Origin of the sequence: Pseudomonas vanderleydeniana (assembly GCF_014268755.2) — a bacterium.
GTDB classification, from domain to species: Bacteria; Pseudomonadota; Gammaproteobacteria; order Pseudomonadales; family Pseudomonadaceae; genus Aquipseudomonas; species Aquipseudomonas vanderleydeniana.
This window is the reverse complement of record NZ_CP077093.1, coordinates 4,862,302-4,919,972: the sequence shown is the minus strand read 5'-3', so window position 1 is coordinate 4,919,972 and position 57,671 is coordinate 4,862,302. Positions and strand designations below refer to the sequence as shown.

Below are 57,671 nucleotides of genomic sequence, written 5' to 3'. Positions count from 1 at the left end.
ACCTGCTGCTGCTCGGCAAGAGCATGGCCGGCGGGGTGCCGCTAGGGGCGGTGGTCGGTCGCCGTGAACTGCTCGATGCCTTGCCAAAAGGTGGGCTGGGCGGTACCTACTCCGGCAACCCGCTGGCCTGCGCCGCCGGCCTGGCAACGCTGGGGCAGATGACCGATGCGAACCTGGCGCGCTGGGGAGAGGTGCAAGGCTCGACCATCGCCCGCTATCACTCGGCCTGGAAACAACGTTTTGCCTGCATCGGTCGCCTGACCGGGGTTGGCGCGATGCGCGGCCTGGAGCTGGTCAACGCCGACGGCAGCCCGGCGCCGCAGCATCTGGCCGCCGTACTGGCCAGTGCCCGGGAGGCTGGCCTGTTGCTGATGCCGAGCGGCAAGGCCCGGCATATCATCCGCCTGCTGCCACCGCTGACCACCGAACCGGCCATTCTGGAAGAAGGCCTGAACATCCTCGAACAATGCCTGGCACAACTGGCCTGAGCGGAGACCTGTCTGATGAGCACTTTTGTTTCACCCGATCGTATTCGTGCCGACTTTTCCCGGGCCATGAGCGCCATGTACCAGGACGAGGTGCCGCTGTATGGCGACCTGATGCAACTGGTGGCCGATACCAACCGCGACACCCTGGCGGCGCAGCCGGACGTGGCGCAGGCGCTGGCCCATACCGGCGAGCTGGAGCGGCTGGACCTGGAGCGCCACGGTGCGATTCGGGTCGGCACGGCCACGGAGCTGGCGACCCTGGGGCGTCTGTTCGCGGTCATGGGCATGCAGCCGGTGGGTTACTACGACCTGACTGCGGCGGGGGTGCCGGTGCATTCCACGGCCTTTCGCGCGGTGGACGAGCGTGCCTTGCGCGCCAGTCCATTCCGGGTATTCACCTCGCTGCTGCGTCTGGAGCTGATCAAGGACGTCGAACTGCGGGCCTTTGCCGAGCGCACCCTGGCGGCACGGCAGATCTTCACCCCGCGCGTGCTGGAACTGATTGCCCAGGCTGAGCGCGATGGCGGCCTCGATGAGGCGGCGGCCGGCGAGTTCGTCGCCCAGGCGCTGGAAACCTTCCGCTGGCATGGCCAGGCGACCGTCAGCCTGGCCGACTACCAGCGCCTGGATGGCGCCCACCGGTTGATTGCCGACATCGTCGCGTTCAAGGGGCCGCACATCAACCACCTGACACCGCGTACCCTGGACATCGACCAGGTCCAGGCCGACATGCCGCGCCGCGGCATCACGCCCAAGGCGGTGATCGAGGGGCCGCCACGGCGCAACTGCCCGATCCTGCTGCGCCAGACCAGCTTCAAGGCGCTCAACGAGGCGATCGACTTCGTCGGTTCGCAGGGCGTGGAGCAGGGCAGCCATTCGGCACGTTTCGGCGAGATCGAACAGCGCGGCGTGGCCCTGACGCCGAAAGGCCGTGCGCTGTACGACGCCCTGCTCGGTGAGGCCCGCGAGGCGCTGGGCGGCTTCCCCTCGGAAGCCAACGCGCTGCGCTACAGCGAACTGCTGGCCGAGGCTTTCAAGGCGTTCCCGGATGACTACGAGACCCTGCGCCGCGAGCAATTGGCGTTCTTCCGCTACCGGGCGACCGACCAGGGCCTGGCGGCCAAGGGCTTGTCCGCCGATGTGGACGCGCTGTTGGCGGGGGGGGACCTGGCCTACGAGCCGCTGGTGTACGAAGACTTCCTGCCGGTCAGTGCGGCGGGGATCTTCCAGTCCAACCTGGGTGACAACGCCCAGGCGCATTACGCCGAGCTGGCCAACCGTGATGCCTTCCAGCAGGCGCTGGGCCGGGAGACGCTGGACGAATTGCAGCTGTACCAGCAGGCCGAGCAGGCGTCGCTGCGCGGTGCGCTCGAGGCCTTGCGGGGCTGAACGTCGAGCCCATGAAAAAAGGCCCTTCGGGGCCTTTTTTCGTTAGCGCAAGTGGTTGCCGGTCTGGAGGGTGTCGCTGAGCGACCCCCGGTCAGATCTGCGCCTGGCCGCCGTCGACGAACAGTTCGATACCGTTGACGAAGCTGGCATCGCTGGAGGCCAGGAACAGTGCGGCACTGGCGATCTCTTCCGGCTCACCCACGCGCCCTTGCGGGATCTGCGAGGCGAGGTAATCCAGCAGGCCCTGCTGCTGCGCCGCATCCGGGCCGGCCAGGTCGACCAGGCCGGGGGTGCGGGTGGCGCCCGGGCTGATGGTGTTGACGCGCACGTTGCGGTCCTTCAGGTCCAGGATCCAGTTGCGGGCGAAGGCACGCACGGCGGCCTTGGACGCGGCGTAGACGCTGAAGGCCGCGGTGCCGGAGCTGGCGGCGGTGGAGCCGGTGAGGATCACCGAGGCGTTGTTCGCCAGCAGTGGCAGGGCCTTTTGCACGGTGAACAGCACGCCCTTGACGTTACGGTCGAAGGTGTCGTCGTAGTGCTCTTCGGTGATCTGTCCCAGGGGCAGCATCGAACCGCCGCCGGCGTTGGCGAACAGTACGTCGATCTGGCCGCGCTCGGCCTGGATGCGCTGGTACAGGGCGTCGAGCTGGTCGAGGCGGGTGGAGTCGACCTGCACGCCGGTGGCGTTGCCGACCTGGGCCACGGCGGCGTCCAGTTCGGCCTGGCGGCGGCCGGTGATGTAGACGTGGGCGCCTTCCTGGGCGAAGCGTTTGGCGGTGGCCAGGCCGATGCCGGTGGTGCCGCCGGTGACAACTGCGATTTTGCCTTCAAGTTTGCCGATCATGATGTTTCTCCAAGTGGTTGTTTGCTGCGATGGGAGAAGCTTATCGACGACTCGAATAAATCAAAATAGAAGTGTAGGAAAGTCATCGTTTCAAAAATGAAACGATGATCAGGCCCGGCCTGCGCTGATCGACAGTCCGGCGAGACGCGATCCTCGATCCACCCCGTGCTGTCCATTTGCCCGGGAGGGAGCCGCTTTCGTAAACTGCCGACATTCACCGGGATGCCCAGTCCCGGACCATGACCCGTACGAGCAGGAACCCCGTGGCAAGAAAATCCCGAAGAGAATTGGCGAGTGCCGCCGATGCCGGCGAGCTGCCAGTGACCGTCATCGATGTCGCGCGTGTCGCGGGGGTCTCTCCGATTACGGTTTCGCGTGCGCTGCATCGCCCAGAGCGTGTCAGCGAGAAGACTCGCGAGCGGGTCCTGGAAGTGGTCAAGGCCATGGGCTACGTGCCCAACCTGCTGGCCGGCAGCCTGGCCCTGAGCAAGAGCCGGCTGGTGGCGATCGTGCTGCCCACGCTCGCCAACTCGATCTTTGCCGCCGTGGTCCAGGCGATCATGGAGCGCCTCACCGAAGCGGGGTACCACTCGCTGCTGGGCGCTACCGGCTACTCGCCGGAAAAGGAGGAAGTGCTGCTGGAGGCGATCCTCGGACGCCGACCCGATGGCATCGTCCTCACCGGCACGCTGCACACCGAGGGCAGCCGTGCCCGGCTGGCCTCGGCCGGTATCCCCGTGGTGGAAGCCTGGGACCTGAGCGAGCATGCCCTCGACATGCAGGTCGGCTTTTCCCACGAAGAGGTCGGACGACTTGTCGCCGATTTCTTCCATGCCAAGGGCTACCAGCGCTTCTCGCTGATCACCGTCGACGACCCGCGCGGCATCCGCCGTGGCAATGGCCTGATCGAGCGCCTGGCGGATCACGGCATCCATGAAGTCCCGGTGGAAATCCTGCCGTTGCCCGCCACCTGGGAAGTCGGCCGGGAAGGGCTCAAGCGCCTGCTGACCAGGAAAAACCGGCCGCAGCTGGTGTTCTGCAGTTCCGACACCGTGGCCCTGGGCGTGCTGGCCGAGGCCGCTGCGCAAGGCTTGCGGGTACCGCAGGACATTGCCGTGCTTGGCTTCGGCGACACGACCGACGGTCGCTTCGCCCATCCGGCGCTGTCCACCATCAGCGTCAACTCCGCGCAGATGGGCCGCGCCGTGGCAGAGGCTCTGCTACGCCGCCTGGCGGGCGGCAAGGGCCTGGAGCGACACGACACCGGCTTCTCCCTGATCGAACGCGCCAGCACCTGAAAACACCGCCGTGGCGGAAATTCTTGTTTTGGGTGCTTGAATGATAACGTTATCCGTACGATGATAACGTTATCGTTGTACGACAACGTATGTCTTCAATGAGAAACGATCTACCCGCACAACAATAATTCGTGGGAGCGTCATCCATGCAAGAACCCAAGCAAAGCCGCGTCCGCTACCTGATCCTGTTCATGCTGTTCCTGGTGACGACGATCAACTACGCCGACCGCGCGACCATTTCCATTGCCGGCTCCAGCATCCAGAAAGAACTGGGCGTCGACGCCATCACCCTCGGCTATATCTTCTCTGCCTTTGGCTGGGCCTATGTGCTGGGCCAGATTCCCGGCGGCTGGCTGCTCGACCGGTTCGGCTCCAAGCGTGTCTACACCGTCAGCATCTTCACCTGGTCGCTGTTCACCTTCCTGCAGGGTTTCGTCGGTGAATTCGGCGTCTCGACCGTGGTCGTCCTGCTGGTCCTGCTGCGCCTGTCGGTGGGGCTGGCGGAAGCACCGTCGTTCCCGGGCAACGCGCGCATCGTCGCGGCCTGGTTCCCGACCCGCGAGCGGGGCACGGCCTCGGCGGTGTTCAACTCCGCGCAGTACTTCGCCACGGCGTTGTTTGCGCCGCTGATGGGCTGGATCGTCTATCGCTTCGGCTGGCAACACGTGTTCATCATGATGGGCGCGCTGGGGATGGCCTTCTCCCTGGTCTGGACCCGGGTGATCCACAGCCCGCGCAAGCATCCATTGGCCAATGCCGCCGAAGTGCAATACATCGCCGACAATGGCGGCCTGGTCGACCTCGATGAACAGAAGCCGAAAAAGAGCGGCGGCCCGCAGTGGGCGCATGTGCGCCAGCTGTTGAGCAACCGCATGATGGCCGGGGTCTACCTGGGGCAGTTCTGCATCAACTCGCTGACGTACTTCTTCCTCACCTGGTTCCCGGTGTACCTGGTCCAGGAGCGTGGCATGACCATCCTCAAGGCCGGCGCCATCGCCTCGCTGCCGGCGCTGTGTGGCTTCCTCGGCGGCGTCCTGGGTGGCGTGTTCTCCGACTACCTGCTGCGCCGCGGCCACTCGCTGAGCATGGCCCGCAAGACGCCGATCGTGCTGGGCATGGCGCTGTCCATGTCGATGATCGTCTGCAACTACGTCGAGGCCGACTGGGTGGTGGTGGCGTTCATGGCCCTGGCGTTCTTCGGCAAGGGTATCGGCGCACTGGGCTGGGCGGTGGTCTCCGACACCTCGCCGAAGCAGATCGCCGGGCTGGCCGGTGGCCTGTTCAACACCATCGGCAACCTGTCGTCGATCTCCACGCCGATCATCATCGGCTACATCATCGCCGCCACCGGCTCGTTCAAGATGGCCCTGGTGTTCATCGGCGCCAATGCGCTGATCGCCGCCATCAGCTACCTGGTGCTGGTGGGCGACATCAAGCGTATCGAACTCGCCGGCCTCGAAGAGCCAGCACCGCTCCCTCATTCCAGCACCTCCACATCGGCGCCCACCTCGCGTTGATCACCCATCACAAGAAAGGAAATGCCCATGAATGCTCTGACTTCGACCCAGGCCTCCCAGGGGGCACCGCGGATCACCGACCTGCAGGTGGTGCCCGTGGCCGGCCACGACAGCATGCTGCTCAACCTCAGCGGTGCCCACGGTCCGTACTTCACCCGTAACGTATTGATCCTCAAGGACAACGCCGGTCGTACCGGAGTAGGGGAGGTACCGGGCGGCGAAGGTATCCGCAAGACGCTCGAAGAGGCTCGCGAGTTGCTGGTGGGGCAGTCGATCGGCAACTACCAGAGCCTGCTGAACAAGGTACGCACGGTGTTCGCCGACCGCGATGCCGGTGGCCGTGGCCTGCAGACCTTCGACCTGCGTATCACCGTGCATGCCGTGACCGCGCTGGAGTCGGCGTTGCTCGACCTGCTGGGCCAGCACCTGGAGGTGCCGGTCGCGGCGCTGCTCGGTGAAGGCCAGCAGCGTGACGCGGTGGAGATGCTGGGCTACCTGTTCTACGTCGGTGATCGCCAGCGGACCGACCTGCCTTATCGCAGCGAAGACGCGGCCGACAATGCCTGGTTCCGGGTGCGCAACGAAGAGGCCCTGACACCGGAGCGGGTCGTGCGCCTGGCGGAGGCCGCTTACGAGCGCTACGGCTTCAAGGACTTCAAGCTCAAGGGTGGCGTGCTGCGCGGGGCCGAGGAGATCGAGGCGGTCACGGCGCTGTCCGAGCGTTTCCCCGAGGCGCGCATTACCCTCGACCCGAACGGTGCCTGGTCACTCAAGGAAGCCATCGCCCTCTGCCGTGACCAGCATCAGGTGCTGGCCTACGCCGAAGACCCGTGTGGCGCCGAGAACGGCTACAGCGGCCGCGAAGTCATGGCCGAGTTCCGCCGGGCCACCGGCCTGCGCACCGCCACCAACATGATCGCCACCGACTGGCGGCAGATGGGCCATGCGATCCAGTTGCAGTCGGTCGACATCCCGCTGGCCGACCCGCATTTCTGGACCATGCAGGGCTCGGTCCGGGTCGCGCAGATGTGCAACGACTGGGGCCTGACCTGGGGCTCGCATTCCAACAACCACTTCGACATCTCCCTGGCCATGTTCACCCACGTGGCGGCCGCGGCGCCGGGCAATGTCACCGCGATCGACACCCACTGGATCTGGCAGGACGGCCAGCGCCTGACCCGGGAACCGTTGAAGATCGAGGGTGGCCTGGTGCAGGTGCCGGCCAAGCCGGGCCTGGGCATCGAACTGGACATGGACGCGCTGATGAAGGCCAACGAGACCTACCGCAACATGGGGCTCGGCGCTCGCGACGATGCGGTGGCCATGCAGTACCTGGTGTCGGGCTGGACCTTCGACAACAAGAAGCCCTGCCTGGTGCGCTGAAGGAGGCGGCGCCGGGTGCGCCGCGAACCGGTCCGGGTCGTCGGATCCGCTGCGCGTGCGGTCACGCGCAGCGATTTTCCTGTATGCCGGCGTTGGACCGAATTACTCCACGGCCTCCATCACCCCGAGGTCTTCACCCAGGAAGCCGCCGCTCTGGTGCTGCCAAAGCCGGGCGTAGGTGCCGTTTTTCTCCAGCAACTGGCTGTGGGTGCCCTGTTCGATGATGCGCCCGTCGTCCATGACGATCAGGCGGTCCATGGCCGCGATGGTCGACAGCCGGTGGGCGATGGCGATCACGGTCTTGCCCTGCATCATTTCATCCAGGCTTTCCTGGATGGCCACTTCCACTTCCGAATCCAGTGCGCTGGTGGCTTCGTCGAGCAGCAGGATCGGCGCGTTCTTGAGCATCACCCGGGCGATGGCGATGCGTTGGCGCTGGCCGCCCGACAGCTTGATGCCACGTTCGCCGACCAGGGTGTCGTAGCCGGTATGACCCTGCCGGTCGCTCAACTGGCTGATGAACCCGTCGGCCTGGGCATTGGCGGCCGCCTGCTGGATCTGCGCCTCGGTCGCATCGGGGCGGCCATAGGCGATATTGTCGCGAATGGAGCGGTGCAGCAGCGAGGTATCCTGGGTGACCATGCCGATCGCGCCGCGCAGGCTGTCCTGGGTGACCTGGGCGATGTTCTGCCCATCGATGCGGATTTCGCCCTTGTCGACGTCGTAGAAGCGCAGCAGCAGATTGATCAGTGTCGACTTGCCCGCACCGGAGCGGCCGACCAGGCCGATCTTCTCTCCCGGGCGGATCTGCAGGCTCAGGCCGTCGAGCACCTGGCGCTCGCCGTTGTAGTTGAAGCTGACGTTGTCGAAGGTCACCGCGCCGCCCGACGTCACCAGCTCGCCGGCGTTCGGTGCGTCCTGGACCTTGGGGCCGCGGGTCAGGGTGTCCATGCCGTCCTGCACGGTACCGATGTTCTCGAACAGCGAGGTCATCTGCCACATGATCCAGTGCGACATGCCGTTGACCCGCAAGGCCATGGCGGTGATCGCCGCGACCGCGCCGGTACCGACGTCGCCCTGGTGCCAGAGCCACAGCGCGTAACCGCCGGCGCCGAGGATCAGCCCGACCACCAGGGCCTGGTTGACGATCTCGAACTGGCTGACCAGGCGCATCTGGCGAAAGCCGGTGTCCTTGAAGTCTTCCATCGCCGCGCGGGCGAACTGCGCTTCGCGCTTGGAGTGCGAGAACAGCTTCACCGTGGTGATGTTGGTGTAGGCGTCCGAGACCCGCCCAGTCATCGACGAGCGGGCATTGGCCTGTTCCTGGCCGACCTGGCCCAGGCGCGGCACGAAGTACAGCATGGCCAGCCCGAACAGGGCGATCCAGGCCACGAACGGCAGCATCAGTTTCGGTGCGAAACCGCCGGCCAGCGCGATGATCGCGATGAAGTACACGCCGATCCCGGGAGCGATCTCGATCACGGTGAACAGCACCTCACGCACCGCGAGGGCGGTCTGCATCACCTTGGTCGTGACCCGGCCGGAGAACTCGTCGGAAAAGAACGAGAGGCTCTGGCGCAGCATCAGGCGGTGGAAGTCCCAGCGCAGCCGCAGTGGCAGGTTAATCGCCAGGACCTGGTGCTGCATCATCGTGCGCAGCGCCACCAGGGCGATACTGATCACCAGCACGATGCCGATGCCCCACAGCACGCGGCTTTCTTCCGCGCTCACAGCGCCGCCGGCCTTCCAATTGGCGAGGAGGTCGACGACCTGCCCGAGGAAGGAAAACAGCCAGGCTTCGTAGATCGATACACCGGCGCTGAGCAGCGCCAGCGCGAGGATGTAGCCTCGGGCGCCGCGCGTGCACGCCCACAGGAACCGCAGCAGGCCCATCGGCGGTGGTGGCACCTCATCGGGCGGGAAGGGGTCGAGCCATCGTTCGAAGGTTCGTAGCACAAGGTTCTCCTAGTGGTCAGGTAGAAGCGATTCTGCCACAGCCCTGGCTTCAATCACTTACCTGCGACAAGGGCCTGGCCACATGCTCCAGGGAGCGGCGCTCGGCCGCCACGCCCCACACCGCCTGTACCCCCGCCGCCGCAATCATCAGGCCCGCCCCAATCAGGTAGCCGTACAACACGTTGGTGCGCTGGCCGGTCTCGATCAGGGCGCCGAACAGGGTCGGGCCGATCAGGCCACCCAGGCCGGTGCCGAAAGCATAGAACACGGCGATGGCCAGGGCGCGGATCTCCAGCGGGAAGGTCTCCGCCACGGTCAGGTAGGCCGAGCTGGCCGCCGCCGAGGCGAAGAAGAAAATCACCACCCAGGCGATGGTTTGCTGGGTCGCGTCGATCATCTGTTGCTGGAACAGGTAGCCGCTGAAGCACAGCAGCACCCCGGAAATCAGGTAGGTGCTGCTGATCATGATGCGCCGGCCGACCACGTCGAACAGCCGCCCGAGCAGCAGCGGCCCGCAGAAGTTGCCGAGGGCGAAGGGCAGCAGGTACCAGCCGATATGGGCCGAAGGCACGTGGTAGAAGTCGGTGAGCACCAGCGCATAGGTGAAGAAGATCGCGTTGTAGAAAAACGCCTGGGCGGTCAGCAGGGTCAGCCCGACGATGGCCCGGCGCCGGTGTTCGACGAACAGGCTGTGGACCACCTCGCGCAACGGCGTGTGGTCACGGGCGTGCAGGCGCAGCGGCGGTTCTTTCACCGGGGGCACCTCGATGCCGCGTTCGTGGTAGTGGCGTTCGATGTTGGCGACGATGCGTTCGGCTTCTTCCGGCTGGTTGTGGATCATCAGCCAGCGTGGGCTTTCCGGAATCCACAGGCGCATCAGCATGATGATCAGGCCGAGCACCGCGCCGATGCCGAAGCACAGCCGCCAGCCCAGTTCGCCGCCGGCCACGTTCGGGTCGAGCAGGACCACCGAACCGACGGCGCCCAGTGCGGCGCCGATCCAGAAAGTGCCGTTGATGGTCAGGTCGACCCAGCCGCGATAGCGGGCCGGGGTGAATTCCTGGATGGTCGAGTTGATCGCCGTGTACTCGCCGCCGATGCCGGCACCGGTGAGAAAGCGGAACAGCAGGAAGCTCCACAGGTTCCAGGAAAAGGCCGTGGCCGCCGTGGCGCCGATGTACAGGAACAGGGTGATGAAGAACAGCTTGCGCCGGCCGAGGCGGTCGGTGAGCCAACCGAAGAACAACGCCCCGAGCACCGCGCCGGCGATGTAGGCGGCGCCGGCCAGGCCGATCTCGGTGTTGTTCATGTGCAGGCTGTCCTTGAGCGCCCCGGAGACCGAGCCGGCGAGGGTCACCTCCAAGCCGTCGAGCAACCAGGTGATACCCAGTGCCAGCACCAGCAGGGTGTGGAAGCGGGTCCACGGCAGGCGGTCTAGGCGGGCGGGGATGTCAGTGCTGTAGACGCGCTCGTCCGTTGTGGAGCCGGCCGGTTCTTGCAGGGCTTGGGTTGTCATGGTCACTCCTGTTCGCTGACGGTGTTCCTCTTAGCGATGGAGCTTCGTGCCGACCCGGGAGTTCAATAAACTGCTGAGAGCTGCTGGCTGGCGGGTTATTGCACGCTGCTGGCGTCGATTTTGCCGCGCAGCAGGTTAGCCATCTCATCAAACAGAATCTGCACCGAACGCAACGACAGATTGTCCGGCCGCGTCAGCAGCCAGATATCGGTATCGCAACCCTCCAGCGGCTCGCTCAGCCGCTCGACCCCTTCGAGGCTGTCGACCATGAAGTCGGGCAGGGCCGCCACGCCCAGGCCGGCACCGACCAGGCCGCCGACCGAGGACATGCTGCTGCAGCGATAGCGCGGCACCAGGCCGGGATAGACCTGCTGGCGCCAGACCACCGACAGGTGATCGGACAGCGAGTCGTTCGGGGCGATCCAGGGCTGGTCGGTCGGCGACTGCCGATAGCCCTCGCGGTAACTGGCATGCCCGCAGACGAAGTAGGAACTCTTGCCCAGGCGCCGCCCGACCAGGTGTTCGGGCGGCGAGTTGGACAGGCGCAGGGCAATGTCCGCGTCGCGCCGGCTGAGGCTGGCAAAGTTGTTGGAGGTGGCGATTTCCAGGGAAATGGCCGGGTAGCGTGGCATCAGGGCGGCAAGCCCCGGCAGCAGCAGGCTGCGCAACACGGCATCGGTGCAGGTCAGGCGCACCGTGCCACTGATGACGTTTTCCCCATGGGCCAGGGCGATGCGCGCCGTTTCCAACGCCTGCTCGGCGCGTTCGGCCTGTTCGGCGATCGCCTTGGCGCTCTCGGTGGGGGTGTAGCCGCGGCGGTTCTTGTCGAACAGCGCGACTTCCAGGTTGGCTTCAAGCTTGCGGATCGCCCGGAACACCGTCGAGACGTCCACCTGCAACTGCTCGGCGGCTCTGGCCAGGGTGCGTCCGCGCACCAGTGCCAGCACCAGGTGCAGGTCACTGTGGGTGACTTGATATTGCATCGTTGCAATCTTCCTTTGCCAGTTTGCCGATGTGGGTTGCGTTGGTGCCACCTTATACTCGGCGTGCTACTTCGAATCAATGGCACATGGACGGGGGCGCAGGTCTGTGCAGGACCACCGCCCGCAGCCACACGCCAAATAACAAATACGCTGCACTGGCTCGCGAACCGTTTCGCCGGAGCACGTCAGCGCCAAGGATGTACCCCCTCATGAACTCCCCAGTCTCCCCTCGTGTTGTGCAGCTCAATGAAGCGAACATCTTCCTCAAGGAGAATCCCGACATTCAGTTTGTCGACCTGCTGATCACCGACATGAACGGTGTCGTGCGTGGCAAGCGCGTCGAACGCGGCAGCCTGCACAAGGTCTACGAGAAAGGCATCAATCTTCCCGCTTCGCTGTTCGCCCTGGACATCAACGGTTCCACCGTCGAGAGCTCCGGCCTGGGCCTGGACATCGGCGATGCCGACCGCATCTGCTACCCGATTCCCAACACCCTGAGTGCCGAGCCCTGGCAGAAGCGGCCCACCGCCCAACTGCTGATGACCATGCACGAACTCGACGGCCGGCCGTTCTTCGCCGACCCGCGGGAGGTGCTGCGCCAGGTGGTGCAGAAGTTCGATGAGCTGGGCCTGACCATCTGCGCGGCGTTCGAGCTGGAGTTCTACCTGATCGACCAGGAAAACGTGAACGGCCGGCCACAGCCACCGCGTTCGCCGATTTCCGGCAAGCGCCCGATCTCGACCCAGGTGTACCTGATCGACGACCTCGACGAGTACGTCGACTGCCTCCAGGACATGCTCGAAGCGGCCAAGGAGCAGGGCATCCCGGCCGACGCGATCGTCAAGGAAAGTGCCCCCGCGCAGTTCGAGGTCAACCTGCATCACGTCGAGGACGCGCTCAAGGCCTGCGACTACGCGGTGTTGCTCAAGCGCCTGGTGAAGAACATCGCCTACGACCACGAGATGGACTCGACCTTCATGGCCAAGCCCTATCCGGGCCAGGCGGGTAACGGCCTGCACGTGCACATCTCGCTGATCGACAAGAAGACCGGCAAGAACATCTTCGCCACCGACGATCCGCTGACCCATGCGCCACTGCGTCATGCAATCGCTGGCGTGCTGGAAACCATGCCGGCGTCGATGGCCTTCCTGTGCCCGAACGTCAACTCCTATCGCCGTTTCGGCGCGCAGTTCTACGTGCCGAACGCACCGAGCTGGGGCCTGGACAACCGGACCGTGGCGGTGCGCGTACCCACCGGTGGTTCCGATGCGATTCGTATCGAACACCGCGTCGCCGGCGCCGATGCCAACCCGTACCTGATGATGGCGTCGATCCTGGCCGGCATCCACCACGGCCTGACCCACCAACTGGAACCGGGCGACCCGATCGATGGCAACTCCTACGAGCAGTTGGAGCAGAGCCTGCCGAACAACCTGCGCGACGCCTTGCGCGAGCTGGACGACAGCGAAGTGCTGAACCAGTACATCAGCCCCGAGTACATCGACATTTTCGTCGCGTGCAAGGAAGCCGAGATGCAGGAGTTCGAAACCACCATTTCGGACCTCGAATACAACTGGTACCTGCACACCGTCTGAGGAGGCCGGCAATGAAAACGACAACACGTGAACAGTGGGAACGGCGCTTCAACGGCTTGAGCATCGAAGGCCGGGCGTTCATCGACGGTCACTATCGGGAGGCCGTGGCCGGTGGCTCATTCGCCAAGTCCAGCCCGGTGGATGGTCGGCTGCTGGCGGACGTCGCCAGCTGCCAGGCCGACGACGCCGAGCTGGCGGTGCAGGCCGCCCGTGCCAGTTTCGAGCGCGGTGACTGGCGCAACCAGGCGCCGGCGCAGCGCAAGCGGGTGCTCATAGGCTTTGCCGACCTGCTGCTGGCGCATGCCGAGGAACTGGCGCTGCTGGAAACCCTCGACATGGGCAAGCCCATCAGCGATTCGCTGGGCATCGACGTGCCGGCAGCGGCCAATGCCATCCGCTGGAGCGCCGAGGCCATCGACAAGGTCTACGACGAAGTCGCACCGACGCCCCCTGATCAGCTTGGCCTGGTCACCCGCGAACCGGTCGGCGTGGTCGCGGCCATCGTGCCGTGGAACTTCCCGCTGATGATGGCCTGCTGGAAGCTCGGCCCCGCGCTGGCGACCGGCAACTCGGTGATCCTCAAGCCTTCCGAGAAGTCGCCGCTGACCGCGATCCGCATCGCCCAGCTGGCGCTCGAAGCCGGTATTCCGGCAGGGGTGTTCAACGTGCTGCCGGGGTTCGGCCACACCGTTGGGCAGGCCCTGGCGCTGCACGGGGACGTGGACACCCTGGTGTTCACCGGCTCCACGCGGATCGCCAAGCAACTGCTGGTCTACGCCGGTGAGTCGAACATGAAGCGGGTCTGGCTGGAGGCCGGTGGCAAGAGCCCGAACATCGTGTTTGCCGACGCCCCCGACCTGCAGGCCGCCGCCGAAGCGGCCGCGGCCGCCATCGCCTTCAACCAGGGCGAGGTGTGCATCGCCGGTTCGCGGCTGCTGGTTGAGCGCTCGATCAAGGCGCGTTTCCTGCCGCTGGTGGTCGAGGCCTTGCAGCGCTGGAAGCCCGGGCATGCCCTGGACCCGGACACCCGCGTCGGCGCGCTGGTCGACGACGGTCACTTGCAGACGGTACTGGGCTTCATCGAGTCCGGCCGGAAGGAGGGCGCGCAACTGGTCAGCGGCGGTCGCCGTGCGCTGCAGGACACCGGTGGCAGCTACGTCGAACCGACCATCTTCGACGGCGTGGACAACGCCATGCGTATCGCCCAGGAAGAGATTTTCGGCCCGGTGCTGGCCGTCATCGATTTCGACAGCGAGGCCGAGGCCGTGCGCATCGCCAATGACACGCCCTATGGCCTGGCCGCCGCCCTGTGGACCAGCGACCTGTCGCGCGGCCACCGCCTGGCGCGGGCGTTGCGCGCCGGCAGCGTGTGGGTCAACCAGTACGACGGCGGCGACATGACCGCGCCGTTTGGCGGTTTCAAACAATCCGGCAATGGCCGCGACAAGTCGCTGCATGCCTTCGACAAGTACACGGAACTGAAGGCGACCTGGATCAAGCTCTGAGGAGCATCGCTTTCACGTTCGAGGAGTCTTTCCATGAACAATCACGTTGCAAGTTTCTACGCGGCTTCGCGTAACCTGGACACCGACTACCCGCAACTCGCCGAGTCGGTGGAGACCGATGTCTGCATCATCGGCGCGGGCTACACCGGGCTGTCCACCGCGCTGTTCCTGCTGGAGCACGGTTTCCGGGTCACGGTGCTGGAAGCGGCCAAGGTCGGCTTCGGCGCCTCGGGGCGCAATGGCGGGCAGATCGTCAACAGCTACAGCCGCGACATCGATGTCATCGAGCGCCAGACCGGTGCCCGCCAGGCGCAATTGCTCGGCGAAATGGCCTTTGAGGGCGGGCGGATCATCCGCGAGCGCGTCGCGCGTTATGGCATCGACTGCGACCTCAAGGACGGCGGTGTCTTCGCTGCCATCACCCCCAAGCAGTTGGCGCACCTGGAGTCGCAGAAAAAGCTCTGGGAACGCTATGGGCACACCCAGCTGGAGCTGATGGACGAGCGGCGCATCCGCGAGGTCGTCGGCACCGACCGGTATGTCGGCGGCATGCTCGACATGAGCGGTGGTCACATTCATCCGCTCAACCTGGCCCTGGGTGAGGCCGCCGCCGTCGCCTCGCTGGGCGGCGCGATCTACGAACAGAGCCCGGCAACCCGTATCGACCGGGGCGACAGCCCGGTGGTGCACACGTCCAAGGGCCAGGTCCGGGCCAAGTTCGTCGTGGTGGCCGGTAACGCCTACCTCGGTGGGCTGGTGCCGGAACTCGCCGCCAAGTCGATGCCGTGCGGTACCCAGGTGCTGGCGACCGAGCCGCTGTCCGAGGACCTGGCGCGCAGCCTGCTGCCGCAGGACTACTGCGTCGAGGACTGCAACTACCTGCTCGACTACTTCCGCCTGACCGCCGACCGCCGGCTGATCTACGGCGGTGGCGTGGTCTATGGCGCGCGCGATCCGGCGGACATCGAGGCGATCATCCGGCCGAAGATGCTCAAGACCTTCCCGCAGCTCAAGAACGTGAAGATCGATTTCACCTGGACCGGCAACTTCCTGCTGACCCTGTCGCGCCTGCCGCAGGTCGGGCGCCTGAGCGACAACATCTACTACTCCCAGGGCTGCAGCGGCCACGGCGTGACCTACACGCACCTGGCCGGCAAGGTGCTGGCCGAGGCGCTGCGCAGCCAGGCCGAGCGTTTCGACGCCCTCGCCGGGCTGACCCACTACCCGTTCCCGGGCGGGCGGCTGCTGCGCGTGCCGTTCACCGCCATGGGCGCCGCCTACTACCAGCTGCGTGATCGCCTGGGTGTCTGAGCCTCTGCCGTCAGCCCGGCGCTGACGGCATTTTTCTGGAGAATGACCATGTCCCGCGTGCCCCTGATCGGTGTCACCGCCTGCCGACAACTGCTGGGTAAATACGATTCCCACACCGTCGGCGACAAGTATGTCGAAGCCGCAGCCGAGGCCGGGCTGCCGGTGCTGCTGCCAGCGCGCAGCCTCCCCAGCGATCCGCAGGATCTGCTGGAACACCTCGACGGCCTGCTGTTCACCGGTTCGCCGTCCAACGTCGATCCTTCCCTCTACCAGGGCGAGCCGAGCCTGGAGGGCACCGCCCACGATGCGGCGCGTGACGCCAACACCTTGCCGCTGCTACGCCTGGCCATCGACAAGGGCATTCCGGTGTTCTGCATCTGCCGTGGTTTCCAGGAGCTCAATGTCAGCCTGGGCGGTTCGCTGCACCAGCGCGTGCAGGAGCTGCCCGGTTTCCTCGATCACCGCGAGCCGCAGGCGGATTCACTGGCCGAGCAGTACGCGCCGCAGCATGCGGTCCAGGTGCAGGCCGGTGGGGTGTTCGAACAGCTTGGCCTGCCGGCCGAGTTCCGCGTCAACTCGCTGCACAGCCAGGGCATCGACCGCCTGGCACCTGCGCTGCGGGTCGAGGCCCTGGCACCGGATGGCCTGGTCGAGGCCGTCTCGGTCCGTGACTCGCGAGGCTTCGTCGTGGGGGTGCAATGGCACCCGGAATGGCGCCTGAACGAGAACCCCGAATCGCGCACCTTGTTCCAGGCGTTCAGGGATGCCTGCGAGCGTTATGCCGAGGTGCGCCGAGCGCGCTGACTGCGCTCGGACCTGATCCAGCGACACTGAAAATAATTCCAAAAGGTGGCAAAGGCTTATGAGTGAATACATCGAGGTCGCCCAGGGCCACGAGAGGACTGGCACGGACGACTCCGTGAACTCCAAGGGCCTGGCCCAGGGCAAGGTCGGGCTGTTCGCCTGCGTGGTACTGGGCATATCGACCATTGCGCCGGTCTACACACTGACCGGTGCACTGGGGCCCACCGTCCGTGAAGTGGGCGTTTATCTGCCCGCCGTGTTCATCGTCGGTTTCCTGCCGATGCTGCTGGTCGCATTGGGCTATCGCGAACTGAATGCGGCCGAGCCGGACAGCGGCACCTCGTTCACCTGGTCGGCCCGGGCGTTTGGCCCGATGATCGGCTGGATCGGCGGTTGGGGACTGGTCACGGCGACGACGATCGTGCTGTCCAACCTGGCCGGCGTGGCGGTGGACTTCTTCTACCTGTTCCTGGCCCAGCTCACTGGCGTCGCGGAACTGGCGGCGTTGCGGGAAAACCTGCTGGTGAACATCGTCACCTGCTGTGCGTTCATCTCGGTGGCGGTGTGGATCAGTTGCCGGGGCATCGGCATGACCATGCGCGTGCAGTATGCGCTGGTCGCCCTGCAGTTGCTGGTGTTGATCGGGTTCTCCGTCGCGGCGTTCCAGGCCGCGCCACCCTCGGCACCGGTGGTGTTCCACGCGGAATGGTTCAACCCCTTCAACATCGAGTCATTCTCGGCCTTCGCCGCAGGGCTTTCGCTGTCGATCTTCATCTTCTGGGGTTGGGACCTGTGCCTGACCGTCAGCGAGGAGTCGGTCGGCAGCGAGAAGGTCCCTGGCCGTGCGGCCACCGTGACGGTGCTGGTGATCCTCGCGCTGTACCTGTTCACCGCCGCCGCGACCCTGCAGTTCGCCGGTATCGGCGAGACGGGCTGGGGCCTGGGCAACCCGCAGATCCAGGAAAACGTCTTCGCCCACCTGGCCGGTCCGGTGATGGGTCCGCTGGCGATCCTGATGTCCGTCGCGGTGTTGGCGAGCACCGCCGCATCGTTGCAATCGACCTTCATCTCGCCGGCACGCACCCTGTTGGCGATGGGTTACTACGGCGCGGTGTCGCAGCGCTTCGCCAGCATTTGCCCGCGCTCACGCACCCCGCGCTACGCGACGATTGCCGCGGGCATTGCCACCGGTGCGTTCTACGTGACCATGCGTACCCTGAGCGACAACGTGCTGGCCGACACCATCACCGCCCTGGGCATGATGATCTGCTTCTACTACTCGCTGACGGCTTTCGCCTGCGTCTGGTATTTCCGGCATAGCCTGTTCTTCAGCCTGCGGCATTTCCTCATGCGCGGCCTGTGCCCGCTGGTGGGGGCGTCGATGCTCTCGGTGATCTTCTGGCAGACGGCCTTCGACAGTATCTCGCCCGAGTTCGGCAGCGGTTCGCACATTGCCGGCGTGGGGCTGGTGTTCATCATCGCCATGACCATCCTGGCGCTGGGCCTGGTGCTGATGCTGTTCGCCCGCTGGCGTACCCCGGCGTTTTTCCTGGGCAGTACGTTGTCGATGGTGACGAAGAACTGAGCTGGAGGCAGCGGCCCCTCGCTGCGGACTCATCGGTTGACGATGAGAGCCGTGGCGAGGGGCCGATCCGTCACTGGCGTTTCAGCGGCGGGGTACGGGGCGGGATCACACGTTTCGAACCGGTCGACTCGAAGGCCGAGGCCAGCTGCAACAGCTGGTTGTCGTCATAGGCCCGGCCGGCGAAGGTCAGGCCGACCGGCATGCCGATATCGGCCATCAGGCCCATGGGCACGGTCACCGTCGGTACGCCCAGGTGCCGGATCGCCAGGTTGCCGTTGGCTACCCAGATGCCGTTGCTCCAGGCGATATCGGCGGACACCGGGTTCACATCGGCATCGGCCGGGCCGACGTCGGCGACCGTCGGGAACAGCACGGCGTCGAGCTGCAGCGCCTGCATCCAGTCTTCCAGGTCGAGCTTGCGGGTCTGTTCCAGGCCGCGCAGGCCGTCCGGCAACGACGGCAGCTCATGCCAGGGCTTGATCCCCTGCTGCGCCATGCGCACATATTCCGCCATGCCGGCGGCGAGGTCGTCCTCGCGGTTGGGCAGGGTGCCCGGGTCGTGGGGGAAGATGCTCGGACCGTCGACATCGGCCAGGCGATTCAATGCCGGGTCAGCGTTGTCGCGCAGGAAATTGTCGAAGCCCCAGGCCGACAGCTCCCAGAGCTCTTCATGCAGGAAGGCTTTCGAGACCAGGCCGCGGTTGTACACGGTCGGGGCGCCGGGGCGGTCGCCTTCGCAATTGGAGACCAGCGGAAAGTCGACTTCCACCACCGTGGCGCCCGCCGCTTCCAGTGCCTGGCGCGCGCTGTCCCAAAGGGCGATGACCGAGGCGCGGGTGTGGATGCGCTGGCCGGTCGGGCCGCCGATGCCCGGCTTTTCGCTGGTGCCCGCTTCGAGGTCGCGGTTGATGAACATGCGCGGCACGCCGAGGCGCTTGCCGGCCAGCAGGCTGGCGTCGGCGGCGAGCGTCAGGTAGGAGTCGGGGCGCACGGCCGACGGCGCCGGAAGGGGGACCCAGGGCTGCAGGCGCCAGAGGTCGCCGGAGCTGTCCGGATCGTCCGCGACCACTACGTCCAGCACTTCCAGCAGGTCGGCCATGGTCCGGGCATAGGGCACCACCACGTCCATGGTCGGCGTCAGCGGCCAGTTGCCGCGTACCGAAATCACCCCGCGCGACGGGGTGTAGGCGCACAGGCCGTTGTTCGACGCAGGTCCGCGGCCGCTCGACCAGGTTTCCTCGGCCAGGCCGAACGCGGAAAAGCTGGCGGCAGTGGCGGTGCCCGCACCGTTCGACGAGCCCGAGGCAAAGGGCGCGGTCAGGTAGTCGGCGTTGTACGGGCTCTCGGCCCGACCATAGACGCCCCGCTGCATGCCGCCATTGGCCATCGGTGGCATGTTGGTCTTGCCCAGGCAGATCGCCCCGGCGGCGCGCAGGCGCTCGATGGTGAAGGCGTCACGCTGGGCGACCAGGTCCTTGAAGGCCGGGCTGCCCGAGGCAGCGGTCAGGCCCTTGACCAGGTAGCTGTCCTTGGCGGTGTAGGGGATGCCGTCCAGCGGGCCCAGGGTCTTGCCCTGGGCTCGACGAGCATCGGATGCCCGTGCCTCGTCGAGTGCGTCAGGGTTGCGCACCACCACGGCGTTCAATGCCGTGGCGGTAGCGGGCGTGTCGTAGGCGTCGATCCGGGCCAGGTAGGCTTCCACCAGCGCGAGCGCCGTGGTCCGGCCTGATTCAAGGGCGCCGCGTAGCTCGGCGATGGAGAGTTCGGTGACTTCGATCATGGTTCTGTGCCATTTCTTGGTTTATCGATGAATCCTGGATAAGGCAGGATAAGTGCGCGGCGGTCGTTCAGCATCGGCAAACCCGAAAGGTGACCTTTCAGCGTTGCAAGCTGATGGCCGTTTCCCGGCCAGCCATCGCCGTTGGTCATTTCCTTTGCAGGATTCGCTGACAGGGCTTCTGGATTACCTACGCTTGGGAAAGCACCTGCCGGGTGCTGGAGCGGGTAGGCGAGCGGTTGCCGGTTCCTGATCGGTCAACGTCCCAGCGGAGTCGAACCATGACACGTGTACGCGTCCAGAGCTTCACCCTCTCGCTTGATGGCTATGCAGCGGGGCCCGACCAGGACCTCGATCACCCGCTCGGTGTCTGCGGCACCGAGTTGCACCGCTGGCTGCTGCCGACACGCACGTTCCAACAGCACCTGTTCGGCAAGGACGAGGGCAGCACCGGCATCGACGATGATTTCGCCGCCCGTGGCTTCGAGCATGTCGGTGCCTGGATCCTGGGGCGGAACATGTTCGGGCCGGTTCGTGGCGCCTGGCCGGACCTGAATTGGCAAGGCTGGTGGGGGGATAACCCGCCGTATCACGTGCCGGTCTTCGTGCTGACCCACCATGCGCGGCCCGACCTCGCGATGGCCGGCGGCACCACGTTCCACTTCGTCACCGGCGGTATTCATGAGGCGCTGGATCGGGCGCGGGAGGCCGCTGCCGGCAGGGATGTGCGGATCGGCGGCGGGGTGAACACCCTTCGCCAGTACCTTCGTGAAGGCCTGATCGATGAGCTGCACCTTGCCATCTCCCCGGTCCTGCTGGGCCGGGGAGAGGCACTGTTCGAGGGGCTCGACCTGCGGGCCCTGGGCTACGCCTGTGTCGAGTCCGTAGCCTCGGCCAACGCCACGCATGTCATCCTGCGGCGTCAGGGCCAGGTGGTCGGCCCCTAGGCCGCCAGCTTGCGCCGGCGCATCAGCCAGTAGGCGGCCGGTATCACGAACAGCGAGAGCAGGGGCGCGGTCAGCATGCCACCGACCATTGGCACGGCAATGCGGCTCATCACCTCGCTGCCGGTACCGCTGCTCCAGAGGATGGGCAGCAGGCCCGCGACGATCACGGCAACGGTCATCGCCTTGGGACGGATGCGTTGCACCGCCCCCTCGCCAATCGCCTCCAGCAACGCCTGCCGCGTGCATTCACCCGTGGCCTGGCGCTCGGCCCAGGCATTGTCCAGGTAGATCAGCATGATCACCCCGAATTCCGCCGCGACCCCGGCCAGGGCGATGAAGCCGACACCCGTGGCCACCGACAGGTTGTAGCCCATCAGGTACAGCAGCCACACGCCGCCGATCAGGGCGAAGGGCAGGGTAGCCATGATCAGCAGGGCCTGGCCGAGCTGGCCGAAGGTCAGGTAGAGCAGCACGAAGATGATCGCCAATGTCGCCGGCACCACCCAGGCCAGGCGGGCGTTGGCGCGCTCCAGGTACTCGAACTGGCCGGAGTAGTTCAGGCTCATGCCGGGATCGAGTTTCACCTCGCGGGCCACTGCCTGGCGCAGGTCGGCGACCACGGACGACAGGTCACGGCCACGGACGTCGATGTACACCCAGCCGGAAGGACGGGCGTTTTCGCTCTTGAGCATCGGCGGACCGTCGCTGATGCGCACGCGTGCCACCGTGCCGAGGGTGATCTGGCTGCCCTGCGGGGTGTAGATCGGCAGTTGGCGCAGCGCCTCGACGGAGTCGCGCCACTCGCGCGGGTAGCGCAGGCTGATCGGGTAGCGGGCCAGGCCTTCGACGGTTTCGCCGATGGTCTCGCCGCCAATGGCGCCGGCGACGATGGCCTGCACGTCGGCAATGTTCAGACCGTAGCGGGCTGCGGCCGGGCGGTCGATGTCGAGGTCGACGTAGCGCCCGCCGGTCAGGCGCTCGGCCAGCGCCGACGTGACCCCGGGCACGCCCTTGGCGACGTGTTCGATGGCCTGTGTCGCCCGGTCGATCTGGGCCAGGTCGTTGCCGGCCACCTTGACCCCGATCGGGCTCTTGATACCGGTGGCGAGCATGTCGATCCGGTTGCGGATCGGCGGGATCCAGATGTTGGTCAGGCCCGGAACGCGTACGGTACGATCGAGCTCCTCGATCAGCTTCTCGCTGGTCATGCCCGCGCGCCACTGATCCTTGGGCTTGAGCCGCACAATGGTTTCGAACATTTCCAGGGGCGCCGGGTCGGTGGCGGATTCCGCCCGCCCGGCCTTGCCGAATACGCTGGCGACCTCCGGCACGGTGCGGATCAGCCGGTCGGTGCGCTGCAGCAGTTCCGAGGCCGTCTGCGCCGACAGGCCCGGCAGGGCCGAGGGCATGTACAGCAGGTCACCTTCGTCCAGCGGTGGCAGGAATTCCCCGCCCAGGTGGCTCAAGGGCCATAGGCTGCTGAGCAGGAGCAGCAGGGCGCCGAGCAGGGTGAGCAGGGGGCGACGCAGCACGACATCCAGTGCCGGGCGGTAGAGGCGGATCAGCCCGCGGTTGAGCGGGTTGCGTTCCTCGGCCGGCAGCGGGCCGCGAATCCAGTAGCCCATCAGCACCGGCACCAGGGTCACCGCCAGCCCCGCAGCGGCCGCCATGGCGTAGGTCTTGGTGAAGGCCAGTGGCGCGAACAGCCGTCCCTCCTGGGCCTGCAGGGTGAACACCGGCACGAACGACAGGGTGATGATCATCAGGCTGAAGAACAGCGCCGGCCCGACCTCCACGGCCGCCTCGGTCATGACCTGCCAGTGCTGCTCACCCTGCAGCGTTTCCCCGGGATGGCGCCTGTGCCAGGCCTCGACACGCTTGTGCGCGTTCTCGATCATCACCACGGCGGCATCGACCATGGCGCCGATGGCGATGGCGATACCGCCGAGCGACATGATGTTGGCGTTGATGCCCTGGTGGTGCATGACGATCAGGGCGGTCAGGACCCCCACCGGCAGCGAGATGATCGCCACCAGCGACGAGCGCAGGTGCCAGAGGAACACCGCGCACACCAGGGCGACCACGATGAACTCCTCGATCAGCTTGTGGCTGAGGTTCTCCACGGCGCGATCGATCAGTTGGCTGCGGTCATAGGTGGTGACCAGTTCGACACCCGCTGGCAGGCTCTTTTTCAGGACGTCGAGCTTGTCCTTGAGGTGGGCGATCGCTTCCCGGGCGTTCTTGCCGCTGCGCAGGATGACCACGCCGCCCACGGCTTCGCCCTGGCCGTCCAGTTCGCCGATGCCCCGGCGTGACTCCGGGCCGAGCTGCACTGTCGCCACGTCGCCCAGTGTCACCGGGGCGCCGTTGGCGGCCAGGCGCAGCGGGATGGCGCGGAAGTCGTCCAGGGTTTTCAGGTAGCCGGACGCGCGCACCATGAACTCCGCCTCGCCCTGTTCGAGCACGCCGCCACCGGTTTCCTGGTTGGCCTTGGCGATGGCCTGCGCCACCTCGTCCTGGGTGATGCCGCGACTGGCCATGCGCTGCGTATCCAGCAATACCTGGTACTGCTTGACCATGCCACCGATGCTCGCCACTTCGGCGACGTCCGGCAGGGTCTTGAGTTCGAAGCGCAGGAACCAGTCCTGCAGGCTGCGCAGTTGCGACAGGTCATGGCCGCCGCTGCGGTCGACCAGGGCGTACTGGTAGATCCAGCCCACCCCGGTGGCGTCCGGGCCGAGCACCGGCTTGGCCGCCGCCGGCAGGCGCGACTGCACCTGGCTCAGGTACTCCAGCACCCGCGAGCGTGCCCAGTAGGGGTCGGTGCCATCCTCGAACAGCACGTAGACGAAGCTGTCGCCGAACGCCGAGTAGCCGCGCACGGTCCTGGCGCCCGGCACCGAGAGCATGGTGGTGGTCAGCGGGTAGGTGACCTGGTTCTCGACGATCTGCGGGGCTTGCCCCGGGTAGGAGGTGCGGATGATCACCTGTGCGTCCGACAGGTCCGGTAGCGCATCGATCGGCAGGCTACGCAGCGAAAAGACGCCCCAGGCCAGCAGGAACAGGGTGATGAGCAGCACCAGGATGCGATTGCCGACCGACCAGCGAATCAGTTTGGCGATCATGGCCGGCTCTCCTGCTGCAAGGGCGACGCTGCCGGTGGGGAGTCCGGCGCCGTCGTGGCTTCGATGCCCTTGAGGCTGGCTTCGGAGTCAATCAGGAACTGCCCGGAGGCAACCACCTGCTGTCCGGCCTGCAGGCCGCGCAGCACGGCGACCTGGCCGCCGCTCTCCTGGCCCAGTGTCACTTCCACCGGGCGGAAACGGCCCTGGTCTTCGGCCAGCATCACCACATCGCGCTGGCCGGTACGAATCACCGCCTCGGCGGGCAACAGCAGGCTGTCATCGGTGGCTGGCGCAGGATGCAGGGTGACCTGCGCGGTCATCCCCGGACGCAGCCGACCGTCGGCATTGGGCAGTTCGATGCGCAGGCGCAGGGTGCGGCTTTGCAGGTCGGCATCGGCGAGCAGGGCGGTGACTTTGCCCGGCACCGTTTCACCAGGGAAGCCCGGCAGGGTGGCCTGTACCGCCTGCCCCTCGCGCAATCCCCGGGCCTGGGCCTCCGGTACCGAGGCTTCGAGCCAGACCGAGTCGATCCCGTTGATCCGTGCCAGGGTCGAGCCCGGCGTAATCGTCATGCCCGGACGCAGGTCCAGTGCCTGGATGACGCCGGCCTCGGGTGCGACCAGGGTCACCCGGTTCTGCACCTTGCCACTGCGTGCGACCCGTTCGATCAGTTCGGCCGGCATGCCCGCCAGCAGCAGGCGCTGGCGCGCGGCGCGCTGCAGATCGGCGTCGCCGACGCGGCGCAGGGCCAGGAACTCTTCCTGCAGCCCCGTCCATTCCGGTGCCAGCACATCGGCCAGGGGCGTGCCGCGCGTCACCCGGTCGCCGGTGGCCCGGGCATAGGTGCGCTCGATGAAGCCGGCGGTGCGGGCCTGCAGCACACTGAGCTTGCGCTCGTCGAAGGCCAGCACGCCGCTGACCTGCAGCGTGCGCTCCAGTCGCCCGCGGGTCACGGTCGTCAGGCGCACCCCCAGGTTCTGCTGCACCCCCTGGGTGATCTGCACCGCGGGGGTGGCCGAGTCGGCATTGCCATCGGCGTATTTCGCCACCAGTTGCATGTCCATGAAGGGCGACTTGCCGGGCGCCGGGAAGTGCTGTTGCGGGTACATCGGGTCGTACCAGTACAGCGCCTGCTGCTGCGCCGCTGCCGGTGCCGCCGCCGCCGCAGGGCGCTGTTGCGCCAGCCAGTAGCCGGCGCCGCCGCCCACGGCCAATGCCAGTATCGCGATCAGTCCGATAGAGGTGTTGTTCATGCGCGTGTCTCCCCGTACGCGAAATGCAGGCGTGCGGTGGTCGCCGCCAACTGGCCTTGCAGGTCGATGTCCTGTAGCCGTGCCTCCACGCGTTGACGCCGTGCGGCGAGCACCTCGCTCAAGGCCGACTTGCCGGCCCGGTAGTCGGCCAGCGTCAGGCGCACGCGCTCTTCGGCCAGTGGCAGCAGGGTGTCCCGGCTGCGTGCCACGGCGCGTTGCAGGCGCTGATACTCCGCCAGATCGGCCTCCAGCTGGGCGGTGTGTTCACGCAGCAGGGCCTGCTGCTCGTCCTCCAGTTGGCGCACCTGGGCGCGCCGCGCCGCGATCATCGGGTCCTGGCGGGAGCCGGTGAACAGCGGCAGTTGCATACTCACTTGCAGGCTGACCATGTTGCTGAAGTCCGGCCCGCGGCGTTGATAGTCCACCTGCCAGCCCCAATCCGACTTCTTCTCGGCCTGTGCCTGCTGCACCTGGGCCAGCGCCTCCCGGGTCATGGCGTCGTAGGCCGCCAGCTCCGGATGCGTGTGCAGCGCATGCAGGTAGTCCGCGCCGTTCACCGGCCACTGCGGGAAAGCCCGGGCCTGCACGTCGCCGTCCTGGCCGATCCAGCGCTTGAGCGCGGCGCTGGCCTGGCTGGCCTGGCTCAGCAGCAGGTCCTTGCGTTCATCCAGTTGCGCGGCTTCCTGATTCGGAGCGAGGGCGTCGGCGGTCGTGCCACCGCCTGCGGCCAGCCGGGCGCGCACGGTCGAGGCCAACAGGCGGTTTTCACGATAGAAGTCGTCGAACTGTTGCAGCTTGCGTTGCACCGTGTAGGCCGCCAACCAGGCCTGCGCCGTGGCGGCACGGACCTTCAGGCGCTCGAGGACGGCTTCGGCATCGGCCCGCTCGACCGTGGCCCGGGCGGTCTCGACCCGTGCCTTGCGCTTGTCGCGGTTGGGCACTTCCTGGGCGAGCCCGACCACCTGCATGGTCATGAAGTCACGGTTGGTGCTCCAGCGGTCGTTGCCGTCCACCGGCAGGTTCTGCAGGCCGAGATTGAGCCTGGGGTCGGGCAGCTCGCCGGCGGGCACCACTGCGCTGCGGGCGGCCGAGATCTGTTCCTGGCGTGCCTGCAGGGAAGGGGCGTTGCGCTCGGCCAGTTGCAGCGCATCGTCCAGGGACAACGAAGTGGCCTGTGCCGATACGCTCGGCAACAGGATCAGCAGGGCGGCGGCAACCGCCCATCCTGTGGGTGAAGATAGGGTCATGAAGAGGATTCCTCGGAAAAACCGGCGCACAGGCGCATGCCAGCCTCCCGCGTTGAGGGCGGGACGATGGTGTGAGGTTTACGAAGGAATCAGGCGCGTGGCGGTCGCCACAGGTCGGACGGTGCCCGGTTCACCAGGCCCTGGGTGTAGGTGTCGGTGGGCGCGGGCGCCGCGAAGGGCCGTGCCGGTTCGGCCAGGTTGACCTGGAGCGTGCCGGCGGTGCGGCACTCCTGGCCGGCCTTGCAGGCCTTGGAGGCGTGATCGGAAGACTTGCCCTGGTCCTGGCAGCAGTCATGGGTCATGGCGGCCTTTGTCGTCATGCCCATGGCCTGCATCGGACATGGCTCGCTGGCCGAAGCGATCCCCGCCATCCCGCTGAGGGGAAGCGTGAGCGTAAGCATCAGGACAACGAGCAATCGCAGTAGGCGCATCATGGGCGGGAGTCTAGACGAGATCGATTAGCTGAGCATTAACTGTTTTTCCGCTTGCGGGTCACCGGTGCCAGTCTTGAGGTATCCCCCTGGGGGGGATATGATGATGGCTCATCCAATGCCGTTGCGCCGCGGACGCTAACGCCCATGAGCTGGCTGATCACCAAGTATTTCGTCACTTCGGCCATCGTCGTGCTGGTGTCCGAGTTCGCCAAGCGCAGCGACAAGCTCGGCGGGCTGGTCGCCTCGCTGCCGCTGGTGACGCTGTTGACCCTGGTCTGGCTGTATTACGAGCAGCAGAGCCCGGAAAAGATTGCCAACCACGCCTGGTACACCTTCTGGTATGTCGTGCCCACGTTGCCGATGTTCCTGCTGTTTCCGTCGCTGCTGGCGCGACTGGGGTTCTGGTGGGCATTGCTGGCGGGGATACTCGTCAGCCTGGCGGCGTTCCTGCTGTTCGCCCTGGCGCTTCGGCGGTTCGGTATCGATCTGCTGTGAGCTTGGAGTGTGGCCCCGGCTGGGGGATACTGGGCGCTTCTTCCCGGCGGACCGTGCCATGAGCCCACCCACTTCCGCGCATGAACACGCGCACCAGTCACACGATGCCATCGTCAAGCGCCTCAAGCGCGCCGAAGGCCACCTGCGCAGCATCGTTGCCATGATCGAGAGCGGCCGCGCCTGCGTGGACATCGCCCAGCAGTTGCATGCGGTGGAAAAGGCGGTGTGCCAGGCCAAGCGCACGCTGATCCAGGATCACATCGACCACTGCCTGGAGCACACCGTCAGTGCCCTGGCCAGCGGCGAGCAGGCACCGCTGGAAGAGTTCAGGCAGATCACCAAGTACTTGTGATCTCTGATCGTTCAATCCCAGACTTGATCGTTCTCACGCGGAGCATCCCTGATCGTTCCCACGCTCTGCGTGGGAACGCAGCCCGTGACGCTCTGCGCCACAAGAGCGGACGCCGAGCGTCCTGAGAGGCATTCCCACGCGGAGCGTGGGAACGATCAGTCGATCAGTGGCGATCAATCACTATCCGGTTTCAGGGGAGGGCAACATGTGGGAAACCGGCGGATACCTCGGCCTGTTCCTGTCGGCGTTCGGCGCCGCCACGCTGCTGCCGCTGCAGTCGGAGGCGGTGCTGCTCGCCCTGCTCTGGGCCAAGCAGCACCCGGCCCTTGTCCTGTTGATCGTCGCCACGGCGGGTAACGTCGCCGGTTCGCTGGTGAACTGGGTGCTGGGGCGTTATCTGGAACACTGGCGGGAGCGCAAGTGGTTTCCGGTTTCCGCCCAGCGGCTGGAGCGCGTCCAGCACACCTATCACCGTTACGGCCGCTGGTCGCTGCTGCTCAGTTGGATGCCGATCATCGGTGACCCGCTGACGGTGGTGGCCGGGCTCATGCGTGAACCCTGGTGGAGCTTCCTGCTCATCGTCACGCTGGCCAAGGCCGGTCGCTATGGTGCGCTGTACCTGATGACGCTGGGCTGGGTGTAGGGCCAGCCCGGCGTCGAGACCTGCGTACCGTCGTGCCCTACGCCTTGGCCGTCTCGCGTTCGCGAAGCTGGCCGAGCAGTGCCTGCAGCGGATGCAACACCACTTCACCGGCCTGGCGCTTGACCTGGCTGCGGCACGAGTAGCCGTCGGCGAGCAGGCGGCCGGCCGGTTGGTAGCGCTCCACCAGCGGCTGCCAGGACTGCGAGTAGATGACCTGCGACGTCTTGGCGTTGCGGGTCTCGTGCCCGTAGGTACCGGACATGCCGCAGCAGCCGCTGGCCAGGACCTGCAGTTTCAGGCCAAAGCCCTCGAAGACCTTTTTCCACTGCTCGACGCTCGCCGGCTCGTTGGTCCGCTCGGTGCAGTGCGGCAGGAATTGATAGGTCTGCGGCGCCTGCGGCTTTTCCAGTGTCGGCAGGGCGGTCGCCAACCACTCCTGGGCCAGCACCACGCGGGGCGCGGCATCCTGCTCCAGGGTCTTGGCGTACTCCTGGCGGTAGACCAGGGTCATCGCCGGGTCGAGTCCCACCAGCGGGATGCCGTAGGCTTCGAGGGCTTTCAGGCCCTTGGCGTTGTGGGCCGCGGCCTTCCTGAAGGCACCGAGGAAGCCCTGGACCTGCAGCGGCTTGCCATTGGGGGCGAACGGCGCCAAGTAGATGTCGTAGCCCAGCCGGGCGATCAGCTCGATCCACTCGGCGGCCAGCGGGGTCTCGAAGTAGCGGGTGAAGGCGTCCTGGACGATGACGACGCTGCGCTGGCGCTGCTCCTCGCTCAGTTTCGACAGTTTGTGCGCGGTGGCCGTCTGCACGTTCCAGCGGGCGCAGACCTGGTGGAAGTCCACCAGGCTCAGCAGCGGACTGTCGACCATGCCGACCACGTGTTCGAGCAGGAACTTGACCGGCCGCGCGTTCATCATGGCGTTGTACAGCCGTGGGAAGCGGGCGATGTAGGGAATGCTGTACTCCAGCGAACCGACCACGTAGTCCTTCAGCGGCCGCAGGTAGCGGTGGTGGTAGAGCTCGAGGAAGCGCGAGCGGAAGTCCGGTACGTTGACCTTCACCGGGCACTGGCCTGCACAGGACTTGCACGCCAGGCAGCCGGCCATCGCGTCATAGACTTCGTGGGAGAAGTCTTTCTCGCCAAGTTGCTTGCCGACGGTGTTGCGCACCTTGGCCAGCAGGTTGCCGACGCTGAAGCGGCTGGTCACGTTGCCCAGCAGGTCGACGCCCTGGGCACCCTGCAGGCGCAGCCATTCGCGCACCAGCGAGGCACGGCCCTTGGGCGAATGAATGCGGTTGCGCGTGGCTTTCCAGGACGGGCACATCGCGTCATCGGGGTCGAAGTTGTAGCAGGCACCGTTGCCGTTGCAGTGGGCGGCGGTGTGGTAGCTCTGCCAGACGCGCTCGTCGATCTGCCGGTCGAGCTCGCCGCGCAGGACCACTTCGTCGACCTTGGTCAGCGTGGCTTCGCTGACGCTCGACGGCGTGGCGATCTTGCCCGGGTTGAGCTGGTTGAACGGGTCGAACGCCGCCTTGATCGCCTGCAGCGACGGGTACAGCGGGCCGAAGTAGGCCGGCGAGTACTCCGAACGCAGGCCCTTGCCATGCTCGCCCCACAGCAGGCCGCCGTATTTCTGGGTGAGGGCGGCCACGCCATCGGAAACCGGGCGGATCAGCGCCGCCTGGCGCGGGTCCTTCATGTCCAGGATCGGCCGCACGTGCAGCACGCCGGCGTCCACGTGGCCGAACATGCCGTATTCGAGCTGGTGCGAATCGAGCAGCGCACGGAACTCGGCGATGAAGTCCGCGAGGTTTTCCGGCGGCACGGCGGTGTCTTCGACGAACGGCTGCGGACGGGCTTCGCCCTGGACGTTGCCGAGCAGGCCCACCGAGCGCTTGCGCATGGTGTAGACGCGTTTCACCGCCTCGCTGCCGACTGCCAGGGTGTGGCCCAGGCGCACCACGCTGGTGTCGTTTTTCAGGTGTTCGATGAAGTCATGGACGCGCCGCTCCAGCTGCTCCTGGTCGTCGTCGCTGAATTCGATCAGGTTGATGCCCAGGGTCTGTTGGCCGGGGATCGGCGGGAAGTACTCGGCCACGCCGTGCCAGACGATGTCCTGCATCGCCAGCCTCAGCACCTTGGAGTCGACGGTCTCGATGGACAGCGGCTTGAGTGCCATCAGCGCCTTGGCGTCGCGCAGGGCATCCATGAACGCGGTGTACTGCACGTTCACCAGGATGCTGTGGCGCGGGATCGGCAGCACATTGAGCTTGGCCTCGACGATGAAGCCCAGCGAGCCTTCGGAACCGCACAGGATGCTGTTGAGGTTGAAACCGCCGTCCTCCTCGCGCAGGTGCGCGAGGTCATAGCCGGTCAGGCAGCGGTTGAGCGGCGGAAAGGTGTCCTTGATCAGTTGCGCCTGCTGGTCGGCGATGTCGCGGGTGCAGCGGTAGACGCTGCCGACCAGGTCCTGCCGGGCCGCCTCGCGGTCGGCCTGGTCGGCGGCGATCGGCTGGCTGTCGAGGCGCTGGCCGCCGAGCAGCACGGTCGACAGGGCGAGCACGTGATCGCGGGTCTTGCCGTAGGTGCAACTGCCCTGGCCACTGGCGTCGGTGTTGATCATGCCGCCGATGGTGGCGCGGTTGGAGGTCGACAGTTCAGGGGCGAAGAACAGGCCGTGGGGCTTGAGGGCGGCGTTCAGCTGGTCCTTGACCACGCCACTCTGCACCCGGACCCAGCGTTCCTCGACATTGATTTCGAGGATGGTGTTCAGGTGTCGCGAAAGGTCGACCACGATACCGTCGGTCAGCGACTGGCCGTTGGTGCCGGTGCCGCCGCCGCGAGGGGTGAGCACCACGGAGCGGTACTGCGGGTGGGCGGCGAGTTTCGCCACGAGCTCGACGTCCGCGTAGGTCTTGGGGAACACGGCGGCCTGGGGCAGGCGCTGGTAGATCGAGTTATCGGTGGACAACACCGTGCGCGAACCCAGGTCGGCGGCGATTTCCCCCTGGAATCCTTCGCTGCCCAGCTGTTTCAGGAAGCGTTCGTACAGGTCGGTCTGACCGTTCGTGGGGATGAGGCGGGCGATCATTCGTGACGGTTCCTGCAGGCTAATTCGTTTTTATATTCGCTTAACGTATGCTCAAGGCTGAGCCAGCGTTCGGGCGAAGCGGTATAGTTTCGATTATTCGCAGATTGCCGGCCCCCGGCAAACGTAAAACACGCAGCATTTGCATGAGCTTTATGAATGAATCCTAGACGCCTCACTCCTTCGATGTCGGTGCTGGTGGCCTTCGAGGCGGCGGCGCGCCATGGCAGCTTCACCAAGGCGGCGGACGAGTTGCTGCTGACCCAGAGCGCCGTGAGCCGGCAGGTCCAGGCGCTGGAGACGCTGCTGGGGGTCGAGCTGTTTCTGCGTGACGGCCGGCGCATCGAACTGACGGCGGCCGGGGCGCTGTACCAGCATGAGTTATCGGCAGCCCTGGGGCGGATTCGCAGCGCGACGCTGAAGACCATCGCCTTCCGTTCCCAGGAGGGCGTGTTGCACCTGGGGGTGCTGCCGACGTTCGGCTCGAAGTGGCTGCTGCCGCGCATGAACGATTTCTACGCCAGGCACCCGGATGTCGTGGTGCACATTCATTCGCGGATCATCCAGGCCGACCTGGCCAGTGCCGCCGGCGAGATGAATGCGATCATCTACGCCGGTTCCGGTTCCTGGCCGGGCTTCATGTCGCACAAGCTGCTGACCGAGGAACTGGTGGTGGTGGCCAGTCCTTCGGCCCTGCCCGAATACCGCACGACGACGCCAGTCGAGATCGCCACCAGCCATTCGCTGCTCAACGTCGTGTCCCGGCCCAATGCCTGGTCGGACTGGTTCGAGCACAACGGCCTGGATCATCGCCTGATGCGTCCGGGGCCCGGCTTCGAACTCACCAGCCACCTGATCCAGGCGGCGGTCGCCGGTATCGGCATCGGCCTGGTGCCGCTGGTGCTGGTGCAGGACGAGATCCGGGCGGGCTCGCTGGTGGTGTTGTTCGAGCCCATGAAAAGCGGCAAGAGCTACTACCTGGCGTATGCCAATCGCTACCAGAACCTGCCGTCGCTGGTCGCGTTCAGCGAGTGGCTGCTGAGCCTGCCGTTCCCGGAAGACGCGGCCTGACAGGGCTCGCGGCTCCGTTTGAACGGCATCAGGCGAGGCGAGGGAACACCAGCCCGAATGTGGTGAGGCGACCCGGTTCGCTCTCGACCGTCACCCGGCCCTCATGCAGGCTCATGATCGAGCGCACGATCGCCAGCCCCAGGCCCGTGCCGCCCTGTTGCCGGGCATGGCCGGGATTGACCCGGTAGAAGCGCTCGAACAGGTGCGGCAGGTGCCGTGATTCGATGTCTTCCCCGGTATTGGCCACGGCCAGCGTCACCTCGTCCGCCGTGGCCGACAGCTCGAGGGTGACCGTGCTGCCCGACGTGCCATGCCTGATCGCGTTGGACAGCAGGTTGGAAATGGCCCGCTGGATCATCAGCTTGTCACCGGACACCGTGGCCTCGCCACGCAGGGCTATCGACAGGGCCTTTTCATCCGCGGTGACCGCGAACAGCTCGGCGACCCGGGCGGCTTCCTCATGCAGCGCGACATCGCTGAAGGTCAGCGGCGCCGATGGCTGGCTGACGCTGGCGAGAAACAGCATCTGCGACACCATGCGCGACAGGCGCTCCAGCTCTTCGGTGCATGACTCCAGGACCTGGCGGTACTCCTGCGGCGCTCGTTCCCGGGACAGGGTGACCTGCGCGGTCCCCATCAGGTTGTTCATGGGGGTGCGCAGTTCGTGCGCCAGGTCATCGGAGAACTGCGCCAGTTGCTGCACATCACTGTCCAGGCGGTGGAGCATGAAGTTCACGGCGTGCGCCAGGTCACTCAGTTCTTCCGGCAGGCCCTGGACCTTCATCCGTTGCGAGAGGTCGCGGGCGGAGACGCTTTCGGCGACCTGGCTCAGCGCCCGCAGCGGTTTCAGGCCACGATGCACCAGCCACCAGGCGCAGCCGCCGACCAGCAGCAGGATCAGGGGCAGGGCAATGAGGGTCGACTTCACGTAGGCGCTCAGCAGTGTGTAGTCGCTCTTGCGGTCGAGCGTGAGCATGACCAGGATCGGCTGGCCACTCTTGAGGCGCATCAACTGGTAGGCCATCAGCGTTTCATGGCCCTCGGCCGAACGGACCTCCTGGAATTCCAGGACCGGGCTGCCGGGATCGGGGATGGGCAATTCGGTGCTTTCCTGGTCACCCAGGGTCAGCAGACGCTTGCGCGGATTGGCCGAGTCCATGATCACCAGGGTCAGGTTGTCGTGTCCGATGATCTGGTCGCGCAGGTTGTGCGGGTGGAGCACGATATCGGCAATCGAGGCCGAGCCTTCGGCGAGGCTGTGTTGCACCTGCGCCATTTTATCGGTCAGTCCGTCCCTGGCCTGAATATCCAGCTGGCGCCAGATGGCGGCCAGGGCGAATGCAGCCATCAGCAGCACCAGCACGGCACTCATCGCCGTGATGGTGACGCCGAGCTTCACCGATAGGCGTGCCGGTTTCATTCGCGCGCTTCCAGCACGTAGCCCACTCCCCGCAGGGTGTGGATCAGCTTCTGCTCGAAAGGGTCGTCGATCTTGGCCCGCAGGCGCCTGATCGAGACTTCGACGACGTTGGTGTCGCAGTCGAAATTCATGTCCCACACCAGCGAGATGATCCGGGTGCGCGACAGGACCTCGCCGCTGTGCCGCATCAACAGGTGCAGCAGGGCGAACTCCTTGGTCGTCAGGTTGATCCGCTGGTTGCCTCGAAACGCCCGGTGGCGGCCCTGGTCCAGCTCCAGGTCGCCCACCCGCAGGACCTCGGGGACGCCGGCCTGTTCGGTGCGGCGCAGCAGGCTGCGCACCCGGGCCAGGAGTTCAGGGAATTCGAAGGGCTTGACCAGATAATCGTCCGCGCCCAGTTCAAGGCCCCGGACTTTCTCGTCGAGCCGCCCGCGAGCGGTCACCATCATGACCCGCGTCTGGCTGGACTGGCGCAACTTGGAAAGAACTTCCCAGCCTTCCATCTCCGGCAAGTTCACGTCCAGTATGACAATGTCATAGTTCTGATGCCTGGCCAGATAGAGTCCATCCAGACCGGTATTGGCGATATCCACGATATAACCACTTTCGGTCAACCCCTTGTGCATGTACTCGGCAGTTTTGGGCTCGTCCTCGACGACAAGGATTCGCATGGCGGAATTTCCTGTTCAATGGGGCATGGCTGGTTGCAAGAAGGCAAGGCGCGACCGTTTTCTGCCATCTTGGGCCGAACGACTCGCGCAACTCCTTGGATATACGACAGATTTTCATCCCTGTAGCAGCTATAGGGTCAAGCGCCGAGCGCTGAAAAGCGTCGATTTTTCCGGCTGTGCGACCTCATGTCGCATTCAGCCCGGTGAGGGTGACGATGTTTCTGCAAATGCAATATTTATCTCCAGGTGCAACACTTTAGTTATTGCAATTCATTTCTGAAGATAAGCAGATAAAGGTTTATCCGACGATTGTAATTCAATGGCCATTCGCTGTTTGTTAGATGACGTAATTGTAATGTTCCAGCAATCCCCTCGATAACCACGGTTGCCTAAAGTCCGTCGATCCAACTCTGGTTATATTGGTGGGACTGTGTCTATTCATTTCTTGTACGGCGAGTCACGTGACGGGACGAGTACTCGCATGCCCGGGCCTGGCAAGGTTTTGCGGGCGTCACTGCGTGTGGGTGTCCTCTGTATGGCGCTCGGGGCGCTGGCTGCACCGGCTGCCATGGCGGCGCAGCGCCTGAGCCTGGCCCAGGCCGTGGAGGCGGCATGGACGACGAACCCGGAGCTTGCCGCCGCCCGGCAGGAAATCGGGATGGCCGAAGGCGACCGGTTGCAGGCCGGCCTGGTACCGAACCCGGTGCTCTCCTGGGAGGCCGAGGATACGCGGCGCAACACCAGCACGACGACGGTGATGTTGAGCCAGGCGTTGGAGCTGGGCGGTAAACGAGGCGCCCGGATCGATGTCGCGAGCCGCGGGCAGGAGGTTGCCCGTCTCGAGCTCGAGCGGCGTGGCAACGAACTGCGCGCCGAGGTGACGCAGGCTTTCTACGCCGCGCTGCGTGCGCAGACCGGCCTGGAACTTGCCCGCCAGTCCCGCGCGCTGGCCGAGCGGGGGCTGGAGGTGGCACAAGGGCGCGTGCGGGCCGGGAAATCATCTCCCGTGGAGGAGACGCGGGCCAGGGTACAACTGTCGGAAACCGATCTGCTGGTACGCCGGGCGCAGACGCTGGAGGCCAGCGCCTATCGGGAGCTGGCCCGTGCGATCGGGGTCGCGCAGACGGCTTTCGACAGCCTCGATGACCGCGACCTGTCCCCCGGCAAGCCGCCTTCGGTCGCGCCGGTACTGGTCGCGCTCGACGAATCTGCGCCACTGCGCCTGGCGCAGGCGCAGATCGAGCAACGCGAGGCGGCGCTGGCGTCGGAGCGTGCGCAACGCATCCCCGACCTCACGGTCAGCGTGGGCAGCCAGTACAGCCGTGAAGACCGTGAGCGGGTCAACGTGGTCGGACTGTCCATGCCACTGCCGCTGTTCAACCGTAACCAGGGCAATGTGCTGTCGGCCGCCCGACGGGCCGACCAGGCGCGTGACCTGCGCAATGCCACGCAACTGAGCCTGCAGACGCAGACTCGATCGGCCCTCGACCAGTGGGCGAGCGCGGCCCGGGAAGTCGAGTCGTTCGACCAGGTCATTCTGCCGGCGGCCCGCAGTGCGGTGGACGCCGCCACGCGGGGCTTCGAGATGGGCAAGTTCGGCTTCCTCGAAGTCCTTGATGCCCAGCGCACGCTTATTGCCGCGCGCAGCCAGTTCCTGGAATCGCTGGCCAGCGCCACTGACGCGCGGGTGACCCTCGAACGCGTCTACGGCGACCTCGGCCGGTTTTCCGGCCGGCCCTGATTTCACTTCGCACTGATTGAGCGCATCGCGCGAGGTGGAATCGCGCGGGCGCCGGGAGCATTCATGAACAACAAACGCAGCATGGCGACGGCCTTGGCCGTGGTGGCCCTGATCGGCCTGGGCAGTTTGGCGCTGAACGGTCGGGAGTTGCCGTTCGCGGCAGAGGCGCAGCCGGCGGGAAAACCGGCCGGCGAGGCCGATCACGGGCACGCCGAAGGAAAAGGGCAGGGCGGCGACGCCGAAGAGGGCAGCCACGAGGAGGAGGGCCAGTTGGCGCTGACGACGCAGCAGATCGACGCGGCCGGCATCGAACTGGCGACGGCGGCGCCGAGGCTGATGAGCACGTCGATCTCCTTTGCGGGCGAGATCCGCTTCGACGAAGACCGTACGAGCCATGTCGTTCCACGTGTCGCCGGGATCGTCGAGCAGGTGAAGGTCGAACTGGGCGATTCGGTGAAGAAGGGCCAGGTCCTGGCCGTGATCGCCAGCCAGCAGATCACCGACCTGCGCAGCGAACTGGAGGCCGCGCAGCGCAGGACCGAGCTGGCGCGCCTGACCCTGCAACGCGAGAAGAAACTGTGGGAAGACCGGATTTCCGCCGAGCAGGACTACCTGCTGGCCCGGCAGGCCTACCAGGAGGCTGATATCAGCCTGGCCAACGCCCGCCAGAAGCTCAACGCCATCGGCGCCAACCTCAAGGCCGCTGCCGGTAATCGCTATGAGCTGATTGCGCCGTTCGATTCCGTCGTGGTGGAAAAACACCTTGGGATTGGCGAAGTCGTCAGCGAGTCGACTGCCGCCTTCACGCTATCGGACCTGACCCGTGTCTGGGCCACCTTCGGCGTCACGCCCAAGGACCTGAAACAGGTGGTGGTGGGCCGGGCAGTCAAGGTCAGTGCGCCGGACCTCGGCGCCCAGGTCGATGGCCGGGTCAGTTACGTCGGCAGCCTGCTGGGCGAGCAGACCCGCGCGGCCTCCGTCCGGGTGGTGTTGGCCAACCCGGACGGCGCATGGCGACCCGGGCTGTTCGTGTCCATCGACGTGACGGCGCAGCAGGGTACGGCCCAGGTGGCCTTGCCCGAGGCGGCGGTGCAAACCGTCGAGGACAAGCCGTCGGTGTTCGTTCGCAACGACGAAGGCTTCCAGGTGCAGACCGTGACGCTCGGGCGCCGGGAGGGCGGTTACGTGGAGATTCTCCAGGGGCTGGATGCCGGTACGCCGGTGGCCGCCGCGGGCAGCTTCATTCTCAAGTCCGAGCTGGGCAAGAGCTCCGCCGAGCATGCCCATTGATCCGCCTCGCCAGAGTAGAACCCCATGTTTGAACGGTTGATTCAATTCGCAATCGAGCAGCGCATCGTCGTGATGCTCGCTGTTGTGCTGATGGCCGGGCTCGGTATTGCCAGCTATCAGAAACTTCCCATCGATGCCGTACCCGACATCACCAACGTCCAGGTGCAGATCAACACGGCCGCGCCCGGTTTCTCGCCACTGGAAACCGAGCAACGGGTGACCTTTGCCATCGAGACCGGCATGGCCGGCTTGCCCGGGCTGAAACAGACCCGCTCGCTGTCCCGTTCCGGGTTGTCCCAGGTCACCGTCATCTTCGAAGACGGCACGGACCTGTTCTTCGCCCGCCAGTTGGTCGGGGAGCGCCTGCAGACCGCCAAGGAGCAACTGCCCGAAGGCGTCGAGGCGGTGATGGGACCGATTTCCACCGGCCTTGGCGAAATTTTCCTGTGGACCGTCGAGGCACAGGATGGTGCCCGCAAGGAGGACGGCACGCCTTACACGCCGACCGACCTGCGGGTCATCCAGGACTGGATCATCAAGCCGCAGTTGCGCAACGTGCCCGGGGTGGCCGAGATCAACACCATCGGTGGTTTTGCCAGGCAGTACCTGATCGCCCCGGATCCGAAGAAACTGGCCGCCTACAAACTCACCCTGAATGACCTGGTTGCGGCGCTGGAGCGCAACAACGCCAACGTCGGTGCCGGCTACATCGAACGCGGCGGCGAACAGTGGCTGATTCGGGCGCCCGGGCAGTTGGGGGCCGTCGACGACATCGCGAACATCGTGATCGCGAACGTGCAGGGCACGCCGATTCGTGTCAGCAGCGTTGCCGAGGTGGACATCGGCCGGGAGCTGCGTTCGGGGGCTGCCACCGAGAACGGCCGTGAGGTCGTGCTGGGCACGGTCTTCATGCTGATCGGCGAGAACAGCCGGACGGTCTCGCAGGCGGTGGCGGCCAAGCTGGCCGAGATCAATCGCTCCCTGCCCGAGGGCGTGCACGCGGTCACCGTCTATGACCGCACCAACCTAGTCGAGAAGGCCATCGCCACGGTCAGGAAGAACCTGCTCGAAGGCGCGATCCTGGTCATCGCGATCCTGTTCCTGTTCCTGGGCAACATTCGCGCGGCACTGATCACGGCGATGGTGATTCCGCTGGCGATGCTGTTCACCTTCACCGGGATGTTCACCAACAAGGTCAGTGCCAACCTGATGAGCCTCGGGGCCCTGGATTTCGGCATCATCGTCGATGGCGCGGTGGTCATCGTCGAGAACGCGATTCGCCGGCTGGCCCATGCGCAGCACCGGCACGGGCGGATGCTGACGCGCTCCGAGCGCTTCCACGAGGTCTTCGCCGCAGCGAAAGAGGCCCGCCGACCGCTGATTTTCGGCCAGCTGATCATCATGGTGGTCTACCTGCCGATCTTCGCCCTGACCGGCGTGGAAGGCAAAATGTTCCACCCCATGGCCTTCACCGTGGTGATCGCCTTGCTCGGGGCGATGATCCTCTCGGTGACCTTCGTGCCGGCCGCGATCGCCATGTTCGTGACCGGCAAGGTCAAGGAAGAGGAGGGCGTCGTGATGCGCACGGCTCGTGTGCGTTACGCGCCGGTGCTGGCCTGGGTCTTGAAGCATCGCCTGGGTGCCTTTGCCATGGCGTTCGTGCTGATCGTGCTGTCCGGTGTGCTGGCCAGTCGCATGGGCAGCGAGTTCGTGCCCAGCCTGAGCGAAGGTGACTTTGCCCTGCAGGCGCTGCGCGTCCCGGGCACCAGCCTGTCGCAGTCCGTATCCATGCAACAGCGGCTGGAGAAAGCCATCGTCGAGAAGGTGCCGGAGGTGGAGCGCATGTTCGCCCGAACCGGGACTGCGGAAATCGCTTCCGACCCGATGCCGCCAAACATCTCCGACAGCTACGTCATGCTCAAGCCGCAAAGCCAGTGGCCCGATCCGGGCAAGTCGCGCGAGCAGCTCATCGCCGAGCTGCAGCAGGCTGCGGCCAGCGTTCCGGGCAGCAACTACGAGCTGTCCCAGCCGATCCAGTTGCGCTTCAACGAACTGGTGTCCGGCGTGCGCAGCGACGTTGCGGTCAAGGTCTTCGGCGATGACATGGCCGTGCTGAACCAGACGGCCACCCAGATCGCGGCAACCTTGCAGAAAGTGCCCGGTGCTTCCGAGGTGAAGGTCGAGCAGACCACCGGCCTGCCGGTGTTGACTATCAACATCGATCGCACCCGGGCCGCGCGCTATGGGCTGAATGTCGGCGATGTGCAGGATGCGATCGCCACTGCGGTCGGTGGGCGCCAGGCTGGCACGCTGTACGAGGGCGACCGCCGGTTCGACCTGGTGGTTCGGCTGTCGGACACGCTGCGTACCGACGTCGCCGGGCTTTCCGACCTGCTCATTCCGATCCCGGCGATGGCCGGCAGCAGCGACCAGCAGATCGGTTTCATCCCGCTGTCGCAGGTCGCGAGCCTGGACCTGGTGCTGGGTCCGAACCAGATCAGCCGGGAAAACGGCAAGCGCGTGGTGGTGGTCAGTGCCAACGTGCGTGGGCGTGACCTGGGCTCGTTCGTCGAGGAGGCCGGGGCGCGTATCGACGACGGTGTGCGCATCCCGCCAGGCTACTGGACCGGCTGGGGCGGCCAGTTCGAACAGCTGCAGTCGGCGGCCAAGCGCCTGCAGATTGTCGTGCCGGTGGCTTTGCTGATGGTCATGGCGCTGTTGTTCATGATGTTCAACAGCCTGAAGGACGGCCTGCTGGTGTTCACCGGTATTCCGTTCGCGTTGACCGGCGGCGTCCTGGCGCTGTGGCTGCGCGATATCCCACTGTCGATTTCCGCTGGTGTGGGCTTTATCGCGTTGTCGGGGGTGGCGGTGCTCAACGGCCTGGTGATGATCGCCTTCATTCGCAATCTGCGCGAGGAGGGGCGGTCCCTCGGGGACGCGGTGACCGAAGGCGCGCTGACCCGCCTGCGGCCGGTCCTGATGACGGCGCTGGTGGCCTCCCTGGGGTTCATCCCGATGGCGCTGGCCACCGGTACGGGGGCCGAGGTGCAGCGGCCTTTGGCGACGGTGGTGATCGGCGGGATCCTGTCCTCCACCGTGCTGACATTGCTGGTGCTTCCGGCCCTGTACCAGTGGGCTCATCGTCGAGAAGAAGCGTAGCGGCCGGCGACTGGCGGCGGGTGACTGCCACCAGTCTTTGCGGGGGCCAGCGGCCCCTGAACCGCAGGCAAAAAAAAGCGCCCATTCGGGCGCTTAAAGTTTCACCTTAACCAAAGGAGCATTGGAGCTTCTAAAGGTGAATTCGGTCGTCTTGCAACTTCTTCCTGAACTTCAGGAGTTGATGGAAAGAGTACGCCAGGGAGGATAACGGCAAGGTGAGGGAATAATTACAATACTGTCATGAGCCTGCGTCGATATGAGTCTTGCAAGTTTTCAGAATGGTAATTTTTGCGCAACCTTCCAGTTAGTGGTGGCTTGGTAACTTGAGTCATCACTTAAATGGAGACACAAGATGCGTATCATCCAGTCGCTGGTTTTTACCCTGGCCATTATCTCGCCGGTTGTTTCACACGCCTTTGCCAACGATGAGTCGCTGACCAGGCGCATCATCCAGGATCATCAGGAAGCGATCAGTCAATACGCGCAGGACAACAACAAGCCGCTGCCGGCGATCGTCAACTACACCTACGGGATGAAGCTCGACATTGCCAAGGTCATCCGGGTATCGCCCGAAATGCGCTTGTGCAAGGTCATCCCCCAGCTGATGACCTACGAGAACTCGAAGGGCGAGCTCAATACCCTGCAGTACAAGGTCATGAGCGATTGCATGGGCAAGAACTGACCTCTTCTGCGGGGCCATGTCGCAGCCCCTGACCGCAAGCTCCTCCCAGGGCGGCCTTCAAGGGCCGCTTTTTTGTGCCCGGATCGCCGTGGCGGGCATGAAAAAGGTGCCCCGCGGGGCACCTGTGGTGTCGATGGCCTGCGCCTGGAGGAGCCCCGGCGCCGGAGGGTTTGTACGACGTCGGTCAGAGCACGCTCAACGGGTATTCGACGATCAGCCGGACTTCATCCAGGTCCGATTCGAACGCGGTGGCCCGGGTGGTCGCCTGGCGCAGGCGCAACGACAGGTCCTTCAGGCTGCCGGTCTGGACCACGTAGCGGGCTTCGATATCGCGTTCCCAGCGTTTCTGGTCGACCAGCGGGTTGCCCTCGGCGTCCCGGCGCATGTAGGTGCTGTTGGCGTGGGAATAGTCGGCATCCGTGCCTTTGCCGTAACGGGTCATGAACGTCAGGCCCGGGACGCCGAAATCGCTCATGTCCAGGTTGTAGCTCACCATCCACGAGCGTTCCCGGGGGGCGTTGAAGTCGCTGTACTGGATGGAGTTGGCCAGGTAGATGGAGTCGGACTGGCGCAGGTAGTCGAAGTCGTCGTCGCCCTGGTTGCGCTGGTGCGACAGCGACAGCGTGTGGGCGCGGTACTTCAGGGCGACCTTGGCGCTCCAGATGTCGTTGTCGAACTGGCCGAGCCGCTTTTTGCCCTCGTCAGTGGCGTTGTAGTAGTTCAGGCTGGTGGTCAGTGCCACTTGATCGCCCAGCGGCAGCACGTAGGATGCCGAGGCGTATTTCTGGTCCCAGGCATCTTTCAGGCGGCTGGCGTAGGCGCCCAGGGTCAGCCGGTCGGTGGCCTCGTAGTCGCCGCCGAAATAGGCGATCCAGGGCGAGTCGACGGGGCCGGCATAGAACGTCACGAAGTTGTCTCGCGTCGAGGTCGATTGCGGCTGGCTCATCGAATGCAGTCGCCCACCCTGTACCGTCAGGCCGCTGATGCTGCGGTTGATCGCCGTGACGCCGCGAAAGCTTTCCGGCAGCAGGCGCGAGTCGCCGAAGGCCACGACCGGTGTCGAAGGAAACACATCGCCGACGTTCACCACGGTGTCGAAGGCCCGGACTTTCAACGAGCCACCCGCCTTGCTGTACTGGTCCCTGGCTTGCCCCTCATGGTCGACCGGCAGGACGTTGAACGAGCTCTGCCCGCCGTTGCGTCCATCACCGGTGTCCAGTTTCAGGCCCACCATGGCAAAGGCATCGAGGCCGACGCCGACCGTGCCCTGGGTGAAGCCGGATTCGAATTTGCCGATGAAACCCTGTGCCGTGGCTTCGGAGTAACCGTTGCCCGAAGGGGCGGATTGCCCCTTGCGGTAGTCGCGGTTCATGTAGAAGGTGCGGCTGAGGACATTCAACGTGCTGCCCTCGATGAAACCCTCTTTCTGTTCGCCGGCAGAGCTGGCGAGCGGAGTGGTTGTGGCGAGAGTGGAAAGCAGGGCGAGAGATATTGTTTTCAATTGAGTCATGTGCGCTCCGTTCGAATCGGCAGATTTCTTGTAGACGTTCGACCTGGCCTTTTTGTAGTACCGAAAGTTGCCAGTACGCCCAATACTGACGAGTCCCGGATAACGGCGGAGTGACTCGGGCATTACAAATCTGAAATGAATACGTTAGCGATCGAAAGAGCGATTTGGATAACTTTCGCCAAGTGGGATATTGAACGGGCGAATCCTTCGCCTTATCACTTCAGCCTAGGCTATGTATGAAATCGCTTGAAACTTGGTTATGCGGCGTTAAAAAACGGCTCGGAATGCTCATTTACGCCAGTAAACTGCGCTTCCTCGCCGGTTTTTGCCTTGCCTAACCTGCGTTTCAAACAATTTCATACACAGCCTACGGCTGGTAGCCGAGTTCCAGGCTGATCGCCTGCGCGCAGGCCCGCAGCAGTCGTTCGAAGTCCAGGCGAGCGTCCGCCGAATCCATCACCGCATCCGGGCCGGACAGGTTGATGGCTGCCGTCACCTGGCCCTGATGATCGCGCAGGCCGGTGGCGATGGCGGTGGAGTAGTCGGAGCGATGCAGCAGCACGGCCTGCTGGCGGTCCTGCTCGACCATCTGCAGCAGCGCCGGCAAGGTGCGTGGCGCCGGGCTGGGGTAGTCGTCCAGGCGTACCTGCTGGTACAGCGCGGCGATCTGCGCAGTCCCCAGACCCGTCAGCAGGACCCGGCCCATCGCCGTGCAATGGCAGGGGATTCGGGTGCCTATCGGGATGTTCACGGACAGGCGCTGCGCGGCGAACGCCCGGTAGAGGTACAGGCTGTCGGTCTGCTCGCGGATGCTCAGGTGACAGGACAGCGAGGTGCGGTCGCGCAGCTCGTTCAGATGGGGCATCGCCACTTCGACGATGTCGCGGCTGGCCAGGTAGCTGAAGCCGTCGCTGATTACCCGGGCACCCAGTTCGTATTGGTTGTTGCGCTTGTTCAGGTAACCCATGTCGGTCAGCGTGAACAGGATGCGATACACCGCCGAGGGGGTGACCCCCAACTGTGCCGCGATCTCCTGCATGCTCAGGCTGCGGGTGCGGGCGCTGAACATGCCCAGCACGCCCAGGCCGCGGGCGAGGGCGGGGACGCGGTAGTCGGTGTCCCGATCGAGCGTTTCAGGCAGGTTCATGGGGCATTCCTCCTGCTTGCCCCTGTGGGTTCGGGCACCCACAGGGGACGATGGCTACAAGGCGTCCAGGCTCGACAGTTGCCCATCGAACTCGGCCATGGCGTCGAGGACGGCGTCCCTGAAGTACGCCAGCGAAGCGCGGTCGCAGAGGATCTGGAAGGTCGGCTGGGCGTCGCCGCCGAGGTTGACCACGATCACGTTGATCCGCGCCGCCGAGGTCTGGGCCACGGCCCCCGGCGCGAAGGCCTGGGCACGCAGGTCGACGCCACAGAGCTTGGCCATGACCTCGGCGATGCACACGCCGCTCAACTGCAGCCAGGCGTGACTGTCCTGGCGCGGCAGCAGGTAGTTGGCGCTGTGGTCCAGCGCCCAGCGGGCCTCTTCGTGGGCAATGCGCTCGCCACGGTCAGCGAGGCTGCCCAGCAGCAGGTACTCGGTCTGCGACAGGCGCGCCACGTGGCTGCCGTCGTCCTGGGTGATGGCGCGGTTGGGCGCCTCGGGCAGCCTGAAACCGCGGGCCTGCAGGTAGGCCGCGCTGTGGGGGCCACGAAAGCCGACCCGCGGCAGGTCGGTCAGGTCGACCAGGGTGCATTGCGCGGGTACGCCGTCCGGGTGCCGGGCAGCCGCGATGGGACGTTCGGTAATGAGGCTGGACATGTCAGAGCTCCTGGCGCTGGTTTTCAGGGTCGAAGAACGGCAGCTTCACCACCGTGGCCTGGACGATCACGCCGCCCTCGACCCGGATCGGTAGCCGTTGCCCCGGCGTGGACTGGTCGAAGGCGGCATAGGCCAGGCCGATGATCCGGTCGAGGGTCTGCGAGTATTCGCAAGAGGTCACGTTGCCGCTGATGTCCGGGCCCTTGAGCACCAGATGGCCTTCCAGCGGCTGCGGGCTGCCCTTGGGCAGGGTGAAACCGACCAGCTTGCGTTTCTGCGGCTGGGCTTCGAGGATGTCCACCGAGCGGCGGCCGACAAAGAACGGCTTGTTGCGGCTGACCGCCCAACCCATGTCGATCTCGGCCGGGTGGGTCATGCCGTCGGTGTCCTGGCTGATGATCACGTGGCCTTTTTCCAGGCGCAGCAGGCGTTGGGTCTCGACGCCGAACGGGCGAATGTCGTGGGCCTTGCCGGCTGCCATCAGCGCATCCCACAGTTGCAGCGCATGGCGGGCCGGGACGTGGATCTCATAGCCCAACTCGCCGACGAAGCCGACCCGCAGCAGGCGGGCCTTGATCCCGGCCACGGTCCCCTGGCGCACGGCCAGGTAGGGGAAACCTTCGGCCGACAGGTCGAGGTCGCTGCAGACTTTTTCCAGCACCTTGCGTGAGTCCGGCCCGGCCACGTTGACCGCAGAAATTGCTGCGGTGACGTTGGCAATGTCGACGTCCAGCCGCCATTGGGCATTCCACTTGAGCATCTGCTGGTAGATACGGTCCACGCCGCTGGTGGTGGCGGTCACGTAGAAGTGGTTGTCGGCGAAGCGCGCGCAGACGCCGTCGTCGATTACCACGCCGTGTTCGTTGGTCATCAGCGCATAACGCGAGCGGCCCACCGGCTGCTTGAGGAAGGCGAAGGTGTACATCCGGTTGAGCAGTTCGGCGGCGTCCGGGCCACGGACGTCCAGGCCGCCGAGGGTCGAGACGTCGATGATGCCGACCTTGTTGCGCACATGCAGCGCCTCGGCCTGCATGCAGGCGTCACGCTGGCTGGGCTTGCCGTAATAGGCCGGACGCTGCCAGATCCCGGCCGGCATCATCTTCGCCCCGGCGTCCAGGTGGCGCTGGTGCATCGGTGTCTGCCGGTACGGGTCGAAGGCGCGGCCGGCGACATGGGCCAGTTTTTCCGCCTCGAACGGAGGCCGGGCGGTGGTCACGCCGGTCTCGCTGACGCTGCGCTGGGTGGAGGCGGCCACCAGGCGTGCCGTCGGCAGGGCCGAGTGACGGCCCTGGGAGGGGCCCATGCCGACCGTGGAGAAGCGCTTGACCAGTTGCACGTCGCGGTAGCCGATGCGGGTGGCGTTGATGATGTCGCGCACCTGTAGGTCCTCATCGAAGTCGACGAAGTCCTTGCCCTTGGGGTGCGGGAAGATCGGCCAGGGGAAGTTGACCGGGGCCTCACTGCGCAGCGGCAGCGGTTTGGCGACGGGGTCCAGGTTCAGCGCGGTGACGATCTGCGCCGCCGCGTCGATGGCATCGGCCAGCACGTTGTCCAGCGCGTGGTAGCCATGGGCGGAACCGGCGACGCGCAGGTTCTGCGGCAGGCCGCTGAGGGTGAACTCCGCCAGTTGGTCGTCGTAGGCCAGCTTGCCGCCGGCCTGGCACAGCAGTTGGTAGACCGGCATGTAGCCGCCGGACATGCACAACAGGTCGCAGGCCAGGATCTGCCCCTGTGCCGCGACCTGGCCTTGGCCGGTGATGGCGCGGATGTCGACGCCGCTGACATGGCGCAGGCCTTTCTCGTGCAGGGCCTCGTACACGGTGCTGCCGGCGTGGCAGGCAATGCCGCGCTTTTCCAGGGCCAGCAGCCACTCGCGACGGGCCGGGTGGGGGCGCATGTCGACCAGCGCGGCAACCTCGACACCCTGCTCGCTCAGGTCCAGCGCGGCGAGGTAGCCGTCGTCGTTGCCGGTCAGGACCACGGCGCGTTGGCCCGGCTTGACCGCATACAGTTTCATCAGGCGTTGCGCGGCGCTGCTGAGCATCACCCCGGGCAGGTCGTTGTTGCGGAAGATCACCGGCTGGTCGAACGAGCCGCTGGCGATCAGGCACTGGGTGGCGCGGACCTTGTACAGGCGCTTGCCCTGGATCACCGGCAGGTAGTTGTCGGTGAACCAGGCGTTGCAGGTGGCCTTTTTCAGCACGCGGATGTTGGCGTGATTTTCCACCGCATCGACCAGCTCCCGGCGCAACTGCTCGGCCCGCTGGCCCTCGAGGTCGAAGCGGGCGTAGGTCAGCGAGCCACCGAGGATCGGCTGTTGCTCGATCAGCAGGACCCTGGCCCCGGCATTGGCGGCGGTCAGGGCCGCCTGCAGGCCGGCCGGGCCGGCCCCGATCACGGCAAGGTCGGTGAACAGGTAGGCCTTGTCGTAGTACTCCGGCTGGAACGTCAGGTCGAGCACACCCAGGCCGGCCTTCCTGCGGATGATCGGCTCCCACAGCTTCCAGGCGCCCCGGGGCTTGTAGAAGGAGCGGTAGTAGAAGCCCACCGGCATGAACCTGGAGAACTTGCCGAGGTAGGCGTCGCGGTCATTGTCCAGCGAGCCGTTGAAATTCTGTCCGGTCACCTGCACACCGTGTTCCAGCAGGTGAGTATCGGCCAGCACATTCGGTTCGCGCGGCAGTTGCACCAGGGTGTTGGCGTCCTGTCCCGCCATGGTCAGCGGGCCACGCGGACGGTGGTACTTGAACGAGCGCGACAACAGGAAGCGGCCATTGGCGAGCAGCGCGCTGGCGATGCTGTCGCCGGCGAACCCCTGGTAGGACTGGCCATCGAAGCTGAAGTCGAGCGGTTGGCTGCGGTCGATCAGCAGGCCCATGGGTACGGGGAGGCGGTTCATCGCACGGTCTCCTGGGTGGTCGCGGCAGTGAATTCAATGCGGGTGTCGAACAGTTCCCGGGGGTCGAACGTGCGCAGGATCTCGTCGCTGCCGGTATGACGTTCGGCCAGGAACCAGTAGCTGGACGGGTTGTGCATCCACCATTCGCGGACCACGCCGAGGGTGTCTTCGCTGTTGAACACGTAGTCGGCCCATTGCGCATCGCTGCAGGCCTGTGGGTCGGGCATCCGCTTGAACTCGCCGCCGTAGGTGAATTCGCTGATGTTGCGCGGCCCGTTGAGCGGGCAATTCATCACTTTCATGTTCCGCTCCTCAGTGGCTGGCCGCTGTCGCGCCCATTTCGTTGACTTGCTGGAAGGTGGAGAAGCGCTCGAGACCGAACGGCCTGATCAGTTCCGGTACCTTTCCGCCGCTGGCGACCAGCTCGGCCATGGTCTTGCCGCAGATCGGCGTGGCCTTGAAGCCCCAGGTGCCCCAGCCGGCGTCCAGGTAGTAGTTCTTCACCGGCGACAGGCCCATGATCGGGCTGTAGTCCGGGGTCATGTCGGTGATCCCGGCCCACTGGCGCATCAGCTTGGCGTTGGCCAGGAAGGGGAACATCTCGATGGCGTGGGCCAGCAGGCTTTCCTTCAGGTCCAGGGTCGAGCGGGTGTTGAACAGCGGATACGGGTCGGAGCCCCCCCCGAACACCACCTCGCCACGGCTGGTCTGCTGCACGTAGCAGTGCAGGGCCGAGGAGCTCACCAGCGGGTCGAGGAATGGCTTGAACGGTTGGGTGACCATGGCCTGCAGCGGGAAGGTCTGGATCGGCGAGCGGATGCCGGCCTTTTTCATCAGTTGCGAACTCATGCCGGCCACGGCCTGTACCGCGCAGCCGCAACGGATGGTGCCGCGGTTGGTCTTCACTGCGGTGATCGTGCCGTGCTCGATGACCAGTTCCTGGACCTCGGTGAGCGGGTGGATCTCCACGCCCCGCTTGGCGGCCTGCTTGGCATAACCCCAGGCCACCGCGTCGTGGCGGGCGGTGGCACCGTCGATGTGCCACAGGCCGGCGAGCACCGGCAGGTGGCCGGGATCGAGGTTGAGCGTCGGCACCAACTCGCGGATCTGCTGGCGGTCGATCATTTCGGTACGCCCGCCGAAATGCTTGTTGACCTCGGCGCGCTGGCGGAACGAACGCACGGTTGCATCGGTGTGGGCCAGGGTCAGCTGGCCGCGATGGGAGTACATGATGTTGAAGTCGAACTCGTTGGACAGACCCTCGAACATCCGTACCGACTCGGCATAGAAGCGCACGCCTTCGCTGGTCAGGTAGTTGGAGCGGATCACCGCCGTGTTGCGCGCGGTGTTGCCGCCACCCAGGTAGCCCTTTTCCAGCACCGCGATGTTGGTGATGCCGTGGTACTTCGAGAGGTAGTAGGCGGTGGCCAGGCCATGGCCGCCACCGCCGATGATCACCACGTCGTAGGACGGCTTGAGTTCCTTCGGCGCGGGCAGGTCGACCTCTACCGGGTATTGCGAACCGAGTCCGTATTTCAATAGATGGAATGGCATAGGGCCTCCAGGTGACTGCGTTGTGCGTGGGCCTGCTGAACGGCAGCGGTCACCGTGTTCTTCATCAGGAAGGCGATGGTCATCGGGCCGACGCCACCGGGTACGGGGGTGATGGCCGAGACCTGGGGCAGGGCGCTGTCGAAGTCGACGTCGCCGACCAGGCGGCTGCGGCCGTCGTCATCGATGCGGTTGATGCCGACATCGATCACCACTGCGCCGGGCTTGAGCCAGCCGGCATCGATCAGGCGCGGGCGGCCGACGGCCGCGACCACGATGTCGGCCTGGCGGCACAGGGCTTTCGCATCGACGCTGCGCGAGTGGACCACGGTGACCGAGCAATGGGCCTTGAGCAGCAGGGCGGCCATGGGCTTGCCGACGATGTTCGAGCGGCCGATCACCACCGCGTGCTTGCCGCTCAGGTCACCGCAGGCGTCCTGGAGCAACTGCATGCAGCCGCTGGGGGTGCAGGGCGTCAGCACGTCGCGACCCTGGCTCAGGCCTCCGACGTTCTCACTGTGGAAGCCGTCGACATCCTTGCCCGGTGCAATCGCCTGCAGGGCGCGGGTCTCCTCGATATGGGCCGGGAGCGGCAGTTGCAGCAGGATGCCGTTGACGCTGGCGTCCTCGTTCAATTCGCCAATCAGGTTGAGCAGCAGCGCCTGGCTGGTGTCGGCGCTGAGGCGGTATTCCAGCGAACGGATCCCGGCTTCCTCGGCGCGCAGGATCTTGTTGCGCACATAGACCTGGCTGGCCGGGTCCTGGCCGACCAGGATCACGGCGAGCGCCGGTTCGACGCCGGCCTGTTTCAGCGCCTGGACGTCGGCCTTGACCTGGGCCAGCACCCGCGCCGCCGCGGCCTTGCCATCGATCAGTTTGGAGGTATTCACCGGAAGATCACCGTTCTGTCGTTGTTGAGGAAGACGCGGTGTTCCAGGTGGTACTTCACCGCCTTGGACAGGGCCACGGTCTCGGTGTCGCGCCCGGTGGCGACCAGGTCATCCGGCAGGTACACATGGTCGACCCGTTGCACTTCCTGCTCGATGATCGGCCCCTCGTCGAGGTCGCTCGTCACGTAGTGCGCGGTGGCCCCGATCAGCTTCACGCCGCGCTCGTAGGCCTGGTGATAGGGCTTGGCGCCCTTGAAGCCGGGCAGGAACGAATGGTGGATGTTGATTGCCCGGCCCGAGAGTTGCTTGCACAGGTCGTCCGAGAGGATCTGCATGTAGCGGGCGAGCACCACCAGTTCGGTGCCGGTTTCATCGACCACCTTCATCAGCGCGGCTTCCTGCTGGGCCTTGGTTTCGCGGGTCACCGGCAGGTAGATGAAGCGGATGCCCTCGCGTTCGGCCATGGGCCGCAGGTCCAGGTGGTTGGAAACGATGGCGGTGATGATCATGTCCATCTCGCCCTTGTGGTAGCGGTACAGCAGGTCGGTGAGGCAGTGGTCGAACTTGCTGACCATCAGCAGCACGCGCATCGGCTGACGGGTGTCGTGCAGTTCCCAGTGCATGTCGAAGGCCCGGGCGACGTCGTTGAAGCCAGCCTTGAGCGTGTCGATATCGCCCGGGTGGCCGTCGTTGAAACGGAACACCGCGCGCATGAAGAACTTGCCGCTGAAGTCGTCGTCGAACTGCGCCATTTCCCCGATGTAGCAGCCGTTTCCGGCCAGGTACGAGGTCACCGCCGCGACGATGCCGGAGGTCGCCGGACAGCTGATCTTGAGAATGAAATGGTTCTTTTCGTGTTGCATGGCATGTCCTCTGGAGAGTGGCGGCAGCTCGGCGCAAGGCGAAATTCAGGGGCGAATGGCGATTTTGTTGGTGAATAAAAATTCCTGTGGGGAATTAAATATTCTTTTTGCGGTTTTATAGGCGAAAGGAAATCGCGCGTCCAGCGTTTCTGGAAACTTTTTTAACTGGTGGGAATTTTTTGCGGGGAAGGGCGTGCCCGCGATGGCGGCGTGTCAGGCGTCGTCGTGGTGTGACGCCCAGGGCATCGCGGGCAGGTGGGGGCGGGGCCGGTTCTACTCTCCCGAGGTCCCGTAGTTCATGATCGACAGCAGGCGGATCGGCACCTGTACCAGCTTCTCCGGACCATGGGGAATCTCGCCATCGAAGGTCAGGCTGTCGCCGGCCTCCATCGGGTACAGCTGGTTGCCGTGGCGGTAGACCAGTTCGCCTTCGAGCAGGTGCAGGAACTCGGTGCCGGGGTGGGAGAAGGTCGGGAACTCCTCGCTGGCGTCGTCCATGGTCACCATGTACGCCTCGAAGCTCTTCTTCGGCCCGCGGGTGTGGTTGAGCAGGTGGTAGGTATGGCCCTTCTCGGTACCGCGGCGCACCACCTCCAGCCCTTCGTCGCGCTTGACCAGCAGCGCGCTGCCGCCTTGCTGGTCGTACTGGCTGAACAGCTTGGACATCGGCATGCCGAGCACGTCGCACAGGCGGCTGAGGATATCCAGGCTGGTGGACACCTGGGCGTTCTCGATCTTGCTCAACATGCCCTGGCTGATGCCGGCGATGCGCGCCACGTCGGCCAGTTTCAATTCCTGGGCCTGGCGCTGGCGCTTGATCTGGATGCCCAGGTACTGCTCGAGCTTGAGCTTGGGTTGTACTTCGTCAGGCGTGTTCATCGGCTTTGCACGGTTTCCGTTCAATAATTTTAAATTCGCACCAGGAATGTGCGAAAGAGGCTCCGGCTGTTCGATCGGCGCTGGATTATTCCCTCGGTGAAAACGAGTTTCCCATATATACAGAGGAAATGCCGCAATCGCGGTCCTGGTGACCCTGATCGACAAACTTGGCAAGGCCATTGCATTCCTATTGGGAAAGTAAGTTTCCTGATTGGAATAAGTTCTGGTCAGGAAGCGAAACGACGCTTTCAACCACAACGTCTTGCCTTTCGCCAGGAGTGAACGCTCATGTTGCCACCCGAAACACAGCGGCTGATCGAGGAGCACGGGATCAAATACGTGCTGGCTCAGTTCGTCGATATCCACGGTTCGTCCAAGACCAAATCGGTGCCGGTCTCGGGCCTGGAGATGGTTGCGCAAGAGGGTGCGGGTTTCGCCGGGTTTGCCATCTGTGGCATGGGCATGGAGCCCCACGGCCCGGATTTCATGGCCCGGGGCGATTTGTCTTCGCTGACGCCGGTACCCTGGCAGAAAGGCTACGGCCGGGTTGTGTGCATCGGTCACGTCGACGGCAAGCCCTGGCCCTACGACAGCCGCTACGTGCTGCAACGCCAGGTCGAGCGCCTGAGCGATCGTGGCTGGACGCTCAACACCGGGCTCGAACCCGAGTTCAGCCTGTTCCGCCGTGACGCCAGCGGGGCGCTGCAACTGGTCGACGCCAGCGATGCCCTGGACAAGCCCTGCTACGACTACAAGGGCCTGTCGCGTTCGCGCGAGTTCCTCGAGCGCCTGACCGAAGCCCTGCAGCCGGTGGGCTTCGATATCTACCAGATCGACCATGAGGACGCCAACGGCCAGTTCGAGATCAACTACACCTACAGCGATGCCATGGAATCGGCGGACCGCTTCACCTTCTTCCGCATGGCTGCCGGCGAGATCGCCAACGACATGGGCATGATCTGTTCGTTCATGCCCAAGCCCGATCCCAAGCGTGCGGGCAACGGCATGCATTTCCACCTGTCGATCAGCAGCGCGACCAACAAGAACCTGTTTCACGATGCTGGCGACCCGAGCGGCATGGGCCTGTCGAAGCTGGCCTATCACTTCGCCGCGGGGTTGCTGGCCCACGGCCCGGCGCTGTGTGCGTTCGCCGCGCCCACGGTCAACTCCTACAAGCGCCTGGTGGTCGGCAACTCGCTGTCCGGCGCCACCTGGGCTCCGGCGTTCATCGCCTTCGGTGCCAACAACCGTTCGGCCATGGTCCGCGTGCCCTATGGCCGCCTGGAATTCCGCCTGCCGGATGCCGGTTGCAACCCGTACCTGGTCAGCGCCGCGATCATCGCCGCAGGCCTGGATGGCATCGACCGCAAGCTGGAAATCGACAACGTCTGCAACGAGAACCTCTACAAGCTGAGCCTGGAGGAGATCGCCGCCCGCGGCATCAGGACCCTGCCGCAGTCGCTCAAGGAAGCCTGCGATGCGCTGGAGGTCGATCCGCTGTTCGCCGAAGTGCTGGGCCCGGAGATCGTCGGCGAGTTCATCAAGCTCAAGCGCATGGAGTGGGTGGAGTACAGCCGCCATGTGAGCGATTGGGAAGTGCAGCGCTACACCGAGTTTTTCTGATCCACCCGTCTTGACCAACCGTTTCCGACGCCCTGCCCAGGGGTAGGGCGTCTTCTGCCCAGGAGTTTGCGATATGTGTGGAATTGTAGGGCTTTACCTGAAGAATCCGGCGCTGGAGTCCCAGCTCGGCAAACTCTTCGAGCCGATGCTCGAAGCCATGACCGACCGGGGGCCGGACAGTGCCGGCTTTGCCATCTATGGCGATGAAGTGGGCGAGGGCTGGGTCAAGCTGACCTTGCAGGCAACCACCGAAGGCTACGACTTCAAGGCCCTGGCCGGGGCCCTGGAAGGCCGGCTGGCGGCGTCCCTGGACTGGTTCCAGAACGCCAGCGCGATGGTCCTCAAGGTCCAGGCCGAAGAGGCCGTGGTCCGTGCCGCGTTGGCGGAGCTGGCGCCGGGCGTGCGCATCATGAGCGCCGGCCAGAGCATCGAGATCCTCAAGGGCATGGGCCTGCCCAGGGAGATTGCCGAGCGTTTCGGCCTGGCGTCGATGAAGGGCAGCCACATCATCGGCCATACCCGCATGGCCACCGAAAGCGCGGTGACCATGGAAGGCAGCCACCCGTTTTCCACCGGCGCCGACCTGTGCCTGGTGCATAACGGCTCGCTGTCCAACCATTCGCGCCTGCGTCAGAACCTGCGCCGCGAAGGTATCCACTTCGAGACCGAGAACGACACCGAGGTGGCGGCCGGCTACCTGGCCTGGCGCCTGCAACAGGGCGACTCGCTCAAGGCCGCGCTGGACAAGTCCCTGGAAGACCTCGACGGCTTCTTCACCTTTGCCATCGGTACCCGCAACGGCTTTGCCGTGATCCGCGACCCGATCGCCTGCAAGCCGGCGATCCTCGCCGAAACCGACGACTACGTCGCCATGGCCTCGGAATACCAGGCGCTGTCGAGCCTGCCGGGCATCGACAAGGCCAAGGTCTGGGAGCCTGTCCCCGCCACCCTGTACATCTGGGAACGCCAGTCGGCTTAAGGAGCACACACATGAAAACCATCGATCTTTCCACCAGCAGTGTGCGTGAGCTGAACCAGGCCCTGCACGACCAGGCCCGGCAACTCGACGAGCGCGAATGGCGGGTGACCCATCCCAACGGCGCGCACAACCTGGCCGTGGGCGTCAACGAAGCGGTGTCCGTGGATATCCAGGGACACGCCGGCTACTACTGCGCGGGCATGAACCAGAAGGCCTCGATCACCGTGCACGGCAACGTCGGTGTCGGCTGCGCCGAAAACATGATGTCCGGCTCTGTGCGGGTCAAGGGCAGTGCCTCGCAGGCCGCAGGCGCCACGGCCCACGGCGGTCTGCTGGTGATCGAGGGCGATGCCGGGGCCCGCTGTGGCATCTCGATGAAGGGCATCGACATCGTGGTCGGCGGCAGCATCGGCCACATGAGCTGCTTCATGGGCCAGGCCGGACGCCTGGTGGTGTGCGGCGACGCCGGCGACGCGCTGGGCGACTCGCTCTACGAGACCAGGATCTTCGTCAAGGGCAAGGTCGAGTCGCTGGGCTCGGACTGCATCGAGAAGGAAATGCGCCCCGAACACCTCGAGGAACTGCAGGCCCTGCTGAACCAGGCCGGCTTCAACGAAAAGGCCAGCGACTTCAAGCGCTACGGCTCGGCCCGCCAGCTCTACAACTTCAAAGTCGACAACGCCAGCGCGTACTGATCCAGGAGCCCGAACATGAGTGAATCCACTACCCCGAAAACCGCTCCGGTCCTGCGTGAGTCGGCCACCTTCGATCGCCTGACCATCCAGGAAATCCAGCGGGCCGCCGAAACCGGCATCTATGACATCCGTGGTGGCGGCACCAAGCGCAAGCTGCCGCACTTCGATGACCTGCTGCTGCTCGGCGCCAGCGTTTCGCGCTACCCGCTGGAAGGCTATCGCGAGAAGTGCGGCACCGACGTGATCCTCGGCAACCGCTTCGCCAAGAAGCCGATCCACCTGAAGATCCCCGTGACTATCGCCGGCATGAGCTTCGGCGCATTGTCGGCCAACGCCAAGGAAGCCCTGGGCCGTGGTGCGACCATCGCCGGTACCAGCACCACCACCGGTGACGGCGGCATGACACCCGAAGAGCGCGGCCAGTCGCAGCACCTGGTCTATCAGTACCTGCCCTCGCGCTACGGCATGAACCCGGACGACCTGCGCAAGGCCGATGCCATCGAGATCGTCCTGGGGCAGGGCGCCAAGCCGGGCGGTGGCGGCATGCTGCTGGGCATGAAGGTCACCGAGCGGGTGGCCGGCATGCGCACCTTGCCGATCGGTGTCGACCAGCGCTCGGCCTGCCGTCATCCGGACTGGACCGGCCCGGACGACCTGGCGATCAAGATCGCCGAGATCCGCGAGATCACCGACTGGGAGAAACCGATCTACGTGAAGATCGGTGCCAGCCGCCCGTATTACGACGTCAAGCTGGCGGTCAAGGCCGGGGCCGACGTGGTCGTGCTCGACGGCATGCAGGGCGGCACCGCCGCGACCCAGGAAGTGTTCATCGAGCATGTCGGCATCCCGATTCTGCCGGCGATTCCACAGGCGGTGCAGGCGCTGCAGGAAATGGGCATGCACCGCAAGGTGCAGCTGATCGTCTCCGGTGGCATCCGCAACGGTGCCGACGTGGCCAAGGCCATGGCCCTGGGCGCGGATGCGGTGGCGATCGGCACGGCGGCGCTGATCGCCCTGGGCGACAACCACCCGCGGCTGGACGAGGAGTTGAAGAAGATCGGCTCGGCGGCCGGTTTCTACGACGACTGGCAGAACGGTCGCGACCCGGCGGGTATCACCACCCAGGACCCGGAACTGTCGAAACGCCTGGACCCGGTCGAGGGCGGGCGCCGGTTGGCCAACTATTTGCGTGTATTGGTACTGGAGGCGCAGACCATGGCCCGGGCTTGTGGCAAGTCCCACCTGCACAACCTCGATCCCGAGGACCTGGTGGCCTTGACCGTCGAGTCCGCCGCCATGGCCCGGGTGCCGCTGGCCGGGACCTCGTGGATTCCCGGGCAGCAGTACTAGGTACGGACAGGGGCTACCGGCTCTTTTGATGATCGTTCCCACGCTCCGCGTGGAAACGCAGCCCGTGGCGCTCTGCGTCGCAAGAGCGGACGCTGAGCGTCCTGGGAGGCATTCCCACGCCGAGCGTGGGAACGATCGAAGCTTGACCGGGAACAGAGTCTCTACAGAGTTTGCGTAGCACCAGAACAAGAGGCCCCCAGGGCCCGATGCACCTTCACATCGCTTTCTGCCAGACACTTTTCCATTCATTGCAGGAGCTTCGAAAATGGTGAATCGTCTACCCGGCAAATCCCTTCTCGCCGTGCTCGCGCTTGGCGCGTGCGCTCCCCTGGCCCAGGCGGCCGAGACCCCGACCCTCAACACCGGCAGCACCGCCTGGATGGTGACGGCGGCGATCCTGGTGCTGTTCATGTGCCTGCCCGGGCTGGCGCTGTTCTACGGCGGGCTGGTACGGGCCAAGAACATGCTGTCGCTGTTCACCCAGTGTTTCGGCATTGCCGGCCTGGTCGGCGTGCTGTGGGTGATCTTCGGCTACAGCCTGGTGGTCGACACCACCCACATGGTCGAGGGGCAGGTCAGCTTCAACAGTTTCGTCGGCGGGCTGAGCCGGATGTTCCTTGCCGGCATGACCCCGCAAAGCCTGGTCGGCGATATCCCGGAAGGCGTCTTCGTGACCTTCCAGATGACCTTCGCCATCATCACGCCGGCCCTGATCGCCGGTGCCTTCGCCGAACGCATGAAGTTCTCGGCGGCGCTGCTGTTCATGGCCGTCTGGTTCACCCTGGTCTACGCACCGGTGGCGCACATGGTCTGGGGCGGTGCGGGGGCGTTGATGCACAACTGGGGCGTGCTGGATTTCGCCGGCGGCACCGCCGTGCACATCAATGCCGGCGTGGCGGCGCTGGCGGCCTGCCTGATGCTGGGCAAGCGCAAGGGCTATGCGAACGCGCCGATGCCCGCTCACAACCTCAGCCTGACCATGGCCGGTGCGGCGATGCTCTGGGTCGGCTGGTTCGGTTTCAACATCGGTTCCGGCGGCGGCCTCAACGGCCTGTC

46 protein-coding genes (2 of these 46 only partly in view) are annotated in these 57,671 nt (G+C 65.4%); 24 read left to right on the top strand and 22 right to left on the bottom strand.

Annotated features, from left to right (window positions below; all coding sequences use genetic code 11):
• Window positions 1-488, top strand: partial view of a 2-aminoadipate transaminase gene (locus HU752_RS22060; protein WP_186675343.1) — the end only. 757 nt of this gene lie to the left of the window's left edge; 488 of the gene's 1,245 nt are visible here — the last part of the coding sequence; its start codon lies off the left edge, out of view; the stop codon is at window positions 486-488.
• 15 nt (window positions 489-503) lie between these two features.
• Entirely contained in the window at window positions 504-1,877 is a 1,374-nt protein-coding gene (gene hglS / locus HU752_RS22055) for a 2-oxoadipate dioxygenase/decarboxylase HglS (protein ID WP_186675345.1), read from the top strand.
• A gap of 91 nt (window positions 1,878-1,968) precedes the next feature.
• Here hglS and HU752_RS22050 read toward each other — a convergent pair whose 3' ends face one another.
• Window positions 1,969-2,721 (bottom strand): SDR family NAD(P)-dependent oxidoreductase, encoded by a 753-nt coding sequence (locus HU752_RS22050; protein WP_186675347.1) that lies wholly within the window; start codon window positions 2,719-2,721, stop codon window positions 1,969-1,971.
• 263 nt (window positions 2,722-2,984) lie between these two features.
• On the opposite strand from HU752_RS22050, the gene HU752_RS22045 reads away from it, so the two are divergent.
• The 3 genes from HU752_RS22045 (at window position 2,985) to gudD (ending at window position 6,919) form a co-directional block, all read left to right on the top strand.
• Window positions 2,985-4,019: a LacI family DNA-binding transcriptional regulator gene (locus tag HU752_RS22045; protein WP_186675349.1), complete on the top strand. Its 1,035-nt coding sequence runs from the start codon at window positions 2,985-2,987 to the stop codon at window positions 4,017-4,019.
• Window positions 4,020-4,165: 146 nt separating this feature from the next.
• Complete coding sequence (locus tag HU752_RS22040) at window positions 4,166-5,536, top strand: MFS transporter (RefSeq protein ID WP_186675351.1); 1,371 nt, start codon at window positions 4,166-4,168, stop codon at window positions 5,534-5,536.
• A 27-nt stretch (window positions 5,537-5,563) separates the two neighbouring features.
• Window positions 5,564-6,919, top strand: coding sequence for a glucarate dehydratase (gene gudD, locus HU752_RS22035; protein ID WP_186675352.1), 1,356 nt, complete (start codon window positions 5,564-5,566; stop codon window positions 6,917-6,919).
• 102 nt (window positions 6,920-7,021) lie between these two features.
• Here the strand turns inward: gudD and HU752_RS22030 are convergent, their stop codons facing one another.
• The 3 genes from HU752_RS22030 to HU752_RS22020 form a co-directional block, all read right to left on the bottom strand.
• A complete protein-coding gene (locus tag HU752_RS22030) occupies window positions 7,022-8,875 on the bottom strand; it encodes an ABC transporter ATP-binding protein (protein WP_186675354.1) in 1,854 nt (617 codons plus the stop codon).
• 49 nt (window positions 8,876-8,924) lie between these two features.
• A complete protein-coding gene (locus HU752_RS22025) occupies window positions 8,925-10,391 on the bottom strand; it encodes an MFS transporter (RefSeq protein WP_186675355.1) in 1,467 nt (488 codons plus the stop codon).
• A gap of 95 nt (window positions 10,392-10,486) precedes the next feature.
• A complete protein-coding gene (locus tag HU752_RS22020) occupies window positions 10,487-11,374 on the bottom strand; it encodes a LysR family transcriptional regulator (RefSeq protein WP_186675358.1) in 888 nt (295 codons plus the stop codon).
• Window positions 11,375-11,583: 209 nt separating this feature from the next.
• Here HU752_RS22020 and HU752_RS22015 point away from each other — a divergent pair, with 209 nt between their 5' ends.
• The 5 genes from HU752_RS22015 to HU752_RS21995 are packed head-to-tail and all read left to right on the top strand — an operon-like array spanning window position 11,584 to window position 18,174.
• Window positions 11,584-12,969 carry a glutamine synthetase family protein gene (locus tag HU752_RS22015; protein ID WP_186675360.1) on the top strand — a complete coding sequence of 462 codons (1,386 nt, stop codon included), beginning with the start codon at window positions 11,584-11,586 and terminating at the stop codon, window positions 12,967-12,969.
• 11 nt (window positions 12,970-12,980) lie between these two features.
• Window positions 12,981-14,474 (top strand): aldehyde dehydrogenase, encoded by a 1,494-nt coding sequence (locus HU752_RS22010; RefSeq protein WP_186675362.1) that lies wholly within the window; start codon window positions 12,981-12,983, stop codon window positions 14,472-14,474.
• 33 nt (window positions 14,475-14,507) lie between these two features.
• Window positions 14,508-15,785, top strand: coding sequence for an NAD(P)/FAD-dependent oxidoreductase (locus tag HU752_RS22005; RefSeq protein WP_186675364.1), 1,278 nt, complete (start codon window positions 14,508-14,510; stop codon window positions 15,783-15,785).
• Between the two features lie 48 nt (window positions 15,786-15,833).
• Window positions 15,834-16,589, top strand: a complete 756-nt coding sequence (locus HU752_RS22000; protein WP_186675366.1) for a gamma-glutamyl-gamma-aminobutyrate hydrolase family protein — start codon at window positions 15,834-15,836, stop codon at window positions 16,587-16,589.
• A 58-nt stretch (window positions 16,590-16,647) separates the two neighbouring features.
• The gene (locus HU752_RS21995; RefSeq protein ID WP_186675368.1) at window positions 16,648-18,174 is read left to right on the top strand and encodes an APC family permease; all 1,527 of its coding nucleotides are present in this window, start codon (window positions 16,648-16,650) and stop codon (window positions 18,172-18,174) included.
• A 70-nt stretch (window positions 18,175-18,244) separates the two neighbouring features.
• Here HU752_RS21995 and HU752_RS21990 read toward each other — a convergent pair whose 3' ends face one another.
• Both HU752_RS21990 and HU752_RS21985 read right to left on the bottom strand, forming a co-directional pair.
• Complete coding sequence (locus HU752_RS21990; protein WP_186675374.1) at window positions 18,245-19,954, bottom strand: amidase; 1,710 nt, start codon at window positions 19,952-19,954, stop codon at window positions 18,245-18,247.
• The gene (locus HU752_RS21985; protein ID WP_186675376.1) at window positions 19,951-20,103 is read right to left on the bottom strand and encodes a hypothetical protein; all 153 of its coding nucleotides are present in this window, start codon (window positions 20,101-20,103) and stop codon (window positions 19,951-19,953) included. The genes HU752_RS21990 and HU752_RS21985 overlap by 4 nt, the downstream gene beginning before the upstream one ends.
• A 129-nt stretch (window positions 20,104-20,232) precedes the next feature.
• Between HU752_RS21985 and HU752_RS21980 the strand changes: the two genes are divergently transcribed.
• Window positions 20,233-20,898 carry a dihydrofolate reductase family protein gene (locus tag HU752_RS21980; protein ID WP_186675377.1) on the top strand — a complete coding sequence of 222 codons (666 nt, stop codon included), beginning with the start codon at window positions 20,233-20,235 and terminating at the stop codon, window positions 20,896-20,898.
• Here the strand turns inward: HU752_RS21980 and HU752_RS21975 are convergent.
• From HU752_RS21975 to HU752_RS21960, 4 genes are all read right to left on the bottom strand, one after another.
• Entirely contained in the window at window positions 20,895-24,023 is a 3,129-nt protein-coding gene (locus HU752_RS21975) for an efflux RND transporter permease subunit (RefSeq protein ID WP_186675378.1), read from the bottom strand. The two genes, HU752_RS21980 and HU752_RS21975, sit on opposite strands and share 4 nt — an antisense overlap.
• Window positions 24,020-25,276: an efflux RND transporter periplasmic adaptor subunit gene (locus tag HU752_RS21970; RefSeq protein WP_225920054.1), complete on the bottom strand. Its 1,257-nt coding sequence runs from the start codon at window positions 25,274-25,276 to the stop codon at window positions 24,020-24,022. The genes HU752_RS21975 and HU752_RS21970 overlap by 4 nt, the downstream gene beginning before the upstream one ends.
• Window positions 25,273-26,523 (bottom strand): TolC family protein, encoded by a 1,251-nt coding sequence (locus HU752_RS21965; protein WP_186675379.1) that lies wholly within the window; start codon window positions 26,521-26,523, stop codon window positions 25,273-25,275. Before HU752_RS21965 ends, HU752_RS21970 begins: the two co-directional genes overlap by 4 nt.
• A gap of 89 nt (window positions 26,524-26,612) precedes the next feature.
• The gene (locus HU752_RS21960) at window positions 26,613-26,843 is read right to left on the bottom strand and encodes a hypothetical protein (RefSeq protein ID WP_367616318.1); all 231 of its coding nucleotides are present in this window, start codon (window positions 26,841-26,843) and stop codon (window positions 26,613-26,615) included.
• Window positions 26,844-27,101: 258 nt separating this feature from the next.
• Here HU752_RS21960 and HU752_RS21955 point away from each other — a divergent pair, with 258 nt between their 5' ends.
• The 3 genes from HU752_RS21955 (at window position 27,102) to HU752_RS21945 (ending at window position 28,447) form a co-directional block, all read left to right on the top strand.
• Window positions 27,102-27,452: a DUF3147 family protein gene (locus HU752_RS21955; protein ID WP_186675381.1), complete on the top strand. Its 351-nt coding sequence runs from the start codon at window positions 27,102-27,104 to the stop codon at window positions 27,450-27,452.
• Window positions 27,453-27,510: 58 nt separating this feature from the next.
• Window positions 27,511-27,804: a metal-sensing transcriptional repressor gene (locus HU752_RS21950; RefSeq protein WP_186675382.1), complete on the top strand. Its 294-nt coding sequence runs from the start codon at window positions 27,511-27,513 to the stop codon at window positions 27,802-27,804.
• Between the two features lie 205 nt (window positions 27,805-28,009).
• A complete protein-coding gene (locus HU752_RS21945; protein ID WP_186675383.1) occupies window positions 28,010-28,447 on the top strand; it encodes a YqaA family protein in 438 nt (145 codons plus the stop codon).
• A 37-nt stretch (window positions 28,448-28,484) separates the two neighbouring features.
• On the opposite strand, the gene ydiJ is transcribed toward HU752_RS21945, so the two are convergent.
• Window positions 28,485-31,538: a D-2-hydroxyglutarate dehydrogenase YdiJ gene (gene ydiJ, locus HU752_RS21940; RefSeq protein WP_186675384.1), complete on the bottom strand. Its 3,054-nt coding sequence runs from the start codon at window positions 31,536-31,538 to the stop codon at window positions 28,485-28,487.
• Window positions 31,539-31,694: 156 nt separating this feature from the next.
• Here ydiJ and HU752_RS21935 point away from each other — a divergent pair, with 156 nt between their 5' ends.
• Window positions 31,695-32,606, top strand: coding sequence for a LysR substrate-binding domain-containing protein (locus tag HU752_RS21935; RefSeq protein WP_186675385.1), 912 nt, complete (start codon window positions 31,695-31,697; stop codon window positions 32,604-32,606).
• A gap of 28 nt (window positions 32,607-32,634) precedes the next feature.
• Here the strand turns inward: HU752_RS21935 and HU752_RS21930 are convergent, their stop codons facing one another.
• Entirely contained in the window at window positions 32,635-34,026 is a 1,392-nt protein-coding gene (locus HU752_RS21930; protein ID WP_186675387.1) for a heavy metal sensor histidine kinase, read from the bottom strand.
• Window positions 34,023-34,697, bottom strand: coding sequence for a heavy metal response regulator transcription factor (locus HU752_RS21925; protein WP_186675389.1), 675 nt, complete (start codon window positions 34,695-34,697; stop codon window positions 34,023-34,025). The genes HU752_RS21930 and HU752_RS21925 overlap by 4 nt, the downstream gene beginning before the upstream one ends.
• Window positions 34,698-35,211: 514 nt before the next feature.
• Between HU752_RS21925 and HU752_RS21920 the strand changes: the two genes are divergently transcribed.
• The 4 genes from HU752_RS21920 (at window position 35,212) to HU752_RS21905 (ending at window position 41,572) form a co-directional block, all read left to right on the top strand.
• On the top strand, window positions 35,212-36,438 hold the full coding sequence (locus tag HU752_RS21920) for a TolC family protein (protein ID WP_186676072.1): 1,227 nt from the start codon (window positions 35,212-35,214) through the stop codon (window positions 36,436-36,438).
• Between the two features lie 63 nt (window positions 36,439-36,501).
• Complete coding sequence (locus HU752_RS21915; RefSeq protein ID WP_186675391.1) at window positions 36,502-37,728, top strand: efflux RND transporter periplasmic adaptor subunit; 1,227 nt, start codon at window positions 36,502-36,504, stop codon at window positions 37,726-37,728.
• Window positions 37,729-37,752: 24 nt separating this feature from the next.
• Complete coding sequence (locus HU752_RS21910; protein ID WP_186675393.1) at window positions 37,753-40,890, top strand: efflux RND transporter permease subunit; 3,138 nt, start codon at window positions 37,753-37,755, stop codon at window positions 40,888-40,890.
• 352 nt (window positions 40,891-41,242) lie between these two features.
• Entirely contained in the window at window positions 41,243-41,572 is a 330-nt protein-coding gene (locus tag HU752_RS21905; RefSeq protein ID WP_186675395.1) for a DUF2790 domain-containing protein, read from the top strand.
• A 184-nt stretch (window positions 41,573-41,756) separates the two neighbouring features.
• Here the strand turns inward: HU752_RS21905 and HU752_RS21900 are convergent, their stop codons facing one another.
• From HU752_RS21900 to HU752_RS31930, 9 genes are all read right to left on the bottom strand, one after another.
• Window positions 41,757-43,082 carry an OprD family porin gene (locus HU752_RS21900; RefSeq protein WP_186675397.1) on the bottom strand — a complete coding sequence of 442 codons (1,326 nt, stop codon included), beginning with the start codon at window positions 43,080-43,082 and terminating at the stop codon, window positions 41,757-41,759.
• Between the two features lie 367 nt (window positions 43,083-43,449).
• Window positions 43,450-44,229, bottom strand: coding sequence for an IclR family transcriptional regulator (locus HU752_RS21895; protein ID WP_186675398.1), 780 nt, complete (start codon window positions 44,227-44,229; stop codon window positions 43,450-43,452).
• 54 nt (window positions 44,230-44,283) lie between these two features.
• Window positions 44,284-44,886, bottom strand: a complete 603-nt coding sequence (locus HU752_RS21890; RefSeq protein ID WP_186675399.1) for a sarcosine oxidase subunit gamma — start codon at window positions 44,884-44,886, stop codon at window positions 44,284-44,286.
• Window position 44,887: 1 nt separating this feature from the next.
• Entirely contained in the window at window positions 44,888-47,785 is a 2,898-nt protein-coding gene (locus HU752_RS21885; protein WP_186675400.1) for a 2Fe-2S iron-sulfur cluster-binding protein, read from the bottom strand.
• A complete protein-coding gene (locus HU752_RS21880) occupies window positions 47,782-48,087 on the bottom strand; it encodes a sarcosine oxidase subunit delta (protein ID WP_186675401.1) in 306 nt (101 codons plus the stop codon). The genes HU752_RS21885 and HU752_RS21880 overlap by 4 nt, the downstream gene beginning before the upstream one ends.
• 10 nt (window positions 48,088-48,097) lie before the next feature.
• Complete coding sequence (locus tag HU752_RS21875) at window positions 48,098-49,339, bottom strand: FAD-dependent oxidoreductase (RefSeq protein ID WP_186675402.1); 1,242 nt, start codon at window positions 49,337-49,339, stop codon at window positions 48,098-48,100.
• On the bottom strand, window positions 49,321-50,226 hold the full coding sequence (folD, locus tag HU752_RS21870) for a bifunctional methylenetetrahydrofolate dehydrogenase/methenyltetrahydrofolate cyclohydrolase FolD (RefSeq protein ID WP_186675403.1): 906 nt from the start codon (window positions 50,224-50,226) through the stop codon (window positions 49,321-49,323). The genes HU752_RS21875 and folD overlap by 19 nt, the downstream gene beginning before the upstream one ends.
• Window positions 50,223-51,089 (bottom strand): formyltetrahydrofolate deformylase, encoded by an 867-nt coding sequence (gene purU, locus HU752_RS21865; RefSeq protein WP_186675405.1) that lies wholly within the window; start codon window positions 51,087-51,089, stop codon window positions 50,223-50,225. The genes folD and purU overlap by 4 nt, the downstream gene beginning before the upstream one ends.
• A 273-nt stretch (window positions 51,090-51,362) precedes the next feature.
• On the bottom strand, window positions 51,363-51,968 hold the full coding sequence (locus tag HU752_RS31930; protein ID WP_186675407.1) for a helix-turn-helix domain-containing protein: 606 nt from the start codon (window positions 51,966-51,968) through the stop codon (window positions 51,363-51,365).
• Between the two features lie 288 nt (window positions 51,969-52,256).
• On the opposite strand from HU752_RS31930, the gene glnT reads away from it, so the two are divergent.
• The 5 genes from glnT to HU752_RS21835 form a co-directional block, all read left to right on the top strand.
• A complete protein-coding gene (gene glnT, locus HU752_RS21855; RefSeq protein ID WP_186675409.1) occupies window positions 52,257-53,591 on the top strand; it encodes a type III glutamate--ammonia ligase in 1,335 nt (444 codons plus the stop codon).
• 73 nt (window positions 53,592-53,664) lie between these two features.
• Entirely contained in the window at window positions 53,665-54,570 is a 906-nt protein-coding gene (locus HU752_RS21850; protein ID WP_186675411.1) for a class II glutamine amidotransferase, read from the top strand.
• 11 nt (window positions 54,571-54,581) lie between these two features.
• Entirely contained in the window at window positions 54,582-55,265 is a 684-nt protein-coding gene (locus HU752_RS21845; protein ID WP_186675413.1) for a GltB/FmdC/FwdC-like GXGXG domain-containing protein, read from the top strand.
• Window positions 55,266-55,280: 15 nt separating this feature from the next.
• Window positions 55,281-56,615 (top strand): FMN-binding glutamate synthase family protein, encoded by a 1,335-nt coding sequence (locus tag HU752_RS21840; RefSeq protein WP_186675415.1) that lies wholly within the window; start codon window positions 55,281-55,283, stop codon window positions 56,613-56,615.
• A 265-nt stretch (window positions 56,616-56,880) separates the two neighbouring features.
• Window positions 56,881-57,671 carry the 5' portion of an ammonium transporter gene (locus HU752_RS21835; protein ID WP_186675417.1) on the top strand. Its footprint extends 535 nt past the window's final position, so the window shows 791 of its 1,326 coding nt (coding positions 1-791); it begins with the start codon at window positions 56,881-56,883; the stop codon falls past the right edge of the window.

Bases quoted from the DNA above. Each gene is read 5' to 3' on its own strand.
- hglS (WP_186675345.1), top strand. From the start codon at position 504: ATGAGCACTTTTGTTTCACCCGATCGTATTCGTGCCGACTTTTCCCGG.
- HU752_RS22050 (WP_186675347.1), bottom strand. From the start codon at position 2,721: ATGATCGGCAAACTTGAAGGCAAAATCGCAGTTGTCACCGGCGGCACC.
- HU752_RS22040 (WP_186675351.1), top strand. From the start codon at position 4,166: ATGCAAGAACCCAAGCAAAGCCGCGTCCGCTACCTGATCCTGTTCATG.
- gudD (WP_186675352.1), top strand. From the start codon at position 5,564: ATGAATGCTCTGACTTCGACCCAGGCCTCCCAGGGGGCACCGCGGATC.
- HU752_RS22025 (WP_186675355.1), bottom strand. From the start codon at position 10,391: ATGACAACCCAAGCCCTGCAAGAACCGGCCGGCTCCACAACGGACGAG.
- HU752_RS22020 (WP_186675358.1), bottom strand. From the start codon at position 11,374: ATGCAATATCAAGTCACCCACAGTGACCTGCACCTGGTGCTGGCACTG.
- HU752_RS22015 (WP_186675360.1), top strand. From the start codon at position 11,584: ATGAACTCCCCAGTCTCCCCTCGTGTTGTGCAGCTCAATGAAGCGAAC.
- HU752_RS22010 (WP_186675362.1), top strand. From the start codon at position 12,981: ATGAAAACGACAACACGTGAACAGTGGGAACGGCGCTTCAACGGCTTG.
- HU752_RS22005 (WP_186675364.1), top strand. From the start codon at position 14,508: ATGAACAATCACGTTGCAAGTTTCTACGCGGCTTCGCGTAACCTGGAC.
- HU752_RS22000 (WP_186675366.1), top strand. From the start codon at position 15,834: ATGTCCCGCGTGCCCCTGATCGGTGTCACCGCCTGCCGACAACTGCTG.
- HU752_RS21995 (WP_186675368.1), top strand. From the start codon at position 16,648: ATGAGTGAATACATCGAGGTCGCCCAGGGCCACGAGAGGACTGGCACG.
- HU752_RS21990 (WP_186675374.1), bottom strand. From the start codon at position 19,954: ATGATCGAAGTCACCGAACTCTCCATCGCCGAGCTACGCGGCGCCCTT.
- HU752_RS21985 (WP_186675376.1), bottom strand. From the start codon at position 20,103: ATGACCAACGGCGATGGCTGGCCGGGAAACGGCCATCAGCTTGCAACG.
- HU752_RS21980 (WP_186675377.1), top strand. From the start codon at position 20,233: ATGACACGTGTACGCGTCCAGAGCTTCACCCTCTCGCTTGATGGCTAT.
- HU752_RS21975 (WP_186675378.1), bottom strand. From the start codon at position 24,023: ATGATCGCCAAACTGATTCGCTGGTCGGTCGGCAATCGCATCCTGGTG.
- HU752_RS21970 (WP_225920054.1), bottom strand. From the start codon at position 25,276: ATGAACAACACCTCTATCGGACTGATCGCGATACTGGCATTGGCCGTG.
- HU752_RS21965 (WP_186675379.1), bottom strand. From the start codon at position 26,523: ATGACCCTATCTTCACCCACAGGATGGGCGGTTGCCGCCGCCCTGCTG.
- HU752_RS21960 (WP_367616318.1), bottom strand. From the start codon at position 26,843: ATGACGACAAAGGCCGCCATGACCCATGACTGCTGCCAGGACCAGGGC.
- HU752_RS21955 (WP_186675381.1), top strand. From the start codon at position 27,102: ATGAGCTGGCTGATCACCAAGTATTTCGTCACTTCGGCCATCGTCGTG.
- HU752_RS21950 (WP_186675382.1), top strand. From the start codon at position 27,511: ATGAGCCCACCCACTTCCGCGCATGAACACGCGCACCAGTCACACGAT.
- HU752_RS21945 (WP_186675383.1), top strand. From the start codon at position 28,010: ATGTGGGAAACCGGCGGATACCTCGGCCTGTTCCTGTCGGCGTTCGGC.
- ydiJ (WP_186675384.1), bottom strand. From the start codon at position 31,538: ATGATCGCCCGCCTCATCCCCACGAACGGTCAGACCGACCTGTACGAA.
- HU752_RS21935 (WP_186675385.1), top strand. From the start codon at position 31,695: ATGAATCCTAGACGCCTCACTCCTTCGATGTCGGTGCTGGTGGCCTTC.
- HU752_RS21930 (WP_186675387.1), bottom strand. From the start codon at position 34,026: ATGAAACCGGCACGCCTATCGGTGAAGCTCGGCGTCACCATCACGGCG.
- HU752_RS21925 (WP_186675389.1), bottom strand. From the start codon at position 34,697: ATGCGAATCCTTGTCGTCGAGGACGAGCCCAAAACTGCCGAGTACATG.
- HU752_RS21915 (WP_186675391.1), top strand. From the start codon at position 36,502: ATGAACAACAAACGCAGCATGGCGACGGCCTTGGCCGTGGTGGCCCTG.
- HU752_RS21910 (WP_186675393.1), top strand. From the start codon at position 37,753: ATGTTTGAACGGTTGATTCAATTCGCAATCGAGCAGCGCATCGTCGTG.
- HU752_RS21905 (WP_186675395.1), top strand. From the start codon at position 41,243: ATGCGTATCATCCAGTCGCTGGTTTTTACCCTGGCCATTATCTCGCCG.
- HU752_RS21900 (WP_186675397.1), bottom strand. From the start codon at position 43,082: ATGACTCAATTGAAAACAATATCTCTCGCCCTGCTTTCCACTCTCGCC.
- HU752_RS21895 (WP_186675398.1), bottom strand. From the start codon at position 44,229: ATGAACCTGCCTGAAACGCTCGATCGGGACACCGACTACCGCGTCCCC.
- HU752_RS21890 (WP_186675399.1), bottom strand. From the start codon at position 44,886: ATGTCCAGCCTCATTACCGAACGTCCCATCGCGGCTGCCCGGCACCCG.
- HU752_RS21885 (WP_186675400.1), bottom strand. From the start codon at position 47,785: ATGAACCGCCTCCCCGTACCCATGGGCCTGCTGATCGACCGCAGCCAA.
- HU752_RS21880 (WP_186675401.1), bottom strand. From the start codon at position 48,087: ATGAAAGTGATGAATTGCCCGCTCAACGGGCCGCGCAACATCAGCGAA.
- HU752_RS21875 (WP_186675402.1), bottom strand. From the start codon at position 49,339: ATGCCATTCCATCTATTGAAATACGGACTCGGTTCGCAATACCCGGTA.
- purU (WP_186675405.1), bottom strand. From the start codon at position 51,089: ATGCAACACGAAAAGAACCATTTCATTCTCAAGATCAGCTGTCCGGCG.
- HU752_RS31930 (WP_186675407.1), bottom strand. From the start codon at position 51,968: ATGAACACGCCTGACGAAGTACAACCCAAGCTCAAGCTCGAGCAGTAC.
- glnT (WP_186675409.1), top strand. From the start codon at position 52,257: ATGTTGCCACCCGAAACACAGCGGCTGATCGAGGAGCACGGGATCAAA.
- HU752_RS21850 (WP_186675411.1), top strand. From the start codon at position 53,665: ATGTGTGGAATTGTAGGGCTTTACCTGAAGAATCCGGCGCTGGAGTCC.
- HU752_RS21845 (WP_186675413.1), top strand. From the start codon at position 54,582: ATGAAAACCATCGATCTTTCCACCAGCAGTGTGCGTGAGCTGAACCAG.
- HU752_RS21840 (WP_186675415.1), top strand. From the start codon at position 55,281: ATGAGTGAATCCACTACCCCGAAAACCGCTCCGGTCCTGCGTGAGTCG.